The sequence below is a fragment of the Mycobacterium sp. E342 genome (genome assembly GCF_001667665.1).
In the GTDB taxonomy this organism is placed as follows: Bacteria; Actinomycetota; Actinomycetes; order Mycobacteriales; family Mycobacteriaceae; genus Mycobacterium.
Map to the genome: position 1 here is coordinate 1 of NZ_LZJM01000161.1, position 41,353 is coordinate 41,353.

The following is a 41,353-nucleotide window of genomic DNA, read 5'->3' on the forward strand; positions in this document are numbered from 1 at the left end:
CGCGTCGGGGCCGCCGACCAGCGCCGTCGCGCCCTCCTCCACACCCTTGCGGATGTAGCCCATCACGCGGTTGCGCTGCACCTCGGAGATCACCGGACCGCACAGCGTTCCCGGGTCCTGCGGGTCGCCGCACGTGACGTTCTCGTAGATGCTCTTCAGAATCTCCACGCCCTCGTCGTAGCGCGACCGCGGCAACAGCATCCGGGTGGGGTTCGCACAGCCCTGCCCGGCGTGCATGCACGGCGCGATGCCGATCGCGCAGGCCATCCCGAAATCGGCGTCCTCCAGCACGATGGTGGCCGACTTGCCGCCGAGCTCCAGGAACAGCCGCTTCATGGTCGCGGCGCCCTTCTCCATGATCCGCTGGCCGACCACCGTCGACCCGGTGAACGAGATCAGGTCGACCTTGGGCGACAGCGTAAGTTCTTCACCCACAAAGTGATCCGACGCGGTGACGACGTTGACGACGCCCGCGGGAATGTCGGTCTTCTCGGCGATCAGCCGGCCGAGCCGGGTCGCGTTGAACGGCGTGTTGGGCGCCGGCTTGAGCACCACGGTGTTGCCGGTGCCCAGTGCCTGGCCGAGCTTGTTGAGGGTGACCTCGAACGGGAAGTTCCACGGCACGATCGCGCCGACCACACCCACCGGCTCGCGCCAGACCTTTCGGGTGGTCAGCGTGCCGGTCAGGCTGATCACCTTGTCGCCCAGGTCGGTTTCCCAGGCGTATTCGTCGATCAGCCTGGCGGGGTACTTGAGTCCGTCCTCCAGTGGGGCGTCCAGCTGCGGGCCGAACGTGATCGCCCGGGGCGAACCCACCTCCAGGATGAGCTCCTCGCGCAGCTCTTCCTTCTCCGACTCGATCGCTTCGTGCAGTTGCAGCAGGCAGCGCTTGCGCAGTTCGCGGTTGGTCGACCAGTCGGTCTCGTCGAAGGCTCGCCGGGCGGCGTCGATCGCCCGGTGCATGTCCTCCTTGGACGCGTCGGCGACCTCGCCGAGCGCCTCCTCGGTGGCGGGGTTGATGTTGGTGAAGGTGCCGGCTTGGCCGTCGACGAGCTTGCCGTCGATCATCATCTTCGGCTCGAAACGAACCTTTACAGCCTCGGTCATAACTGTCACTCTCTTCTGAATCGCGGAGGGGCTATGGAGAGCCTTACCGGAAACTAGCCGATTGGCAAGCGACGGCCCCTACGGGCTTGGTTGTCAGGGGTCGAAAAGCACCGGCACCGACGTCGGTGAGCGGAAGACCTGCCCGCGGATGTGCGGGTCGTCCGCGTCCGGGTCGAGCCGCAGGTTGGGCAGCCGGTCGAGCAAAAGGTTGATGGCGGTGCGCATTTCCAGCCGCGCCAGGTGCATGCCGAGGCAGACGTGCACGCCGTGCCCCCAGCCCAGGTGCGCCCTGGGTGAGCGGAAGATGTCGAACGCGTCCGGAGCGGGGTATCGGTCTTCCTGCCGGTTGGCCGCACCCAGCATCGGCATGACCGTCGAGCCGGACGGTATGGGCACCCCACCGAGTTCGGTGTCGCGGGTCGCCACCCGGGTGATGGTGAGCAGCGGAGGCTCCCACCGCACACCCTCCTCGATGGCCTGCGGCAGCAGCGACCGGTCCGCGCGGACGGCGGCCAGCTGCGCGGGGTCCGACAGCAGCGCCAGCAGCAGGCTGCCCAGCGAGCGGTACGTCGTCTCCACCCCGGCGGGCAGCAGCAAGCGCAAAAACGAGTAGATCTCCTCGTCCTCGAGCTTTTCGCCGTCGATCTCGGCCTGGGCCAGCGCGCTGATCAGATCGTCCTTGGGTTCAGCGCGGCGGGCTTGCAGGATCGGCGCGAAGTAGTCGCACAGCGCCGCCGACGCGGCAAGGCCGCGTTCGGGATTCAGGATCCAGCTCAGCAGCGAGATGGACCACCGCTGGAACTGGGGATAGTCCTCCTCCGGCAGGCCAAGCAGGCCCGCGATGATCCGGCTCGGGTAGTCGAAGGTGAAGTCCTTGACCAGGTCCGCCTTGCCGTTCGCCGCGAACCGGTCGATGAGGCTATTGCCCACCCGACCGACCAGCTCGTCTTCCCAGCGCGCCAACGCCTTCTGCGAGAAGGCCTTTGACACCAGCGACCGCAACCGGCCGTGCACCGGCTCGTCCATGCCCAACATCACGCGCTCCCCCAGCACCGGGCCGAACGCCGCGATGACGGCCGCCGACGAGAACGTCTCGTTGTCACGCAGCATCTGCTGGGCTTCCTCGAAGCGGTAGACGATGAAGACCGGTTTGGACTCTTCGTGCGGCATCCCGGAAACATCCAGCCGCTGAATGGGTTCCTCGCGGCGCAACCGCGCCAGTTCGGTGTAGGGGTCGCGCACGTCGCCCGAGACCGCGTCGTCGAAGGCGCCGAAGCCCTCCAGGTCGTCGAAAAGCTGTTCCATCAATGCTCCCTCACTTCGCCCTACGGGCCGCCAAGCGCTGCAGGAGCGGCTGCGGCACAATCCGCGCGACGAACACCATCGCCCGCTGTCCTGCTGTCAACGGCCATGCCCCGCCCCGCATGGAACCCTGCTTCGGTATGCCCAGCACGATGCGCGATACGTGGTGCATGCCGGAGGCCGGAAGTATCCTGTTGGCGGCCAACAACATCGAGGCGTCGGGGCCTACACCGCGGCGGCGGAACGGCGCGTGGTCGTCCAGCGCCTTGAGCAGGCCGTCGGTGAACAGCTCCGGCGGCCGGGCCAGTTTCATCGCGGCCCTGCCGCGGCTGTTCATGGTCTGGTGCAGCCGCGCATACGGGCCGCCGAAGTCACGGTTGTCGGTGGTGCCCGCATCGGTGATGATCTCCGTGTCGTACGTGCCGGCGACCAGAACGGTCACCCCCAGGCCGAAGGGCGCGATCTCGCACCCCATCGATTCCCCCCACCGCTCCAGTGCGCCCTTGGCCGCCGAATATGGGGCGGTGGCCGGCTGACCACGCACCCCCGCCGCGCTCGACACCAGGACGATGCGCCCCTGGCCGGCCGCCCGCATCGAGGGCAGCAGCGCCTGGGTGAGCGCCACCGGACCCAGGACGCTGGTGGCGAACATGTTCTGCCACAGCGCCATATCGGTCTCCTCGACCATCCCGGCGGCCGAGATCCCCGCATTGTGCACCAGCGCGTAGGGCGCGCCCACGGCTTCCTCGATGGCCTTGGCCGCCGCCGCGATCGACGCCGCATCCAACAGGTCGAGCTGCACGCCGACCAGCCGGTCGTCGTCTTCGGCGGCCCCCGTCCCCGCCCGGAGCAACGGGATCCCACGGTCGGGGGTCCGCATGGCCGCGACCACCCGCCAGCCTTCGCGGTACAGGCGCACGGTCGAGGCAAACCCCAGACCGCGGGAGGCGCCGGTGATGACGGCGGCGCGCGGCTCAGCCATGCGCACCCGGCGCGGAAGCGGTGGCGCAGGGACCCTGACCGGGTGGCGGTGGATCGACATGGGGTCGCCCGTTCGGCTCCCCACTCGCCCAGGTCGACCAGATGCCGACCGAGTACGGGCCCTGGGCTCCGGCCTTCTGGTAATACCCTTGCGGGTCATAGACTTTGGCTTCCGGGTACGGCCAAGGGCACGCCACCGAGGTGGCCGCGTGGCTGACCTTGATCACCCAGAACCACGCCCCGTAGGCGAAATAGGACACGTTGATGATCGCGAACATCACCAGGAACGTGCCGAGCACCGGGCGCGCCGGGAAGATCCTGGCCTTGGCGGCCAGCTTCTCCGCCACCGATTTACCCGTGTCGTCGCGGTAGCAAAGGATCGCGGCGGGCACCATCACGAAGGTCACCGAGAACGACTCCCAGATCAGTGGGAACTGGAACGTCGTCCCGGTGAACACCGAGCCCCACGGGATCACCTGGGAGTAGATGTACATGCCCATGTGGACCAGCTGGATCTCCAGCCACGCATCGAAGACGAAGCCGATCGCACAGGTCAGCAGGCCGAGGCTGACCAGCGGGTGCCGCGACACGAACGCCGTCGGTCCGTATTTGGCCTGCAGCCTGCGCAGGATCCAGATGGCCGGAAAGTACGGGCCGAAATAGAAAGTGACGTAACCGAATACGACGAACGGCTCGACGGTCGGCGACAGCGACACCAGCGGCCAGGATTCCGGCCAGTGAATGAGGTCGGGGTTGTAGACGGCGAACGGCGCCCAGTTCATGATCGGGTCCTGCCACACGATCAGCGTGGTGCACAGGAACATCAGCATCACCGGACTGCCCGGGTTGCGTCGCCAGCCCCGGATGAACACCACGAGCAGGACGAGCAGCATGATGACGGTGGAGATGTGCAGGAAGGTGATGTAGTCCAGTCCGAAGATGAACTTCACCGGGCGGGGGCGGCCTTGCACATTCGGGTTGGCGACGCGCGGGTCGAGGGCCCCTTCTCCTGAGCGACAGTTCGCGATGAAGAACAGTGCGAACGCGGCGAGCGCGGCGCCGGCGATCCAGCCGCCCCAGCCGCGCCTCTCGCCCGCCCGCGGCCGCGCCGGGTTGTCCTGCGCGGCAAGCGGTGTGGATTGATCGGTGCTCATGGCTTTGGCGACCTCACTCTCCGAAGCGATCGACCAGGCGCGAGTTGATGCCGTCGGCGTCCAGCGTCCGGGCGACCAGGTAGCCCGCGCCCATCCACGCCCGGCGCGTCCATTTCCCGAAGGACACGCGGGTCCCGGGGGCGCCGGAGGCGGCGGGCATCATCTTCACCCGCTCCAACGCCTCCTTGACGCCGCGCGGGCTGAGCGGGTGCGCATCGGCGAACGCGCGGACGAGCGTCGCCGCGACGTCGTGATTGACCACCGACACGCAATATTCGGGACGGCTGCCGTCATACTTCTGCGCGTACCGGTCCAGGAACTCCTGACCGAGCCGGTTCTCCTCGTCGTACTGGTCGACCCCGACCCAGCCCATGAACGCGTTCCACATGATCGGGTTCACCCAGGCGTTCTGGAATGCCGTGGTGGTGAATCGCGGCGGATCCCAGTTCACGGCTTCCAAAGCGGGGTTGATGAATACGATGCCGAAGCCGAAACCCAGATGCACGATCACTTCCGCCTTGGCCTCGTGCAGCGTGCGGACCGCCTCGTTGATGTCCTGCGCGGTCTGGGCGATCGCCGCCTCCGCGACGATCCGGATCCCGTTGCGGCGGCACGCGCTTCGCAGGTTCTTGAGGTAGCTCTCGCCGATCAGGTTCTGTTCGACGAGGACTCCGATCTCGGACAGCCCGCGTTTGGCGACCAGGTCCACGATGAAGATCGGCTCGTCGGTCATCGAGCCCTGCGGGAACGCGAATGTCCACTCGCCCAGCCAGTCGTCCGTGCCGGTGACGCTGATCGCCGGCACCCTGAACCGCTCTTCGATCGCCTCGCGCGTCGGCACGCAGTTGTCGGTGATGTGCGGTCCGAACACCACCAGACAGCCTTCGTCGACGAGCTCGCCGAACGCGTCGATCACGGCCTTGACCGAACCCTTGGGCAAGCCCTCCACCTCGCGGTAGATCATTTGCACCGGGCGATCGATCACGCCCTGTTCATGGGCTTCGTGGAAGATGAGGTCGAAGCACCGGGTGAAACTCGCCATCAGTTCCTCGGGGAAACCCGGTGGCAGCGTGAAGTCCATCAGGTAACCGACCTTGATCGGCTCAGCGCTGCTTTCGTAGGACATTCGACCTCCCGGTGAAAAACGTACGCCCGCCATTCATTTCGCGGTCCCGTCCAGATAGATCTCGATCATCTCGCCCAGGGCCCTACCCACCGCCGCGTCGTCGGTGAGCGGTCCCGCGATCGCGGCGCGCGCCGCCTCGCGCATCGTCAGCCCTTCCGCGACCAGCTTGCCCGCGGAAACCAGCACGCGCGTCGACGCGACCTCGCGCAGCCCACCAGTTTCCAGCCGGCGGATGGCTTGCCCGAAACGCACCAGCTCGGCGGCGGTGCCAACACCCACGCCGGCCTCGTGTGCAACGATCCCCCCCTCGACATCGGCTGGGGGGAAGTCGAATTCGATGGCGACCATCCGCTGCCGGGTCGAGTCCTTGAGGTCCTTCAGCACACTCTGATAGCCCGGGTTGTAGGACACCACCAGGCCAAATCCCGGCGCCGCGTCCAGCGTGACGCCCAGCCGCTCGATCGGCAGCTGCCGCCGGTGATCCGCAAGCGGGTGCAACACCACGGTGGTGTCCTGCCGCGCCTCCACCACCTCGTCGAGGTAGCAGATCGCCCCCTCACGCACCGCCCGCGTCAGCGGGCCGTCCACCCAGACGGTCTCGTCTCCCTGCAGCAGATACCGGCCCACGAGGTCGGCCGTGGTCAGGTCGTCATGGCAGGCGACCGTGATCAGTGGCCGGCCGAGATCGTGGGCCATCGCCTCGACGAATCGGGTCTTGCCGCAACCCGTCGGCCCCTTCAGAACGACAGCCAGGCCCTGGCGGTGGGCCGCCGTGAAGACGGCCTCCTCGCCGCCGATCGCCCGGTAGTAGGGCCGGGCCCCCTCCGCCCCAGGGATCGCGCCGTTCCGGCGCGCAAGCCCGGACTCGTTGGCCATAGCTTCCCTTCTGCCCCCACGGTGAAATGGAGCCTATCTTGGACCAGATGTTTGTTTCAAGAGCTCTGACTAGCATGTTCACGACTCGGGCCTGAAACCCGCGGCTGCCGCGCCACCCGGCGACGGACCTCGACCGAGCGCAGCGCGGACCGGAACAGCGGCCCGATCACGGCGGCGAGTTCGTCCGGGCGCGCGATGGTGGCGTGCGCGGCGCCACCGAACACCCGGCGCAGCGACTGCACGTCCGTACCCGCGCCGATGGTCAGGCATACACAGCCGATGCCGCGCCGGCGAGCCTCGGCCAGGGCCCGGCGCGCGTCGGCCGCGCCGTAGGCCCGCTCGTACCCGTGGTCGTACGCGAGCCCGTCGGAGAGCACCACCAGCAGCCGCCGTGTCGTGCCTCCACGCGCGTCCAGCACCGCCGACCCGTGCCGGATGGCCGCACCGAGGCGGGAGTACGCCCCGGGCTCAAGGCTGTTGAGCCGCTTCATGACTCGGGTGTCGAGGTGCTCGTCGAATCGTTTGACCGGCACCACGTTGACCGCGCCCCGGCCCTGCGAGTAATAGGCGTAGAGCGCAACCCGGTCACCCAGGTCGTGGAGCGCGACCGCGAGCTGGGCGACCGCCACGCGCTGCTGTTCGTGCACCGTTCGTCCGACCGTGCCAGGCTCCGCGGCCGAGCCCGACACATCGAGCAACAGCAGCACCGACAGATCACGCCTGCGGCGCAGGCTGTCCAGGTACACCGCCTCGCCGGGCACCGAACCGGCCAAGGCTTCGACGCGGGCCTCGACGGCCGCGTCGATGTCGATGTCGTCGCCCTGCGACTGCCGGTGGCGCCGGTGCAGACCCATGCCCAGCCGGGACAGCGGTCGGCGCACGCCGATGGCGGCTTCGATCGCATGCGCCGCCGACGGTTTGATCTCGGCCTCGATCTCGCGCACGGTGCACCACGCGGGCCGGTACATCCTGCGCGCGCCATCCCATTCCGGATACTTCAGGCCGCCCGCGGCCGTCGGGGCCCGCTGCTCTTCACCGTCCTCACCCGACGTGGCCGCCAGCGACGTCACCGCGTCCAATCCGCGCTTGGCGGAGTTGGTCCGGTGCGTCGGGGTGTCCGCGCCGGGCGGCCCCCTACCGCTCCCGGTCTTGCGCGCCGACGAGAGCATCTTCTTCAACCACTTGCCGATGAAACCGCCGCCACCCACCGGGCTGGTGAACAGATCGGGATCGTCGGAATCGTCCGCCTCGTCGTCGTCGAGTTCTTTCAATTCGTTGGCGCCGTTGCTCCTCGGGATGTGCCCGGGTTGTTCCTTGTCCCGCTGTTCGGCCACCCGGTCGGGTGCGGCCAGCATCTTGGCCGCACGAATGACACCGAATTCCGGTGCGGGGTCGTCGATCGCCGCGCGTCCTTGGGCGATCCGCAGCGAGGCGGCGGGGGAATCGCTGCGACTGGCAGTGTCCCGGTTCGCCACGGACGCAAGGACGCCTGGCAGCAGGTGGGCGCTGGCGGCGAGCGCCCGGTGCCCCTCCACCGCCAGATAGCGCTTGGCCACCCGAGGGCGGCGCAGCAGCGAGCGTACGACGCCCGGATCCAGGCTGCCGGCCGCGATCATCGACGCCTGCACCGCAACGGCTTCGAGCTGTCGGCGGGTGCTCGCACCCACATCGACGTGAATGGTCTGGCCGTCGGTCCACGACGGATCCCCCGGCCGGGATTCGGCCACCGCCACGGCTCGGCCCGCGAGCGCCGATGCGAGCATTCCGAGGCCCGCCACCCGGTCACCGCGAACGTCGGTGGACACGCTCAATCTCCGAACCGCTTGGACTCCGTTGACCAAATATCTGTTCCACCGTAGAGTCCGGTGCCACCGCAGTCAATCGAGACAACGATGCGCGCGACGCAACGGCAGCTCATCGGCGCCAGTTCGACCTTGTTGACCAACGATGTGCTCAACCGTAAAGTCCGGCTTGGCCACCGGTTCAAGGGGCTAACGAGCCAAAGACGCTGAAGACAGAGGGACGTGGACTTTTCATACCCGGCGGAAGTGGAGCAGTTCCGCGGCGAGCTGCGCGACTGGCTATCGAAGAACCTGACCGACGAGCTGGTGGCCGCCCGTCGACCCTCCGGACGCGATGACGCCGCATTCGAGATGCTGCGCGCGTGGAGCGCGACGATGACCGACGCGGGCTGGGCCGCGGTCTCGTGGCCTCGCGAGTACGGTGGTCGCGGCGCGACGGTTCTCGAGCAACTGGTCTACACGGAGGAAACCACGCGGGCCCGAGCCCCGATGCCGCTCAACGTCATTGGGCTGAACAACATCGCACCGGCCATCATGCAATACGGGACCGAGTCGCAGAAGCTGACGCTGCTCCCCCGCATGATGCGCGCCGACGACATCTGGTGCCAAGGGATGTCGGAACCCGAAGCGGGTTCCGACCTCGCCGCACTGCGGACCCGCGCGGTGCGCGACGGCGACGACTTCGTCGTCAACGGCCAGAAGATCTGGACGTCGCTCGGGCATCGGGCGGACTGGTGCCAGCTCTACGTGCGCACCGACCCCGACGCGCCGAAGCACAAGGGCATCTCCTGCCTGATCGTCGACATGAGGTTGCCGGGCATCGAAGCTCGCCCGCTGGTGACGCTCAACGGCGACGCCGACTTCGCCGAGGTGTTCTTCAACGACGTGCGGGTCCCCGCGGACGCGTTGCTCGGACCGCTGAATGCGGGCTGGCAGGTCGCCACCACGACGCTCAGCCACGAACGGGCCGGGGCCGCACGGCTCTACGCCGAAATGCAAGTGCGGCTAGACGAACTGGTGGACGACATCGCCACGCACACCGACGCGCTCGAAGATCCCGTGACACTGCGGCGCCTCGGCGAAATCGCGCTCCGCATCAAGTATCTCGAAGTCCTGTGCCAGCGGTCGATCTCGGCCACGCTGCATGGCGGTGACGCCTTCGGATCGGCGAGCCTCGCCAAGACCGTGTGGGGTGAGATCGGACAGGAGATGGCCGCGCTGGGGTTTGACGTGCTGGGCACGAGCGATGCCGGCGCGCCGTGGGCGAGCTACCGCCTGACGTCGCGCTCGCTCACCATCGCCGGCGGCACCAGCCAGATCAACAAGAACATCACCGCCCAGCGGGTACTCGGGTTGCCGCGCAAATGAACCTCGAACTTTCCGACGAGCAGGTCGCGCTGCGCGACACGACCCGCCGTTATCTCGGCGAAAAGGCATCGATCTCCGGCCATGTGCGTCCGCTGCTCGACGACCCGACCGGCACCACGCAACCCGTGTGGCGCGGCCTGGCCGACCTCGGGACCACCGGCCTGCTGGTGCCGGAAGCCTACGGTGGCGCCGGCATGACGATGGTCGAGGCCGGAATCGTGGCCGAAGAGTTGGGCGCCGCACTGCATCCGGGGCCGTGGTTGTCGACCGCGGTCGCCGCCCCGCGGGCGTTGACCCGGCTCGGCGCCACCAACACGGCGGCCGAGCTGCTGGACGGCATCGCCGACGGCAGTACGATCGCCACCGTCTGCTTCCCGGACGCCAAAATCGGTTCGATCGCCGCGAGCGGGCAAGACGGCGACGTGTCTTTACGCGGCGAGATCGCGGCGATCCCCGATGCCGCCGCCGCGGACGTGCTGTTGGCGCTCGCCGAGGAGGACGGCGGCGCCGGGCTTTTCGCGGTGCCAGCCCGCGCGCCCGGTGTTTCGGTCGAACTCGAGCGCGGTATCGACCAGACCCGCAAGCAATTCAGGGTCACGCTCGACTCGGCGCCCGGGCAGCGACTGGCCGCGGCATCCCCGGAAAACATCGCTGCGGTGATCGACGACACGCTGATCGCCACCGCCGCCGACGCCCTCGGCGCCGCGCGCGCAGTGATGGACATGGCCGTCGAATACGCCAAAACCAGAACGCAATTCGGTCAGCCGATCGGCTCCTTCCAGGCGGTCCAGCATCTGTGCGTCGACATGTTCGAGACCGTGGAGTTGGCACGCGGCGGGGTGATCCACGCGCTCTGGGCGACCGACAACGCCGACCCTGACGAGCGGCACCTGGCCGCGCTGCGGGCGAAGGCGTTCGCCGGGCGCTTGGCCACGGTGGGCGACACGGCCATCCAGGTGTTCGGCGGGATCGGCTACACCTGGGAACACGACGCGCACCTGTACCTCAAACGCCTGCTGGGCTGGAGCGCCTTCCTCGGTGGCTCGGACCGGTACCTCGTCGAACTCGGTGCGCGCCTTGCGAAGAGGGGCGGGCGCTGAGTATGCCGGGCACCCGCTCAGCAACACCCGCCCAGCGCCGAAGATGCTCGACGGAAGCGCAGCCCTCGGCAATCCCGCGCTCGAGAACGGGCCCCGTCACCGCTGTTAACCAGCGGATTCGTCGGCGTCGGTCTGATAGCCTCTAACAAAGATTTGGTTGGCGGGAGGGACGAATGCGCATGTTTGCCGGTCCGCAGTCGTCCGGGCGTGCACACCGCTGATCATGCCGAGAGCCGAGTCGTTGAACGCAAGTCTCCCAGCCGATTTGGGGACGCGCCGGACCGAGATCCTGACCACCGCTGCCACGTTGATCGCACAGTCGGGATTGCGGACCTCGCTGCAGGAGATCGCCGACGCGGCCGGCATTCTTCCCGGTAGCCTCTATCACCACTTCGAGTCCAAAGAGGCGATCCTCATCGAGTTGATCCGCCGCTATCAGGATGACCTGGATCGCATCGGGCGGTCCGCACAGGCCAAGCTGGACAAGTCGGACCCGCGCCCCGTCCCCGAGCAGATCGTCGCGCTGGGCTCGGCGATCGCGGACTGCGCCGTGCGGCATCGCGCCGCGCTGCAGATGTCGTTCTACGAGGGACCGAGCACGGATCCGGAGTTGATGAAGCTGACTCAGCAGCGGCCCGTGGCGATTCAGGAGGCGATGCTGCAGACGCTGCGCGCGGGGCGGTGGAGCGGATACATCAAATCCGACATCGACCTGCCCACGTTGGCCGACCGCATCTGCCAAACCATGCTGCAGGTCGGTCTCGACGTGATGCGCCACAAGTCGCCCGCCGACCAGGTCGCCGCTTTGCTCTGTCGAATCATGTTGGAAGGGTTGGCGACGCGGCCACCCGCCGACTCGGCGCTCGACGGGTCCCCTGCTTTCGCCGCCGCCAGCGCGGTCATCGACACCTGGTCGGACGACAGCGACGCCGACCCCGGCGACAAAGCGGCGCACGTGCGCGCGGTGGCGCGAACGGAATTCGGCCGCAAGGGCTACGAGGCCACCACCATCAGGGACATCGCGTCGGCGGCCGGCCTCGGCACGGGCACCGTCTATCGGGTGATCGGCTCAAAGGACGAACTCCTGGCCTCGATCATGGAATCCTTCGGCAGGAAGGTGGAGGCGGGTTGGGTCGGCGTCCTGCGCTCGAATGCCACGCCCATCGAGAAACTGGACGCGCTGAGCTGGGTCAACGTCAATGCACTCGATCGGTTTTCGGACGAGTTCCGGATTCAGCTCGCCTGGATGCGTCAATCGCCGCCGGACACCCCCAACCCAGGCTGGTTGTACGCCACGCGGCTTCGGCAGATGAAAACGCTTCTTTCCGAAGGCATCCGATCGGGGGAGATCACCGTCGACGCCGCGTCCACCGCGATGCTGGCACGATGCGTCATCGGCCTGCAGTGGATACCGGAGAACATCCTCGCCGAGGTCGGCAAACGCGCCGCGCTGGTGCACGTCCGCGACACGGTTTTGCGTGGCGTCGCGGTCCGCGCCAAGTAGGTATTGAACCAAAAAACTGTTACCCATACAGTTGGGCGATTAGAACCGCGTTAGCAGTGAACGAGAAGGGGATTTCCATGACTGTTGTCGATCGGCTGCGCTACGACGGAAAGCGGGCTCTCGTCGTCGGCGGCGCCACCGGCATGGGCGCGGCGGCGGCCAAGTCGGCAGCCGAGCTCGGCGCCGAAGTGATCGTGATGGACTACGCGCCGGTCAACTACGACGTCGCCAAGGCCATCCAGGTGGACCTGCGCGACCCCGCATCGATCGACTCTGCGCTCGAACAGCTCGACGGCCCCATCCACGCCGTCTTCTCGGCCGCCGGCATCGCGGACGGGACCACCGACCTGATGGCGATCAACTTCATCGGCCACCGCCACCTGATCGACCGCCTGCTCGAGAAAAACCAACTCCCCCCGGGCTCGGCGATCTGCTTCATCTCGTCGGTCGCCGGGATGGGTTGGGAGAACGACCTGCAGCTGCTGACGGAATTCCTCGCCACGCCGGACTTCGCGTCGGCCCAAGAGTGGGTCAAGGCGCACGAATCCGAAGGCATCATCCACTACGGCTTTTCCAAGAAGGTGGTCAACGCCTACGTCGCGACCCAGGGCTACCCGCTGCTCAAGAAGGGCATCCGGATCAACGCGATCTGCCCGGGACCCACCGACACCCCCCTGGCCCAGGCCAACGCCGACCTCTGGCTCACCTTCGCCCAGGACTACCGCGACGAGACCGGATCGAAGGTGCACACCCCCGAGCAAATGGGTGACGTCATGGCGTTCCTGAACAGCGCCGCCGCCTTCGGCATCAGCGGGATCACGCTGCTGGTGGACTACGGACACACCATGGCCTCGCTCACCGGCGCGTACCCGCCCGGGAAGCCGATCATCGATCTGATCATGGGGCGGGTGAAGCTCTAGCGGGGCTAGCTCGCGTCGACACCGATGAGTAGGCGTTTCGGGCTGCGGCCGAGGATGCGGCGCCACGCAATGTCGGCGGGGTCCTGCCCCAAGTGCAGGGCGGGCCGTGCGGCGAGCAGGGCCCGTACGCACTCCTCCACGGCGACTTTCGCGAGCGAGGTACCCAGGCAGTAGTGCGCACCGGCGCCGAAGTTCATCAGCCGGGGCGTGCCCGCACGCATGAACCGCTCGGGATCGAAGCGGTCCGGCGACGGCCACGCAGTGGCGTCACGGCATGCCGAGGCGATGCACAGCAGAACAATCGATCCCGCCGGGATGGTCGTGCCGTGTAGGTCAATCGGCTCGACGGCGGTGCGCGGAATGAGGGGGATGCTGGGCTCGAGGCGCATGGTCTCGGCGACCGCGCTGGCAAGCCGCACGTCGTCGCCCGCTACCCCGGCAAGGCGGTCGCGGTGCTGCAACGCCACCAGCAGGCTGCACGGTATCTGACTGCCCGTCGTGTCGTGGCCGGCGACAAGAAGATTCGCGATCATCGCCACGGTCTCGTCGCGGCTGAGCCTGTCACCGTCGGCCGCTGCGGTCAGCAAGGCGGTGATGAGATCGGGACGGGGATCTTCGGTTCGACGCTGCGCCAGCGCCTCGATATGGCGCTGCAACTCGACGATCGCTCGCGTCGCCCCCGCGATCTGGTCGGGTGTCATCACGTAGAAAACCGGGCTCAGGGCATCCGCCCATCGCGTGAATGCGCCGACATCGCCGTCCGGGACTCCGAGGAGGCGGCAGATCAACCGGGTTGCCAGCCCCGCGCAGGACGCCACCAGATCTCCCCCGTCCAGCGTTGCAGAAGCGATGGCGGCAGCAGCCATGCCCGCTGCGGTCGACCTCAGCCCCTCGACGGAGCGCGGCGTGAAGGCACGGGACACCAGCGACCGAAGGCGGCGATGGGAGTCACCCTCGGTGGTGAACATCAGCCTGCTGTACCAGTCGCGCAGTGGGCCGTCGCTGATACCCATGAAGTCGAACAGGGCCAGCCCGATGCCCTTCAGCCGCTCGTCGCGGGCCAGTGTTTCAACGTCGCATTGACGCAACACCACCGTCGCGCCCGTGATCTCGTCGGTAGCCAACGGTCCCTGTCGCGCCGCCTCGGCGAGTACCTCGTGCATCCCTGTGGCGAAGCTACCGGTCAGGTCCACCATAGTTGTGGAACTCATACCTCACTTCCCTCCAATCGACTCACAGAGCATGGTGGTGTCGCAGAATCTGCCCGGCGCGCTCGCCGATGATGACACAGGGAGCCATCGTGTTCCCGGTGGTGACCCGAGGCATGATGGAGGCGTCGGCAATCCGAAGGCCTTCGACGCCATACACTTTCAAGGAGCCATCGACCACTGACATGCTGTCCCGGCCCATCTTGGCCGTGCATGTCTGGTGGTGGTAAGTCGTGGCCTCGTTGCGGATAAAGCGCACGAGGTCCGCTTTGTTCAGGCTCCCCGGCATGACTTCGCGCTTGCTGAATCGACGAAGAGGCGCCGAATTGCCGAGTTCGCGACACAGTTCGAGACACGCGACTGCGGCATCCAGGTCGTCGGGGTGCGAGAGGAGATTGGCGTGGATGCGCACCGGGTCGTCCGGGTTGGGCCCGGTCAGACGAATCTGTCCGCGGCTTTTCGGGCGCACCACTGCGCCATACATGCTCCAGCCTGACTCCGGTAAGCCGAATCTCTCGGCGTTCTTCTCGCTCGAGAACGGAAACTCGAGTTGATAAGCCTGGAGGTCCGGAGTCCGTAAACCCGAGTCGCTTCGGGCGAAGACGGTCATTTCACCACCGCTGTTGCGCCAGGGTAGCGGGTCCCGGTACTCCCAGACGCATGAGAAGCCCGGGTGGTCCTGGAGGTTTCGGCCGACGCCTGGCAAATGCTGTACGACCCGAATACCGTGCGTTTGCAATTCATTCTGGTCGCCGATTCCGGATTGCATGAGAACCTTGGGCGTGTGAATCGCTCCGAGCGAGAGAACCACCTCGGATTTCGCTTCGATCCGGTGCAACTTGCCGTCGCGTAGGAACTCGACGCCGGTGGCGCGCCCGCCGTCGAACGCCACTTGAGTAACCAACGCGCTCGTCAGAACCGTCACATTCGGCCGGTCCATCACCGGGAACAGGTAGGTGCGAAAGACTGACTGCCGCAACCCGTTCCGGATACGCAGATCAACGATCGACGCGCCGCCTTCTCCTTCCATCAGATCACCGTTCTGACTTGTGAAGGTCGGAATGCCGAGGGAGGTTGCGGCTGCGAGTCCTGCATGCGCGAGCGGGCTGGCCTCTGTTGCGGGTTCGACGTATACCGGCCCACCCGTGCCTCGGCGTTCTGGATCGGGAACACCGTGCCAATCCTCGATCGCCCGATAGATGGACAGCACCGATTGATAGCTCCATTGCGGGTCCTTGGCCTCAGAGGCGAAGTAATTCCAGTCGTTTCTGTGGCCACGTGCCCACACCATGACATTGATGCTCGAACCGCCACCCAAGACCTTGCCCATCGAGTACGGGATGGCCCGCCCGTTCAAGTGGCAATTCGGTTCGGCGTTGAAGTTCCAGTCGCGCTCACTTCCCAGATTCGAAAGCCACATCTCGGGTTGCCTGATTTCTGGCCCGCCGTCGCAGCCACCGGCCTCTAGGACCAGCACGCTGACGTCGGGGTTTTCCGCCAGCCGGCGGGCCACCACGGAGCCGGATGAGCCCGAGCCACACACGATGAAGTCGTATTGCGGCTTCAGCCGGGCGGCAAGTCGCCTCTGATTGCGGTGCACGCCGTCCGCGAATACCGCTGCAAGAAAGCCTCTTTCATCTGACGCTGATGTCATTTCGTTTTCATCTCCTCGCACCGGCAAGACGGCTTATCGACGCTCGTCGAAACCGCTTGATTTGAGCCATGTTTCATGGCTACACCACCGGTGTGAGCGCTGGCTACGTCCGGCGGGGACGGGCGCGCTGCGCGGCTATCGCTCCACGTTTTCCGGCTAGAGCGCGTTAGTCGGCGCGAGCACGAAGAGTCTGGGCCGGCGTCTCGCCGAACTGGGCTCGGTAGGCCGCGGCGAACCGACCGAGGTGGCCGAGCCCCCAACGCTCGGCGATGGCCGCGACGGTGGTTTGCGAGGAATGCGCCGAACGCAGATCAGCATGCGCACGGCGGAGCCTGACCACACGGAGGTAAACCATCGGCGACATCCCGAGGTGCCGCCGGAAGGCTTCCTGCAGTGCCCGCACGCTGACGTTGCATTGCCGCGCCAACGTCGCGGTCGACAACGCCGACTGCGGTGCTCTTTCGATGATGTCCATCGCTTCGCGCACAGCTGCTGGTCTGGCGGGCCGCACCGCGGAGTCCAACTCGTCGCGGTGGGGATGGTTTGCCACCAGGAGGAGACCGTAGACAAGGCTCTCCGCCAGTCGGTCCAGAACGGCCCAGTGCCGCAGCGGGTTGTCCGCGCGCGCCAATTCGCGGTTGATCCAGAAAAGCTGACTCAGCCAGCTCCGGGTGGGGCCGTCAGTGAGCGGCAAGGTCGGGTCGAACGCGACGGCGTCCTCGATCCGGCGGCCCAGGAGAGTCTCAAGCGCAGTGTCGACAACTAGTCGATCAATATTGACCCCCAGATGACGACTGCCGCCGGGCCATCGGGTCACCGCCATGTCGGCATTGGGGCGGTATACCGACGCGGTCATCGGAGATGACACCAGCTCCTGCCCAAGTTGGTGCGACTCGAGCCAACCCTGAATCGGAATGTGTATGTAGTAGCTGTCGCGGCCCTCCGCGAAAGCGAGCGACACGTCGGTGTCGTAGGTGAGGTCGGCCAGCGTGATCGATCCGGCCTGCACGAGTCGTTGGGTGAAGCCGAAACCCTTCGACGGACCGAGCAGTCGAAGTTTGTGGGGATGGAACGCCGATTCACAAAGATGGATCGCGTGCTCCGGTGACCGGGTGCGAAAGGTGGTCGATCCGTCGCCATCGGAAGCTACCCCTGCCATCGTTCCTCTCTCGTTCGACAAACCGCTCCTCTGCAAGTACGGCCGAGCACGGCCAGCAGTTCACTGCGTCGTTGTCAGCCGGCGAACCCGCGATTTGGGCACCGCGGCGCACCACCCGGAAGGCCTGTGAGCGGCACAAGCGCTAACGTCGGGGGCATGGCACGAATCGTCGTGATCGGCGGCCACGGCAAGGTCGCGCTGCAGCTGGCCCGCATCCTGACCAACCGCGGCGACGAGGTGAGTTCGGTCTTCCGCAACCCCGACCACGCCGACGACGCCGCGGCCACCGGTGCCGAGCCCGTGGTGGCCGACATCGAGCGGCTCGACACCGACGCCCTGGCCGGCCTGCTGGCCGGGCACGACGCGGTGGTCTTCTCGGCGGGAGCGGGCGGCGGCAATCCGGCGCGCACCTACGCCGTCGATCGCGACGCCGCGATTCGGGTGATCGATGCCGCCGCGAGGGCGGGCGTCAAGCGATTCGTCATGGTCTCCTACTTCGGCGCGGGGCCGGACCACGGTGTACCGCAGGAGAATTCGTTCTACCACTACGCGCAGGCCAAGGCGGCCGCGGATGCCCAGCTACGGGCCAGCAATCTTCAGTGGACCGTCCTGGGGCCGGGGCGGCTCACGCTCGAACCGGCCACCGGCCGCATCGCGCTGGGGCAGGGCAAGGGGGAGGTGTCGCGGGCCGATGTCGCGCTGGTGGTGGCCGCCGCGCTCGCGGACGACTCGACCGTCGGCCGAACGATCGACTTCAACAACGGCGAGACGCCGATCGCCGAAGCGCTGGCTGACCGGTGAACGCCGCCGCGGGCGTGGGGCCTTTCGAGCTGGGTCCAGCGCGCGCGACGCCGACGTGACAACCGAGGCGCGCGCACTCAGTCGATGCCCGGCGCCTAAGGTTGCGCGGGACGGGGCGCAACCGCGTTCCCCGACAGGCACTGCTGAAGCTCCGGACTGCCGGGGGCGAAGTTGAAGCCGCAGTTGCAATCGCGAGCGTCCTTGGCCGGGAGCGAATTGCAGAAGTCGGAGTCAGCCGAGACCGATGGCGCGGTCCACATAACACCGGCCGCCAAGATCGCCGCTGCCGCGCCGAACATGGCCACCAATAATTTCGCCTTCATGTTGGGATTCCCCTTCTCTGGAAAGCCCCGCGCGACCGCGGCGGACTGCCGCCGGTGGCGACAGTGGCGACAGCACGTGTAGCAGTTCGGACGGCCCCGGCCGATAACTAACGGGCACGTTAACAGACGATCAGTCACAGCTCACCTCGAGACGCGTTGAGCGCCAGGGCCTCGCTCTGATACTCGACGCTGTAAACTCCGCTGCGCAGCTGGTCTGCCGTCGCCGCGAGGCGACGGCATCGAGCGGAGCACGTTAGTCACGCTTCGCGAGAGGGAACCCGGTGTGAGTCCGGGACTGTCCCGCAGCGGTATGCAGGAACGACCGCCGTCAACCAAGCACTGGTCGCAAGACCGGGAAGCGACGGCCAGTAGGAGCACTGAACGGTGCGCGCCTGCGAGTCCGAAGACCTGCCAGCCGTGCCGGGCGCGCCGCGTCCGGCGGCTCACCGCCTCGTGGAATGGGCGTTCGGCTGAAGGCGTTGCGGTGTGCGCAAGGTGCACCGCGGCGGATCGGCTGCGCGTCCTCTGGCGGTGACCACCCCGCTGATCGATAGGACCGCATCGTGACCGTTCAACCATTCACCGCCACCGTCATCGGCTCTCCGCGCATCGGGCCGAAGCGCGAACTCAAGCGCGCCACCGAGGGCTACTGGGCCGGACGAACCAGCCGGGCCGAACTCGAAAACGTCGCCGCCACCTTGCGCCGCGACATGTGGAAAGGTTTGGCCGATGCCGGCCTGGACTCGGTTCCGGTGAACACCTTCTCCTACTACGACCAGATGCTGGACACGGCCGTGATGCTGGGGGCGCTGCCCGCCCGTGCCGCACGGGTGTCCGACGACCTGGACCGGTACTTCGCCGCCGCGCGCGGCAACTCCGACGTCGCGCCCCTGGAGATGACCAAGTGGTTCGACACCAATTACCACTACCTGGTGCCCGAGATCGAGCCCGCGACCACCTTTTCGCTGAACCCGGACAAGGTGCTGTCCGAGCTGAAAGAGGCGCTCAGTCAAGGGATTCCGGCCCGTCCGGTGGTGATCGGACCGATCACGTTCCTGCTGTTGAGCAAGGGCGTCAAAGGCTCGGCCGCCCCCACCGAGCGGCTCGAGGAGCTGGTGGGAATCTATGCGGAACTGTTGTCCCTGCTCGCCGACAACGGCGCGCGGTGGGTGCAGTTCGACGAGCCGGCGCTGGTCACCGACATCTCCCCCGATGCTCCCGCGCTGGCCGAGGCCGCGTACAACGCGCTGGGCAACGTCGCGAACCGGCCCGCAATCTTTGTCGCGACCTACTTCGGTGACCCCGGCGCCGCCCTGGCCGGGCTGGCCCGCACCCCGGTCGAGGCGATCGGCGTCGACCTGGTTTACGGCACCGGCACGGGGGTGGCGGGCATACCCGAATTGTCCGGCAAGACCCTGGTGGCCGGCGTCGTCGACGGACGCAACATCTGGCGCACCGATCTGGAGGCGGCACTCGGCAAGCTGTCCCACTTGCTGGGTTCGGCTGCCGCGGTGGCGGTTTCGACCTCATGCTCGACGATGCACGTCCCCTACTCGCTGGAGCCCGAAACCGGACTCGACGACGCGTTGCGCAGCTGGCTGGCCTTCGGGCAGGAGAAGGTCGCCGAGGTGGTGACGCTCGCGCGCGCACTGCGCAGCGACCTCGGAGGACGCGACGCCGTCGCCGACGAGATCGCGGCGTCCACTGCCGCGGCGGCCTCGCGTCGGAGCGATCCGCGGCTGCACAACGATCGGGTACGCGCCCGCATCGACGCGATCGTCGCGTCGGGCACCCACCGGGGTGCGGCGGCAGCGCGCCGCGCCAGCCAGGATGAGCGGCTACATCTGCCGCCGCTGCCGACGACCACCATCGGCTCCTACCCACAGACCGCCGTGATCCGCAAGGCGCGCGCCGCGCTGCGGGCCGGCGAGATCGACCAGGCGGAGTACGAGGAACGGATGCGCAAGGAGATCGCCGACGTCGTCAAGCTGCAGGAGGAGCTCGGGCTCGACGTGCTCGTGCACGGTGAGCCGGAGCGCAACGACATGGTGCAGTACTTCGCCGAACAGCTGGAGGGCTTCTTCGCGACGCAGAACGGCTGGGTGCAGTCGTACGGCAGCCGCTGCGTGCGCCCACCGATCCTGTACGGCGACGTCATCCGCACCCACCCGATGACCGTCGAGTGGATCACCTACGCCCAGTCGCTGACCGACAAACCGGTGAAGGGCATGCTGACCGGCCCGGTCACGATCCTGGCGTGGTCGTTCGTCCGCGACGACCAGCCGCTGGCCGACACCGCCAACCAGGTGGCGCTGGCCATCCGTGACGAGACGGTGGACCTGCAATCCGCCGGCATCGCGGTGATCCAGGTCGACGAGCCGGCGCTGCGGGAGCTGCTGCCGCTGCGCCGCGCCCAGCAGGAGGAGTATTTGCGTTGGGCCGTAGGGTCTTTCCGGTTGGCCACCTCCGGGGTCGCGGACTCCACGCAGATCCACACCCACCTGTGCTATTCCGAGTTCGGTGAGGTGATCGGGGCCATCGCCGACCTGGACGCCGACGTGACGTCCATCGAGGCGGCACGCTCGCACATGGAGGTGCTGGACGACCTGAACGCGGCCGGCTTCTCCAACAGCGTCGGCCCGGGCGTCTACGACATCCACTCGCCGCGGGTGCCGAGCACGCAGGAGATGGCGGAGTCGTTGCGCGCGGCCCTGCGCGCAGTGCCGGCGGAACGGCTGTGGGTCAATCCCGACTGCGGGCTGAAGACCCGCAACCCCGACGAGGTGACGGCGTCGCTGAAGAACATGGTTGCCGCGGCGCAGGAGGTCCGGGCCGGGGCCTAGGGTCCTCACCCCATCTGGTCCGCGAGCGTAACCCCTATTCCGAAAGCACCTGCACGGGAACGTCGTCGGCCCACGGCTGCCGCGTCACCATGTCCGCGACCCGGACGATGCCGCGCTCGAACTCACCAGTCGCCGCGTCAACCAGCCGGTAGGCCTGGGTCTGCTTGTGGATGGGCTGGGCGTCGAGCAGGACCACTCGCACCTCGCCCGGCTCGAAGTGGCAGCGTTCCTGCAGCGCGGCGATCAACTGCTCGTTGTGCATGTGGCCGTCCCCGAAATTCCAGCCGATGGCGGTGCTGCAGATGCGCTCGCCGTCGATGAGGATGTAGTCGTCCTCGTTCTGGCCCGCCATCGCGCGGTGCGCCAGGGTGAACAACGCGCGGCCGTGAGTGTTGAACCCGCGGAACGCATATCCCATGTAGAGCGGGATCTGGGCGGCCTCCGGGCTGCCGTAGAACCGCTCCAGCTGGGCCTGCGGCATGCTCGCGATCGCCACGATGCCCCGGGTGATCTTGTCGTTGCCCGACGGCTTGATGCACCACAGCGTGGTGTCCCAGTTCCCGGCGTAATACCGCATTCCCGGCAGGAACGAGATCTTGCGGGGAAACAGGTTGCCCAGCACCACGATTCCCGCGATGACGACGAACAGTATCGCCACCGCCACGGGGTGTCTCAGGTCGCGCAGGCCTAGGCGGGCGTGCGCGACGAACAGCGCGAGCACGCCGTAGATCATGAAGACGTTCCACTCCAGCGGCACGCCCATCGGGATCGAGAGCAGGATTCCCAGGTGGAAGCAGACCATCACGATGGCGGCCACCGTGATGGGCCAGCCGCTGTGGCAGAAGAACAACGGCAGCGGCACCAGCATCTCGATGGCGGTGCTCAGGTGCGCCAGCCATCGCGACAGCCGCCCGGGCCGCAGATCGTCGGGAAATTTCTCGAAGAACTGCCGCTTCAGCCATCGGGGCCGCACCAACGGGTTGTTGGACATCATCGTGGAGATCACGAACGGGAAGTGCTTGTTGAGCTTCGACGTCGCGGCGCCCATCCAGATGACCAGGAACACCACCTTGGACGCGACGATCATGTCGACGCCCCCGAACAGGAAGGTCACCGCCATGGTCGCGTAGACCTCACCGCGGGCGGCCAGGAAAATGACTTTGTCGCGCAGCCCCAGCACGCCCAGCAGCAGCAGGATCAGCACGATCTTCCAGGTCGGCAGCAGCCCGACCGTCGTGCCCAGCTCGGGTATCGGCCCAGTGCCGTCGGCGAACAGCGCGCTCAGCGTCACCAGCAGGAACAGCGCGTACAACGCGACATCGATCGGCTTGCGCTTGGTTCCCCTGGTCAGCGGGACCCGGTCGGGCCACGGTGGCAGGCGGATGGTGCCGAACCGCATCCAGTACAGGATCGAGCCCATGGGCGGGAAGAACCGGTTGTTCAGCGGCCCGAACCCGCAGCCCAGACCGATCACCTCGAACAGCATCGTGTAGAGCACGACCTTCTCGAAGGCGATGGGCTCCGACCACCACGAGGCGACGTTGGTGAAGCCGCCGAACCCTCTGGTCGCCGAGGCGAACAACCAGGCGCCGAGGATGTAGAGCAGGATCTTGAGGACGTAGAACAGGTGCAGCGCGACCGGCGTGCCGAAGCCCACCTCGGCCCAGTGCTTGGCCATCGGCCGGATCTTTTCGCTTCGGGTGCCCGTGTTCCACTCGGCCATGTCGAGCTGCGGCAGCTCGGGCTTGAGAAATCCCATGGTGGTCAGATTAGAACGCGCTCTGGGCGGGCGGGACCCAAGCCGCGCAATGAACCTTTGCCTGCTACTTGGGCGCCGGATAGCGTGGAGGCGGGTCGGCATGGCATGAGGAGACGCCACCATGAGCAGACTTCGAATCCTCGGCTCGGCGGCGGTGCTGGCCGGCGTCGCCGCCGTCTCACCGGTCGCCCGGGCCGACGCGCCCGCGCCGGGCGACGCGTGCACGGTGCTGCACGCGACCGCCCAGGACGCCAACAACAGGACGATGTGGTGCAACCCCACGATGACCGGCGCCCACGACCTGGTGTGGCAATACGGCGGGCCGGGCTATGCAGCCCAGGGCTTCAGTGTGCGCTGAGGGCGAGAAATCCGCACAATTCCCGCCCTGGTTGCACACTCAAAGCCGTGAGTGCACAACCGATTTCACTCACCGAAGATTCCCGGGCCGATCACCGGCGCCCGTTCGAGCGCCCGCGGATCGACCCGCACGTTGAGCGCGTCCAGGTCGCCGGCTCGGAGATCGGCCAGCGCATCAACGGTGGAGAGAAACCGTTGCCGCTCAGCCGGTTCCACCACGTCGCCGGCGAGCTCGGTGAACTTCTGCACGTACTGCGGCCGCTCGAACGGCCGCGCGCCCAACGGGTGGGCGTCCGCCACGGCCAGCTCGTCGACGATCACTTCACCGCTCTTCAGGGTGACCTCGGCGCGCGCCCCGAACGCCCTCGCGGCCGGGTCCGCCGCGTGATAGCGGCGGGTCCACTCCGGGTCCTCGACGGTGGAGACCTTGCGCCACAGTCGGATGGTGTCGGGCCGGTGGGCCCGCTCCGCAGCGTAGGAGCGTTCGTGGTGCCAGCTGCCGTCCTGCAGCGCGACGGCGAAGATGTACGGCAGCGAGTGGTCGAGCGTTTCCCGTGACGCGTCGGGGTCGAACTTCTGCGGATCCCCCGAGCCCGTTCCGATCACGACGTGGGTGTGGTGGCTGGTGTGCAGCACTATCGTGGCCACCTCGTCGAGGTCACCGACGCGTGCCCGCAGCCGTCGCGCCAGGTCGATCGGCGCCTGGCTCTGATACTCGGCCGAGTGCTCCTTGGTGTAGCTGTCCAGGATGGCGCGCTTGGGCTCGCCGGGAGCGGGCAGCGGCACACGGTATTCGCGCTCGGGTCCGCCCAGCAGCCAGGCGATCACCCCGTCCTCCCCCTCCCAGATGGGCGCCGGCGATCCCTCACCGCGCATCGCGCGGTCCACGGCCTCGATGGCGACCTTGCCCGCGTGCGCGGGGGCGAACGCCTTCCAGCTCGAGATCAGGCCCTTGCGGGATTGGCGGGTGCTGGTGGTGAGGTGCAGCGCCTGCCCGACCGCCTGATAGATCGTCTCGGTGTCCAGCCGCAGCATGGTTCCGATTCCGGCGGCCACGGACGGGCCCAGATGTGCGACGTGGTCAATCTTGTGCTCATGCAGGCAGATTCCGCGCGACAGGTCGATCTGGATTTCGTAGGCGGTGGCCAGGCCGCGGATCAGGTCGGCGCCTCCCAGCCGCAGCTGCTGGGCGACCGCGACCAGCGGGGGGATGTTGTCGCCGGGGTGGGAGTACTCGGCGGCCAAAAACGTGTCGTGGAAGTCGAGTTCGCGCACCGCGACGCCGTTGGCCCAGGCGGCCCACTCGGCCGAGTAGGCTCCGTCGACGCCGAAAACCCTGGCCCCCCGGGACGCGGGATGGGCCAGCGCCTGCTGCCGCGCCACGGTGACCGGCCGGCGCAGCACGGCGGCCGCACTGACCGCCGCGTTGTCGATGATCCGATTCGCCACCATCTCCGCGGTCTCGGGCTCGACGGCGACCGGGTCGACGGCGACGGCGGCGATCTTCGCCGCCAGGTGTTGGGCGCGCGGGAAGTCGTCGGAGCTGCGCCGCGTCCGCACCGTATGCATCAACACAAACCCGAACCTTATGGGTGGCGAGAACGCGTCCGGAAATCTCCGTTAACCCACCGACACCCGCGCCGGGCAAGGTGTAGTTTGCTGCTGAGGCGGTGCCTAGGTTGAGGAGCCAGCCATGTCAGAGGTCGATTATTGCGTGGTCGGAGCGGGATTCGCGGGATTGACGGCCGCCCTGCGGTTGAAACAGTCGGGCCATTCGGTGGCCTTGCTGGAGGCGCGTGAGAGGGTCGGCGGCCGCACCTTCACCGAGTACCTGCCCGACGGCACATGGATCGATCGCGGCGGCGCGTGGATAGGGCCGGGACAGGACCGCATCTACGCGCTGATGGACGAGTTCGGGGTGTCCGAGTACAAACAGCACCACGACGGCGACGCCATGATGATCGTCGACGGCAAGAAGCACCGCTACGGGGGCACCATTCCGTGGACGATGAGCCCGTGGGCGGTCGCCAACCTCGGTGTGGGCCTGATGTCGATCGAAAACATGGCCAAATCCCTTCCGCGCGAGGCACCTTGGGACGCCAAGCAGGCCGACGAGTGGGATCGCATCAGTGTGGGGGAATGGATCGAGCAGAACACGATGTCCAAGGCGGCCCGCGAGATGCTGGACATGGCGCTGGCCGGCACCTACACCTCGGCGGCATCGGAGACGTCGCTGCTGTGGTGCCTCGCGCAGATGGGCTCCGGCGGCGGCCCCACCTTCGTCATCTCCGGCAAAGGCGGCGCCCAGGACGCCCGCCCGGTCGGCGGCATGGGCGCCATCTACGGTCGCATCGGGGCCGAACTGGGCGACTCTCTGCACCTTTCGCAGCCGGTGCGGCAGATCGCGCAGGACGCCGACGGCGTCACGGTCAGCGCGGCCGACCTGACGGTGCGCACACGGCGGGTCATCGTGGCCATTCCGCTGGCGATCGCCTCCTCGATCGTCTACGAGCCGATGCTGCCGGTGGATCGGGCGATGCTGCACCAGCGCATGCCCAGCGGCGCGGTCATCAAGACGTCGATCGTCTACGACGAGCCGTTCTGGCGCGCCGACGGGCTGTCGGGTCAGTCGGCCGCACCAGGATCACCGGCCACCCTGACCATCGACGCCTGCACCGACACCGGCGACCCCGGCGTCATGTGCGTCATCACCGAAGGGCCCGCGGCGCGTCGGTTGACGAAGCTCAACGAAGCCGAGCGTAAGGCGACGCTCGTCGGCGAGTTGGTCGACCGGTTCGGCGAGAAGGCCCGAACGCCGCGGGAGTACCACGAACAGAACTGGACGACCGAGCGCTATTCCGGCGGCGGGATGATCGGCCACGCCCCCACCGGCGTGCTGACCGAATTCGGCTACACCCTGCGCGAGCCGTGTGGTCGCGTCCACTGGGCCGGGACGGAGAGCTCGGCCGTCATGTGCGGGTGGATCGACGGCGCGATCCGCTCCGGCGAGCGCGCCGCGATGGAAGTCCGCGAAGCCGAGACCGCGGCTGTCGCCTGATCAAATCACGTGCGCCACCTTTGTTTCAGTGTTCTGCTGCCGACTCCTCGATCAGAAGGCCCGCTTCCGCGGCCTGTATGGCGCGCAGCGCCCGGACGATGACAAGTACCCGAAAAATAAGGCGGCTCCGGTGCTCAGCCTGACTGAGTACCGAGGCCGGTTCCGGGGAGACGGTGAGCCGCGTCCCGTATAGGGGTGGCCGACACGCGAGCACACCGTCCGTGTTGCGCGATCGCGTCGGGGGATGGGGGTAGCGTTTTGGCCAGGACTGTGACGAAACCCCGACCGGGGTTCGGCCCGCCAGTCGGGGTTCACGTCGATATGCATTTGGCCGTGCAGTGTTGACGGTAACACCAGATACGCCGGTTCCTCCATAGGCATAGGCGCCGGATGGCGAGTCGGCGAGTTCGGCCACATCCGGGATTGGACATCCTATGGTGCCTATGGATGAACCGCTGCGCACCGACGAGACGCAGAAACGGTTGCTGGACTGGACCTATGACCAGCCGCCGTCCGAACGACTCGCCGCTCAGATTCTCGATGCCGAAGGCTATGAGGACATCGATCCGTCTCACCCGCTTGGCGGTCCCGACGCTGGCCGCGACGGCGAGTGCACCCGCAATGGCGAGAACGGGGTGTGGGCGGTGTACTTCCCCCGAGGCCAGCAGACGCTGAAGGCGATCGAAGACAAGCTCAAGGCGGACATCGAAGCCGCCCGCAAGCACAACCCGAAGTTCTTGGCCGTCGTCACCAACCAGGAGCTCCGGCTTTCCGAGCGCGCCGGTCTCCTGAAGCTGGGCGGCGACATCAAGATCGATCTCTTCCACCTGGAACGGGTGGCCGGCATCTTGGACCGGCCGCACATGGCTGGCGTCCGGGAGCAGTTCTTGCGCATCCCGGCCGCGGCCCTCCCGCCGATGAACGTCTTGGTGTCGGTCGACGGCGCCGCGCACGCATTCATCGACGACGACCTATTGTTCGGTGCCTTCGTTGGGCGCCAAGAAGATCTCATCCGAAAGCGCTCCGATGAGGGGCATGAGCGGGTCCGCAAAGAGCGTGAGGCCAAGTTGCGCGAAGAAGCGGCCCAGAGGTCGCGAGAAGCTGCCGAGAAAGCGGCCCGTGAACGGCCGTGGGACTTGGCCGCCCAGATATCGCTGCGCCACAACCCCGTTTTCGACAACCTAATAAAAATGCCAACGATCGAACCGGCATACCTCCTTGGAGGCAAGCCGCCGAAGCCACCGGAACCCTTGAGCGAAGAGCAGATTCAGGAAAAGGTCGGCCGCTACAGCGCAGGGCTGGAAGCACGTTGGCCGGCCTGTCGGGATTACCTCGCCTCCGTGGCGTGGCCAGCCCTGCGATTGCGCATCTCGAATGCGGCCGAGAGTTTCCTCAATGACGTTCAGGTCATCATCACCTTCCACGGTGCACGCGGTGTCAGCTTTGAGGGCCTTGCGGCGTACGAGTTCATGAAGGTTCAGGACCCCGGTTGGACGCCGCCGAGCGACCCTCTCTATGCGGCCGTCTCGATGCCGGTGCGCCGGATGCGGAGGCCAGACGGATACCCGATCGAGTGGCGTCACAACGATGACGGCGACCTCGTCGTGATAGTTACACTCCCGCAGCTTCGGCCGTACCCGGAATGGCGCAGCGAGTACCACGGCGAAGATCTCGTTCTAGTCGTCGACCCCGGCAAAGCCGGTGACGAGATCACAGTGACGTACACCGCCACCGCCTATCCCTACGGCACACCCTTCGTCGGTGATCCCTTCACCGTCCCGGTCGAGAAGGCCGTAATGCGCGACGTGCTCAAGGACACGGATGAGGCAGCGAGGGCGGCGTCGTAGGGAAAACGGTCGGTGCGGAATGGGAACTCTTTGTGAACCAACCAATTTGGGGTGAGATTCAGCGGCCCGGCACAATTGCAAGCTATGTGCTCCCGTTGATTGTGGGAGTAATAAGACCTGCAGACCAACACCCGCTGCACGTTGAAACTGTCGAGGGAACTGGCTTCCTCGTCGCCGGCGGCCGAGGCCTCGGGATCACGGCCCGCCATGTCGTGAAGACGCTGCTGGCAAAGGCGCCGATTCCGGACCCATGGACGCCGGTATCAGAGATCACCGAGCTCCGCACACCAATCGTGGGTTTCATCGATGAAAACGGTGACCTTCGCAGTTCACCGATCGGCGCGGTCGAACTGCACCCGACAGAAGACGTCGCGCTATTCCGCCTACCCGACCACGACTACTTTTCGGCCGTACACCATCAGCGCAGACAAGCATGAGGCGTCAGCGGATTACTCCTTATGGGGCTACCCGGATGAGGTGCGCCACGACTATTTCACCGAGGAACAACAATTCCTGAATGTGCCGCTCGTGTACTCGGGTGGCCACATCCGACGCCGTTTCAATGGTGAGCTTCCTGAACCTGGGCCTCGCGGGCGCATGTTCTACGAGCTAAGCGTGCCTGCCGGTGCCTGCTGCTCCGGTGCACCGGTGTCGCTACGGAGCGATCCGTGGCGAGGAATTGGCGTGTACGTCGGCGAACGTCGAAACCTTTCCGGCTTCGCCGTTGGCCTCGCGACCCGATCAGAAGTTCTCGCTGAGCAGTGGCCGCAACTGGTTGACACGGCTGGCGACTTGTCGGCGTTGTCCCCGTTGCCACCGCAGCGACCACCGCTCTGACCGTCTCGGTGGATACCGAGGGCTGGTGCTGAAAGGTGCTTCGGAAATTCGCGGGCAACGCCGCACCAACTCCTTCCACCACCCCGAAAAGCTGATGCTAGATGGGGACGATGAGGACGACCCCTAGCTAACCGGCCTGCTTAGCGGGCGGGCGGTAGAAGATCACCAGCTGGCCGATCGCGCCGGCGAGGCCGAGCACCACCGAGATCAGCAGGCCGTGCCAGCCGTCCATCCAGTTGTGGCCGAAGACCACGTAATCCAGGCTGAGCTTGCCGGCGCCCAGGGTGGCGACGGCGACGGCGCTGACCGCCAGGACCAGGTTGTACTCCCAGCCTTCCTTGACGATGAAGAAGCCGTTGGCCCGGTGCACGGTCCAGGCCGCGACCAGCATCAACGACACGAATCCCGCCGCGGGGATCGGTGTGAGCAGGCCGGCGGCCAGGCCCAGCCCGGCGGCCATCTCGGTGGTGGCGGCCACGGTGGCGTGAAACTTGCCGGGCTTCATGCCGATGCTTTCGAACCAGCGCGCGGTGCCGGGGATGCGGCCGCCGCCGAAGAATTTGTTGTAACCATGCGCGGCCAACGTCACGCCCAACACCAGCCGCAGAATCAGTAGCCCGACGTCGTAGGGAGTCATACCTGCAAACCTAGATCATGGGGCGGAGGGCATAACAGGAGCGGCGCGCAGCTAACTGCGCAGATTCGTGTGGGAACATTGCGGGCGTTCCGACGTTGGCCGATCAGCAGCAGATCACAAGGGGGTGCACCACGGCGCGTATCGCACGAGGCAGCGGCGCCCCCCACGGCGCGTCTGGGGCCGCTTCTGACGCGCAATCCGTGGTGTTGCTCGACGGCACAGCAAGTCACCCCCGGGAGTTGCTGGGCAACAAGGGCCACGGCATCGAGATGATGCGCCGGCACGGTCTGCCGGTGCCACCCGCATTCTGCATCACCACCGAGGTGGGCCTGCGCTATTTGGCCGATCCGCGGGCGGCGATGGACTCGATCTGGGACGACGTGCTCGACCGGATGAGCTGGCTGGAGGCACAGACCTCACGCACGTTCGGCCGGGGCCCACGCCCCTTGCTGGTCAGCGTGCGGTCGGGGGCCACCCAATCGATGCCGGGCATGATGGACACGATCCTGGACCTCGGCATGAACGACGACGTCGAGCGCGCACTGACCGCCGCCGGTGCCGCCGCCTTCGCCCACGACACCCGCCGGCGGTTCGAAAGCATGTACCGGCGCATCGTCGGCCTTAACGAACTCCAAGACGAACACCAAGCGGCGCCCGCCGATCCCTACGCGCAGCTACGCGCCGGCATCGAGGCGGTGTTCGCCTCGTGGAACTCGCCCCGCGCGGTCGCCTACCGCGCCCACTCCGGCGCCGACGACCGCAGCGGCACCGCGGTCGTCGTCCAAGCGATGGTGTTCGGCAACAGCGGCCCCAACTCCGGTGCGGGAGTTCTTATTTCGCGCAGCCCCATCACCGGTGACAACGCGCCCTTCGGCGAATGGCTGCCCGGCGGGCAGGGCGATGACGTGGTCTCGGGTTCGGTGGACGTCGAGCCGATCACCGCCCTGCGCGACGAGCAGCCGGCCGTGTACGACGAATTGATGGACGCCGCGCGCAGGTTGGAGCGACTCGGCTCCGACGTCCAAGAGATCGAGTTCACCGTCGAGCAGGGCAAGCTGTGGCTGCTGCAGACACGGGACGCGGAGCGCTCGGCGCAGGCCGCGGTCCGACTGGCGCTGCAGCTACGCCACGAGGGACTCATCGACGACGCCGAGACGCTGCGCCGGGTGACCCCCGCCCACGTGCGGACGCTGCTGCAGCCCGCCCTGCAGCCCGAAATACGTTTCGCCGCACGGCTCTTGGCCAAGGGGTTACCCGCCTGCCCGGGGGTCGCGTCGGGCAAGGCATACACCGACGTCGACGAGGCACTCGATGCCACGGAACGCGGCGAGCCGGTGATCCTGGTCCGCGACCACACCAGGCCGGAGGACGTGTCGGGGATGCTGGCAGCGCAGGGCATCGTCACCGAGGTCGGCGGCGCCGCCAGCCACGCCGCGGTGGTCAGTCGCGAACTCGGACGGGTGGCCGTGGTGGGTTGCGGCCAGGGTGTCGCCGCGTCGCTGGCCGGCAGGCTGATCACCGTCGACGGCGCCGAAGGCGAAGTGCGCGAGGGCATTCTGAGCCTGTCCGCATGGTCGGAAAGCGACACACCCGAACTGCGGGAGCTGGCCGACATCGCGCGGCGACTCAGCCCGCTGCGCGCCCACACCTCCGGTGACCACCCGCGGCTGGGCGACACCACGCCGGCCGCCGTCGCGATGGCCATGAACGACGGGCACACCGACGTCGTCTCCGCCACCCCGCTGATCGTCATGCTGACCGCGCTGCGCCTGGCGAGCGGGACCACCTCATGACCGAATTGGCCGTGCTGCAGGCGGTTCGGCTGAAAGGCCGGGTGCGCCCGGCCGACCTGGCCGCGACATTGGACGCCGAGCTCGCCCAAGTTACGGCGGTCGTCGAACGGCTCACCGCGGCGGGCCTGCTCGCCGACGGCGCGACGGTGCGGATCACCCCCAGCGGGCGGGACAGGCTCGCATCGCTCCTCGACGAGGAACGCCGGCACGCGGACCACTCCGCGCTCGCAGCCGCCTACGCCGACTTTCGCCCGGCCAACGCCGATTTCAAGGCGGTGGTCACGGATTGGCAGCTCAAGGGCGGCCCGGGTGGCAGCCCCAACGCGCACGACGACGCGGAATACGACGCGGCAGTGCTGGCCCGGCTCGACGATGTGCACGCGCGGGTGCTGCCGATCATCGATGCGGCCGCAGCCCAGCTGCCGCGGCTGGCCGCCTACTCGGCGAAACTGGCTGCGGCGCTGGGGAAAGCGCACGCCGGCGAGACGGCCTGGCTGACCCGGCCGCTCATCGACTCCTACCACACGGTGTGGTTCGAACTGCACGAGGAGCTGATCTCCGCCGTGGGCCTGACGCGGGAGGAAGCGGCCAGATCCGGCGACGCGCAATAGCTACAGCGCCGCGTCCAGGAGCCGCAGGTAGGCGTCGACGTCGGTAACGGCCGACTCCGCCGCATGCACGCTGATCGCGATGGTGTCGCCGATGCCGTGCACGCCGTGCGTCAGCCCCATTACCGGCGACAGCGCCGGGTAGCCGGCCGTCAGGACCACCCGGGCGCCCCCGAAGGCCAGGTCGGCCGGTCCGCGGTGAACGCTGGACACCACCGTGTTGCCGGACACCTGCGACGGACGGACGTCGGCGTCGAACTGTGCTATGCCCCAACGCAATAGTGGTGCGGGCACGGCCGCGAAAGCCCGGTCGGCGTAACGCGTCGCCGGATGAGCGAAGCGACGCCGGCCATTGGCCAGCTCCGCGGCGATCCGCTCGGCGCGGGCATCCGATCCCAGCTTCGGGTAAAGCCCGACGACGACGTTGCCGAAGTGGTTGTGTGCATGCGGTACACCGGGTTTGGCCATGGGGACCTCGGCGCCCAGCGTATCGGCGACATCGCCCAGCAGGTTGGACAGCGCGGTGGACACCGCGCTCAGCACGCCCACGGTGACCGTGGGGCCGCGCAGCTGATCGCGACGTCGCACCAGCGTGCGCACCGAGCGGGCCGCCCCGGGACGCGTGTTCGTCGGCAGCAGGGGTCGAGGACCGGGCCCGGGGGCCAGGAGCCCGGCACGGGTGTCGCGCTGGAGCTCGCGGTGGGCTCGGGCCGCCTGGGCCGCTCGCCACGGCAAGAATCCGCTCCGCAGCCGTCGGACCGCGGGCACGGGAGCGGGCCGACCGAACAGCCAGGCCGCCATCGCCGACGCCCGCGCCCCGTCAGCCAGCGCGTGCGCGACCTGCATGACCGTCACGCTGCCCGGGCCGGTCACGCCGGGGATGCCCAGCACCGGGGTGAAGACGTGCACCCGCCAGGGTGTGCGGTGCACGTTGAGCTGGTCGTCGGCGAGCGCGACGACCGCCGCCAGGCAGCCGGCCCAGGTCTGGTCGTCGAGGTCGTGGCGGACCACCCGCTCCGGTGTAACGGTCGCCGGCACCCACTTCGGGTAGGTCAGCGGGTTCCCGTCGCGCACCCGCGTCGTCAGCGCCGGGCAGGCGCGCGCCCGGCCGCAGAGGTGCTCGACGGCGGCAAGGTAGTCCGCGGGTTCGCCGTCGAAGGCGTACAGCAAGAACTCGTCGCTGGGGATCTTGGCCGACATCCAATAGAACTGCGCATCGACGGCGGCCATCCGCTGCGCGGGCATTCAGCCGGGCGAGCCGATGAACCCGAGCACCAGGTCGGCGACCTTGTCGGGCTGTTCGAGCTGCAGGAAGTGTCCCGCGTGTTCGACGATGGCCACCTCGCTGCCCGGCGGCAACACCTTCTCCGCCCAGCGGGCGAAAGCCGGTGTCATGCAGCCGTCGTCGCGGCCATGCAGGTACAGGCACGGCCACACGGGCTCTTGGGTCCACAGCTCGTTCAGCTCGGCATACTGCGCGGGCGGCCGGGTGTTGCGGATCGTGGCGCGGTAGGGGCCCAGCGCCGCCCGCCAGCTCTCCGGCGTCCCGATCGCGGCGTCGACGTGGCGCAGGTCCTCGTCGGCGCGGTACCCCGGCGACCACCGCCGCCACAGCAGCGGCAGCACCCAGGACGCGGAATGCTCTGGCAGCCAGGGCAATTGGAAGTACATGATGTACCAGCTGCGCAGCAGTTGACGCGCCAGGTGCGCGGCCAGTCGACCCCGCTCGGCGCCGCCGGCCTTGCGACGGAAGGACGCCGAGGGCGGCACCGACATGATCACCGCCTTGGTGAACGGACTGTCGGGCATGGCGGCCAGACCGGTGGTGGCGATCGCCCCCCAGTCGTGGCCGATCACCACGTCACGGTCGGTGCCGCCCGCCGCCGAGCGCGCCCGCAGTGCGTCGTCCATCATCGCGCCGACGTGGTAGCTGCCGTCGGAGGGAATGGACGACGGCGCGTACCCGCGCATGAAGGGCGCCACCACCCGCCAGCCCGCCCCGACGAGCGGCGGGGCGATCTTGCGAAATCCGTAGGGGGTGTCCGGGAAGCCGTGCAGGCACAAGGCGATGGGGGCATCGCGTGGCCCCCAGGTGAGTGCCTTCAGGTTCCCAGCCGGGCTGGGCACGTCGATCCAGCCTGGTTCACCCATATTGACTCCCTGCTCGGCGCGTCCGCAGGGACCAACCTAACGCGTGCGGGTCGAATACGCACCGACCACATGCCACAAGCGGTCAAATTGCCAATGCGGCAAGGGGTTTCGCTATACCTGGGCGGCGGCTCGGTCCAGGTCGTCGATGACGATCTTTCGCATGCCATACATCGCCTGAGTGGCCGCCGCGGCGCGGGCCCGATCGGGATCTCCGATCAACTCGTAGAGCCGGTCCGGGATGATCTGCCAGCTCAGGCCGAAGCGGTCTTTGCACCAGCCGCACTGCGACTCCTCGCCGCCATCGGTCAACCGGTCCCAGTAGTAGTCGACCTCGTCCTGATCCTTGCAGTGGATGGTGAAGGACACCGCCTCGTCGAACCGGAAGTGCGGGCCGCCGTTGATGCCGATGAAGCGGGTGCCGTCGAGAACGAAACTGCCGGACAGGACGGTGCCCGGTTCGCCGGGGCCGGCCTCCGTGGTCAGGTTGAAGCCCTCTATGTGCGAGTTGGGGAAGATCGAGGTGTAGAACCTCGCCGCCTCCTCCAAGTCGTGGTCGAACCACAACGACGGGGTGATCGATGGCATTGGCCGCGGCCTCCTTGTTTCACTCGTGGTGTTGTCACCGGATAGACCCCGGCGGAGCCGGAAACTCACCGCGCCGTCGACCCGGCGAAAGGTGCATATACGCGCTATGTAACGTCAGGTCGCATGAGCACCGTCACCAGCAGCCCCGAGACGGTCGAGTTTTCCGGCGCAGGCGGGATCACCCTGGTCGCCGACGAATGGAATCGCCGGACCGACGGCGCGGGCCGGCCCAGCGTCCTGATGCTGCACGGCGGCGGGCAGAACCGCCATTCCTGGAAGAACACCGGCCAAACCCTCGCCGACGAGGGCCTGCACGTCGTGGCGCTCGACAGCCGCGGGCACGGCGACAGCGACCGCGCGCCCAACGCCGACTACGACGTCGAGACCCTCACGGCCGACGTCCTGCGGGTGATCGAGGCGATCGGGCGGCCGGTGATGATCATCGGCGCGAGCATGGGCGGACTGACCGGCATCCTCGCCGCCCACCGGGCGGGGCCGGCGGTGGTGACCCGACTGGTCCTCGTCGACGTGGTGCCCCGATTCGAGAAGGGCGGCAGCGCCCGCATCCGCGATTTCATGATCAGCGGCCTCGACGGGTTCGACTCGCTGGAGGAGGCCGCCGACGCGGTGGCCGCTTATCTCCCGTACCGGGACAAGCCGCGCAGCCCCGAGGGGCTGAAGAAGAACCTGCGCCTGCGCGACGGCCGCTGGTACTGGCACTGGGACCCGGCGTTCATGACCAAGCCCGGGGACGATCCCGAACTGCGCACGGAGAAGTTCGAACAGGCCGCCAAGAACTTGTCGATTCCCGTGCTGTTGATCCGCGGAAAGCTCTCCGACGTCGTCAGCCCCGAAGGGGTTCGGCACTTCCTGGCCAGCGTTCCGCGCGCGGAGTTCGTGGAGCTGCCCAAAGCCGGGCACACCGCGGCCGGCGACGACAACGACGCGTTCAGCGACGCCGTGGTCAAGTTCGTCAAACGCCACTGAATCAGCCGCCACAGTCAGTGGCGGTACCGGTCTAGTTCGCCGGCTTCTCGGCGTGCCCGCCGAACTGCTTGCGCATCGCCGACAGCGCCTTGTTGGCGAAGTCGTCGAGTGAACGCGACGCGAAACGGGACTGCAGCGCGGTCGTCAGCACCGGCGACGGGACGCCTTCGTCGATCGCCGCGATGGCGGTCCAGCGACCCTCCCCCGAGTCCGACACCCGTCCGGAGAACTCCTTGAGGTCGGGCGAGTCGTGCAGCGCGATCGCGGTCAGGTCGAGCAGCCAGGAACCGATGACGCTGCCGCGCCGCCACACCTCGGCGACCTCGGGGATGTCGAAGTCGTATTGGTAGAACTCCGGATTCGAAAGCGGCGCCGTTTCGGCGTCACCCTGCTGCACGTGCTTGCCGATGTCGGCGTTGCGCAGGATGTTGAGCCCCTCGGCGAGCGAGGCCATCATGCCGTACTCGATGCCGTTGTGCACCATCTTGACGAAGTGCCCGGCGCCGGACGGACCGCAGTGCAGATAGCCCTGCTCCGACCGGGCGACCTCGCCGTCGCGCCCCGGTGTGCGGGGCGCGGCGTCCACGCCCGGTGCGACGGTGGCGAAGATCGGCTCCGCGTGCAGGAAGGCCTCGTCGTCACCGCCGATCATCAGGCAGTAGCCGCGTTCCCGGCCCCACACGCCGCCGCTGGTGCCACAGTCGAGTAGGTGAATGCCCTTGTCGGACAGGGTTTTTGCGTGGCGGATGTCGTCGCGGTAGTACGAGTTGCCGCCATCGATGACGATGTCGCCGGACTCCAGCGTGTTGGCCAGCTCCTCGATGACCCCGGTCGTGATGGTCCCGGCCGGCACCATCACCCAGACGACCCGGGGAGCGGTCAGCTTTTCGGCGAGCTCTTTCACCGACGACACGCCGGTGGTCCGCTCCTCCCCCGCCATCGCCTTGACCGCGTCGGGGTTGTGGTCGTAGACCACGCATTCGTGTCCGTCCTTGGCGACGCGGCGGACGATGTTGGCACCCATCCGGCCAAGGCCGATCATCCCGAGCTGCATCTCTTCCTGTTCTCCTTACTGTGACGACGTCTGCTTGGGCAGCCACGGCTCCTGCCAGCTGCGGTGACCGTGCAGCAGCGACTGCGCGGCGTCGGGTCCCCAGGAGCCCGGATCGTAGTGATGGATCCGGCCCGGCTTGTCCAGCACGGGCTGCACGATCCGCCACGTCTCTTCGATGGCGTCTTCCCGGGCGAACAGCTGGCGGTCCCCGGTGAGCGCGGCGTACAGCAGCCGCTCGTAGGGGCGCACGGCCTCGCCGAGATCCTCGGCGAACGAGGAGTCCAGGTGGACGTCATGCCACGCGTCGCCGACTTGGGCGGACAGCTGCAGCCGCATCCCGGGATCGGGGTCGATGCGGAGCACGATCTGATTGGGTTCGGGCGGCCGACGGTTGGGCAGGAACGAAAACCCGGGAACGTGGTGGAGGAACATGCGGACCTCGGTGACCTTCTCCGGCAGTGCCTTGCCGGCGCGCAGGAAGATCGGCACGCCGGCCCAGCGCCAGTTGTCGATCTCGGTCCGCAGCGCGATGTAGGTCTCGGTCTGGGAATCCTTGGCCACCCCGTCGACGTCGGTGTAGCCGCGGTACTGACCTCGCACGCAGCGCTCGGGATCCAGCGCAGGCATCGCCCGGAACACCTCGGCCTTCTTGTCGTTCAGGTCATCCGCGCTGGGCCCGACGGGGGGCTCCATCGCGACCAGCGCGAGCACCTGCAGCAGATGGTTCTGCACGACGTCACGCAGCGCGCCGACCGCGTCGTAGAACTTGCCGCGGTCCTCGATGCCGAAGTCCTCGGCCATGGTGATGTGGATTTCGGAAACGCTGTCGCGGTCCCACAGCTTGGCCAGGCCGTTGTTGGCGAACCGCAGGTACTGCAGTTCTTCGACGGGTTGCTTGCCCAGGAAATGGTCGACCCGCAGGATCTGGTCCTCGTCGAGTACCGCGCGCAGCCGGGTGTTGAGGTCGCGCGCCGAGGCCAGGTCGTGGCCGAAGGGCTTCTCCACGGCTACGCGCGCGCACTCCAACAGGTCGGCCTTGGCGAGGTTTTCCACGATCGGCGCGAACAACGACGGCGGCATCTCCAGGTAGTACAGCGGCCGGGAATCCTTGCCGATCTCCTTGGCGAGCCGCCCGTAGAGCTCTTCGTCGGTGACGTCGCCGTGCAGATACGACAGCCGGTCGGCGAGCCGGTCGAACACGGCATCGTCGAACTCCTCGCCCGAGGCCTTGACGGCCTCGCGGGCCCGGTCGACCAGCTTCTCGAGGGGGATGTCGTCACTGGCCACGCCGATGATCGGGACGTCGAGCAGCTTGCGCGCCTCGAGGCGGTACAGGGCGCGGTAGGTCATCTTGCGGGCCAGATCGCCGGTAATACCGAAGATCACCAGCAGATTCGAAGAACTATCACCGTCGGCCAAGACGCGCACCTCCCTTGAGATTCGCTACCCGCGGCGGCCCGAGCTCAACCCTAGACATTGCATTTGGGCCCGACAACCTGAAGCTAATGCGGCCTTGGCAGGATGCTTGCGTGGGTGATGCGCTGCATGTCACGGCCTACGTGCTGGCCGGCGTCGCCGCGGTCGAAGCCGTCGCACTCGCCGTGCTGGCGCGGCTGCTGGTGCGCAGCCGCCAGGAGATCGAGGAGTTGCGGCACCAGACCGACACCCGCAATCAGCTGCTGTCGGGTGGGCGCGAGGCCGTCAAAAGGGTGTGGAACACCGCAAACCTGCTGCGCAAAGAAGGCTTCGGCGCCGTCGTGCGCAGTTCGATCGAAGAGCTCGCCGACTGGGCGGAAGTGGAGCGTCCGGACCTGGCGCGGGTCACGCCCGACGGCCGGGTGGTGATCCTGTTCTCCGACATCGAGGAATCCACCGCCCTCAACGAACGCATCGGCGACCGCGCCTGGGTCAAGCTCATTGCGGCGCATGACAAGCTCGTGTCGGACCTCGTACAGCGGCGCTCCGGGCATGTGGTGAAGAGCCAGGGCGACGGCTTCATGATCGCCTTCGCCCGCGCCGACCAGGCGGTGCGGTGCGGCATCGACTTGCAGCGCGCGCTACGCAAGGACGCAAAACGCAAGAGGCACGAGGAGATTCGGGTGCGGATCGGCATCCACATGGGTCGCTCGGTGCGCCGCGGCGACGATCTGTTCGGCCGCAACGTCGCGATGGCGGCGCGGGTGGCGGCACAGGCAACCGGTGGCGAGATCCTGGTGAGTCAACCGGTGCGAGACGCCCTGTCCGACTGCGACGACATCCACTTCGACGACGGGCGCGACGTCGTACTCAAGGGTTTTTCGGGTGATTACCGGTTGTTCGCCGTCGAGGCCCCGGCCGATCCGGATCGGGACTGAAAGCCCTCGGCGTCGTACTCGGCCAGCCGCTGATGCAGGCGGGACCGGACCTCGTCCGCGGTGTAGGCGCGCCGTTTCCGTTCGTCGCGAACCACCAGCGCGCCTCCGGCGACGACGCCGGCGACGCCGGCCAGCCCGAGCCACTTCCACACACTGCGCATGACCCCAGAGTATTCGCGCTGTGATTAACTTGTGTGCTCTTGCAACGCCGAACGGGCTCAAGCAGGAACTGCCGCATCGAAACCCTTCGCGACGAAGTCGCCGTCATCACCGGGGGTACCGGATCTCCCGGACACCCGATCGAAAGGCGGACCCAATGGCTGACCCCCGCGCCGAAGGCCTGAGCGTGTTCAGGGACATGGTGCCCGGCCTGATCCCGGACGACGCCACCACGCTGCGCGACGGCGGCATCGCCGACGAACTCCTCGAGTTGGGCGTCGACCACGTCTTCGGCGCGCTGTGGGCCCGGCCCGGGCTGGATCGACGCTCGCGCAGCCTGGTGACGCTCGGCGCGCTCATCGCCCTGCGGGCCACCGACGAATTGAAATCTCATTTCAGGATCGGGTTGCGCAACGGGCTGAGCATCACCGAGATCGAAGAGGTGATCTACCACATGGCGGGCTACGCCGGCTATCCCGCCGCCAATGCGGCGCAGAGAGCCGCACGAGAAGCCCTCGCCGACTCATGATGCTGACCCTCCATGAAGCGTTGAACGAGACGCGCACCGGCGATCTCTGGCTGTTTCGCGGCCGCTCGCGGCCCGACCGCGCGATTCAGACGTTGACGAACGCGCCGGTGAATCACGTGGGTATGACGGTGGCCATCGATGACCTGCCGCCGCTGATCTGGCACGCCGAGCTGGGCGACAAGCTGGTCGACATGTGGACCGGAACCAACCACCGCGGTGTGCAACTCAACGATCTGCACCAGGCCGTCCTGCAGTGGACGCAGCGCTACGACCAACGGTGCTGGCTGCGCCAGCTGACGCCCAACCCGACCCGCGAACAGGAGAACAAGCTGCTGCGGGTGATCGCACGGATGGACGGCACCGCGTTTCCCACCACCGCTCGGCTGACGGGCCGCTGGTTCCGCGGCCGGCTCCCGACCATCAACGACTGGGTGCGCGGAATCCCGTTGGTGGACAACAAGGTTCGAGTGCAGACCCGACGCCGGCGCGAAGAACGCAAGATGAGCCTTTCGACGGCCTATTGCGCGGAGACGGTGGCCATCACTTATGAGGAAATGGGATTGCTCGACACGGACAAGAACGCGAATTGGTTCGATCCGGGCAAGTTCTGGAGCGGCGACACGCTTCCGCTGGCTCCCGGCTATCGGCTGGGCGACGAAATCACGGTCACCGTAAGCGAAGTCGGCTAGTCGACCGACATCTCCCCCATCTCCGACCAGCCCGACGCGTCGATCGTCTGGTTGATGATCTTCGGGTCGACTTCAGGGCCTGCGGTAGCTCCCGCATCGCCCGCTGGAAGTGATCGCTGTTGACGTGGACGCCGCCCGCCTCAGCGTCACGGAAGGCCTCCACCAACACGTACTCGGCCGGATTGTCGAGGCTGCGCGACCAGTCGAACCAGAGGTTACCTTCCTCGGCGCGGGTGGCGGCTGTGAACGAGGTGACGAGCTCTGGCCAGCGGTCCGTCCACTCGGGCTTGGTCTCGAACTTGACGACGATGAAGATCATTGCCGATTCCCGCCTAGGTTCGTCCTCAAGGTTGGGCCCGCTCGATCCCGGCGAGCAGGGCCAGCATATCCGCCGACCGTCGACGCCGGCTGCGGCCTCGCCGTCAGCAAAGTGTGCCCCGGGCATCTTATTCGACACCCGGGGCACACTTTCGCATTGATTCCGTGCAAATCGTTCGCGACCGATCCGACGCGCGGCGTGGTCCATCTCACAAACCTTGCACGAACCGATCCATTTCACTCGGCTACCGGTTCCGCACTATTCACGTGTCTTATACACGTCAAATAACGCGGCAATAGGCAGAGGCCTTTACGAATCGAATTCGTTAGGGATTCGCAATTCCGGGATCGCCGGGCGGCGGCAATTCGGGCGCCGGGGGGGCCGGTGTCCAGTGGTGAGCGC

General features: G+C 67.3%; 35 protein-coding genes, 1 pseudogene and 1 riboswitch. Of the genes and pseudogenes, 16 read left to right on the forward strand and 20 right to left on the reverse strand.

Annotated elements, in window-relative coordinates:
* From A5692_RS11285 to A5692_RS11315, 7 genes are all read right to left on the reverse strand, one after another.
* A partial coding sequence (locus A5692_RS11285; protein WP_068055862.1) for an aldehyde dehydrogenase family protein occupies nt 1-1,107 on the reverse strand: 1,107 nt, incomplete at its 3' end.
* Between the two features lie 93 nt (nt 1,108-1,200).
* Nucleotides 1,201-2,412, reverse strand: a complete 1,212-nt coding sequence (locus A5692_RS11290) for a cytochrome P450 (RefSeq protein ID WP_068055865.1) — start codon at nt 2,410-2,412, stop codon at nt 1,201-1,203.
* A 10-nt stretch (nt 2,413-2,422) separates the two neighbouring features.
* A complete protein-coding gene (locus A5692_RS11295; RefSeq protein WP_068055936.1) occupies nt 2,423-3,391 on the reverse strand; it encodes an SDR family NAD(P)-dependent oxidoreductase in 969 nt (322 codons plus the stop codon).
* Complete coding sequence (locus A5692_RS11300; protein ID WP_068055868.1) at nt 3,384-4,544, reverse strand: spirocyclase AveC family protein; 1,161 nt, start codon at nt 4,542-4,544, stop codon at nt 3,384-3,386. The genes A5692_RS11295 and A5692_RS11300 overlap by 8 nt, the downstream gene beginning before the upstream one ends.
* A gap of 13 nt (nt 4,545-4,557) precedes the next feature.
* Nucleotides 4,558-5,670, reverse strand: coding sequence for an ABC transporter substrate-binding protein (locus tag A5692_RS11305; protein ID WP_068055871.1), 1,113 nt, complete (start codon nt 5,668-5,670; stop codon nt 4,558-4,560).
* Nucleotides 5,671-5,703: 33 nt separating this feature from the next.
* Nucleotides 5,704-6,546: a CbbQ/NirQ/NorQ/GpvN family protein gene (locus A5692_RS11310; RefSeq protein WP_068055874.1), complete on the reverse strand. Its 843-nt coding sequence runs from the start codon at nt 6,544-6,546 to the stop codon at nt 5,704-5,706.
* A 56-nt stretch (nt 6,547-6,602) separates the two neighbouring features.
* Nucleotides 6,603-8,309 (reverse strand): nitric oxide reductase activation protein NorD, encoded by a 1,707-nt coding sequence (locus A5692_RS11315; protein ID WP_197514428.1) that lies wholly within the window; start codon nt 8,307-8,309, stop codon nt 6,603-6,605.
* Between the two features lie 261 nt (nt 8,310-8,570).
* Between A5692_RS11315 and A5692_RS11320 the strand changes: the two genes are divergently transcribed.
* The 4 genes from A5692_RS11320 to A5692_RS11335 all read left to right on the forward strand — a co-directional run bounded on the left by A5692_RS11320 (nt 8,571) and on the right by A5692_RS11335 (nt 13,240).
* Nucleotides 8,571-9,716, forward strand: coding sequence for an acyl-CoA dehydrogenase family protein (locus A5692_RS11320; protein WP_068055880.1), 1,146 nt, complete (start codon nt 8,571-8,573; stop codon nt 9,714-9,716).
* On the forward strand, nt 9,713-10,816 hold the full coding sequence (locus tag A5692_RS11325) for an acyl-CoA dehydrogenase family protein (RefSeq protein WP_068055883.1): 1,104 nt from the start codon (nt 9,713-9,715) through the stop codon (nt 10,814-10,816). The genes A5692_RS11320 and A5692_RS11325 overlap by 4 nt, the downstream gene beginning before the upstream one ends.
* Nucleotides 10,817-11,039: 223 nt before the next feature.
* The gene (locus A5692_RS11330) at nt 11,040-12,320 is read left to right on the forward strand and encodes a TetR/AcrR family transcriptional regulator (RefSeq protein WP_068055890.1); all 1,281 of its coding nucleotides are present in this window, start codon (nt 11,040-11,042) and stop codon (nt 12,318-12,320) included.
* A gap of 77 nt (nt 12,321-12,397) precedes the next feature.
* Nucleotides 12,398-13,240 (forward strand): SDR family oxidoreductase, encoded by an 843-nt coding sequence (locus tag A5692_RS11335; protein ID WP_068055938.1) that lies wholly within the window; start codon nt 12,398-12,400, stop codon nt 13,238-13,240.
* A 5-nt stretch (nt 13,241-13,245) separates the two neighbouring features.
* Here A5692_RS11335 and A5692_RS11340 read toward each other — a convergent pair whose 3' ends face one another.
* From A5692_RS11340 to A5692_RS11350, 3 genes are all read right to left on the reverse strand, one after another.
* A complete protein-coding gene (locus A5692_RS11340) occupies nt 13,246-14,451 on the reverse strand; it encodes a cytochrome P450 (RefSeq protein ID WP_082962597.1) in 1,206 nt (401 codons plus the stop codon).
* A 22-nt stretch (nt 14,452-14,473) separates the two neighbouring features.
* Entirely contained in the window at nt 14,474-16,102 is a 1,629-nt protein-coding gene (locus A5692_RS11345; RefSeq protein ID WP_082962599.1) for a GMC family oxidoreductase, read from the reverse strand.
* 166 nt (nt 16,103-16,268) lie between these two features.
* The gene (locus tag A5692_RS11350; protein ID WP_067924645.1) at nt 16,269-17,261 is read right to left on the reverse strand and encodes an AraC family transcriptional regulator; all 993 of its coding nucleotides are present in this window, start codon (nt 17,259-17,261) and stop codon (nt 16,269-16,271) included.
* 156 nt (nt 17,262-17,417) lie between these two features.
* Here A5692_RS11350 and A5692_RS11355 point away from each other — a divergent pair, with 156 nt between their 5' ends.
* A complete protein-coding gene (locus A5692_RS11355) occupies nt 17,418-18,062 on the forward strand; it encodes an SDR family oxidoreductase (protein ID WP_068055897.1) in 645 nt (214 codons plus the stop codon).
* Nucleotides 18,063-18,622: 560 nt separating this feature from the next.
* A riboswitch (cobalamin riboswitch) is annotated at nt 18,623-18,816 on the forward strand.
* Between the two features lie 132 nt (nt 18,817-18,948).
* Complete coding sequence (gene metE / locus A5692_RS11365) at nt 18,949-21,228, forward strand: 5-methyltetrahydropteroyltriglutamate--homocysteine S-methyltransferase (protein ID WP_068055904.1); 2,280 nt, start codon at nt 18,949-18,951, stop codon at nt 21,226-21,228.
* A gap of 34 nt (nt 21,229-21,262) precedes the next feature.
* Here the strand turns inward: metE and A5692_RS11370 are convergent, their stop codons facing one another.
* Nucleotides 21,263-22,987 (reverse strand): DUF3556 domain-containing protein, encoded by a 1,725-nt coding sequence (locus tag A5692_RS11370; RefSeq protein WP_067924636.1) that lies wholly within the window; start codon nt 22,985-22,987, stop codon nt 21,263-21,265.
* A gap of 121 nt (nt 22,988-23,108) precedes the next feature.
* On the opposite strand from A5692_RS11370, the gene A5692_RS11375 reads away from it, so the two are divergent.
* Nucleotides 23,109-23,345 carry a hypothetical protein gene (locus tag A5692_RS11375; RefSeq protein WP_067924633.1) on the forward strand — a complete coding sequence of 79 codons (237 nt, stop codon included), beginning with the start codon at nt 23,109-23,111 and terminating at the stop codon, nt 23,343-23,345.
* Between the two features lie 65 nt (nt 23,346-23,410).
* Here A5692_RS11375 and prpD read toward each other — a convergent pair whose 3' ends face one another.
* Nucleotides 23,411-24,919 (reverse strand): 2-methylcitrate dehydratase PrpD, encoded by a 1,509-nt coding sequence (gene prpD, locus A5692_RS11380; RefSeq protein ID WP_068055907.1) that lies wholly within the window; start codon nt 24,917-24,919, stop codon nt 23,411-23,413.
* A 118-nt stretch (nt 24,920-25,037) separates the two neighbouring features.
* On the opposite strand from prpD, the gene A5692_RS11385 reads away from it, so the two are divergent.
* From A5692_RS11385 to A5692_RS29030, 3 genes are all read left to right on the forward strand, one after another.
* Nucleotides 25,038-26,402 carry an FAD-dependent oxidoreductase gene (locus tag A5692_RS11385; protein WP_068055910.1) on the forward strand — a complete coding sequence of 455 codons (1,365 nt, stop codon included), beginning with the start codon at nt 25,038-25,040 and terminating at the stop codon, nt 26,400-26,402.
* Nucleotides 26,403-26,845: 443 nt separating this feature from the next.
* Nucleotides 26,846-28,249 (forward strand): hypothetical protein, encoded by a 1,404-nt coding sequence (locus A5692_RS11390; RefSeq protein WP_068055913.1) that lies wholly within the window; start codon nt 26,846-26,848, stop codon nt 28,247-28,249.
* Nucleotides 28,250-28,281: 32 nt separating this feature from the next.
* Nucleotides 28,282-28,686, forward strand: a complete 405-nt coding sequence (locus tag A5692_RS29030) for a hypothetical protein (RefSeq protein WP_156766030.1) — start codon at nt 28,282-28,284, stop codon at nt 28,684-28,686.
* A 527-nt stretch (nt 28,687-29,213) separates the two neighbouring features.
* Here A5692_RS29030 and A5692_RS11400 read toward each other — a convergent pair.
* On the reverse strand, nt 29,214-29,723 hold the full coding sequence (locus A5692_RS11400) for a DoxX family protein (protein WP_067924626.1): 510 nt from the start codon (nt 29,721-29,723) through the stop codon (nt 29,214-29,216).
* A 140-nt stretch (nt 29,724-29,863) separates the two neighbouring features.
* Between A5692_RS11400 and A5692_RS11405 the strand changes: the two genes are divergently transcribed.
* Entirely contained in the window at nt 29,864-31,516 is a 1,653-nt protein-coding gene (locus A5692_RS11405) for a pyruvate, phosphate dikinase (protein ID WP_231984295.1), read from the forward strand.
* Entirely contained in the window at nt 31,513-32,127 is a 615-nt protein-coding gene (locus tag A5692_RS11410) for a winged helix DNA-binding protein (protein WP_068055921.1), read from the forward strand. The genes A5692_RS11405 and A5692_RS11410 overlap by 4 nt, the downstream gene beginning before the upstream one ends.
* Here A5692_RS11410 and A5692_RS11415 read toward each other — a convergent pair whose 3' ends face one another.
* From A5692_RS11415 to A5692_RS11425, 3 genes are all read right to left on the reverse strand, one after another.
* Complete coding sequence (locus A5692_RS11415; protein ID WP_068055924.1) at nt 32,128-33,369, reverse strand: WS/DGAT domain-containing protein; 1,242 nt, start codon at nt 33,367-33,369, stop codon at nt 32,128-32,130. It lies immediately after the preceding gene.
* Nucleotides 33,370-34,275 carry an alpha/beta fold hydrolase gene (locus tag A5692_RS11420; protein WP_068055927.1) on the reverse strand — a complete coding sequence of 302 codons (906 nt, stop codon included), beginning with the start codon at nt 34,273-34,275 and terminating at the stop codon, nt 33,370-33,372. It abuts the gene before it with no gap.
* A gap of 111 nt (nt 34,276-34,386) precedes the next feature.
* Nucleotides 34,387-34,860, reverse strand: coding sequence for a VOC family protein (locus A5692_RS11425; RefSeq protein WP_067924616.1), 474 nt, complete (start codon nt 34,858-34,860; stop codon nt 34,387-34,389).
* 123 nt (nt 34,861-34,983) lie between these two features.
* On the opposite strand from A5692_RS11425, the gene A5692_RS11430 reads away from it, so the two are divergent.
* Entirely contained in the window at nt 34,984-35,847 is an 864-nt protein-coding gene (locus tag A5692_RS11430; protein ID WP_068055930.1) for an alpha/beta fold hydrolase, read from the forward strand.
* 31 nt (nt 35,848-35,878) lie between these two features.
* Here A5692_RS11430 and gnd read toward each other — a convergent pair whose 3' ends face one another.
* Together gnd and A5692_RS11440 are read right to left on the reverse strand one after the other, a co-directional pair.
* Nucleotides 35,879-36,901 carry a phosphogluconate dehydrogenase (NAD(+)-dependent, decarboxylating) gene (gene gnd, locus A5692_RS11435; RefSeq protein WP_067924610.1) on the reverse strand — a complete coding sequence of 341 codons (1,023 nt, stop codon included), beginning with the start codon at nt 36,899-36,901 and terminating at the stop codon, nt 35,879-35,881.
* A 15-nt stretch (nt 36,902-36,916) separates the two neighbouring features.
* The gene (locus A5692_RS11440; protein WP_068055941.1) at nt 36,917-38,320 is read right to left on the reverse strand and encodes a glucose-6-phosphate dehydrogenase; all 1,404 of its coding nucleotides are present in this window, start codon (nt 38,318-38,320) and stop codon (nt 36,917-36,919) included.
* Between the two features lie 86 nt (nt 38,321-38,406).
* On the opposite strand from A5692_RS11440, the gene A5692_RS11445 reads away from it, so the two are divergent.
* A complete protein-coding gene (locus A5692_RS11445) occupies nt 38,407-39,255 on the forward strand; it encodes an adenylate/guanylate cyclase domain-containing protein (protein WP_067924608.1) in 849 nt (282 codons plus the stop codon).
* On the opposite strand, the gene A5692_RS11450 is transcribed toward A5692_RS11445, so the two are convergent.
* Complete coding sequence (locus tag A5692_RS11450; RefSeq protein WP_067924603.1) at nt 39,207-39,416, reverse strand: hypothetical protein; 210 nt, start codon at nt 39,414-39,416, stop codon at nt 39,207-39,209. The two genes, A5692_RS11445 and A5692_RS11450, sit on opposite strands and share 49 nt — an antisense overlap.
* Nucleotides 39,417-39,571: 155 nt before the next feature.
* Between A5692_RS11450 and A5692_RS11455 the strand changes: the two genes are divergently transcribed.
* Both A5692_RS11455 and A5692_RS11460 read left to right on the forward strand, forming a co-directional pair.
* Nucleotides 39,572-39,943 carry a carboxymuconolactone decarboxylase family protein gene (locus A5692_RS11455; protein ID WP_068055933.1) on the forward strand — a complete coding sequence of 124 codons (372 nt, stop codon included), beginning with the start codon at nt 39,572-39,574 and terminating at the stop codon, nt 39,941-39,943.
* The gene (locus A5692_RS11460; RefSeq protein ID WP_068055944.1) at nt 39,943-40,632 is read left to right on the forward strand and encodes a guanylate cyclase; all 690 of its coding nucleotides are present in this window, start codon (nt 39,943-39,945) and stop codon (nt 40,630-40,632) included. Before A5692_RS11455 ends, A5692_RS11460 begins: the two co-directional genes overlap by 1 nt.
* Here the strand turns inward: A5692_RS11460 and A5692_RS11465 are convergent.
* Nucleotides 40,629-40,951: pseudogene (locus A5692_RS11465) on the reverse strand (putative quinol monooxygenase). The gene A5692_RS11460 and the pseudogene A5692_RS11465 overlap by 4 nt on opposite strands.
* Nucleotides 40,952-41,353 lie beyond the last annotated feature (402 nt).

Coding starts and splice junctions, on each gene's coding strand:
- A5692_RS11290 (WP_068055865.1), bottom strand. CDS start 2,412: ATGGAACAGCTTTTCGACGACCTGGAGGGCTTCGGCGCCTTCGACGAC.
- A5692_RS11295 (WP_068055936.1), bottom strand. CDS start 3,391: ATGGCTGAGCCGCGCGCCGCCGTCATCACCGGCGCCTCCCGCGGTCTG.
- A5692_RS11300 (WP_068055868.1), bottom strand. CDS start 4,544: ATGAGCACCGATCAATCCACACCGCTTGCCGCGCAGGACAACCCGGCG.
- A5692_RS11305 (WP_068055871.1), bottom strand. CDS start 5,670: ATGTCCTACGAAAGCAGCGCTGAGCCGATCAAGGTCGGTTACCTGATG.
- A5692_RS11310 (WP_068055874.1), bottom strand. CDS start 6,546: ATGGCCAACGAGTCCGGGCTTGCGCGCCGGAACGGCGCGATCCCTGGG.
- A5692_RS11315 (WP_197514428.1), bottom strand. CDS start 8,309: ATGCTCGCATCGGCGCTCGCGGGCCGAGCCGTGGCGGTGGCCGAATCC.
- A5692_RS11325 (WP_068055883.1), top strand. CDS start 9,713: ATGAACCTCGAACTTTCCGACGAGCAGGTCGCGCTGCGCGACACGACC.
- A5692_RS11330 (WP_068055890.1), top strand. CDS start 11,040: ATGCCGAGAGCCGAGTCGTTGAACGCAAGTCTCCCAGCCGATTTGGGG.
- A5692_RS11335 (WP_068055938.1), top strand. CDS start 12,398: ATGACTGTTGTCGATCGGCTGCGCTACGACGGAAAGCGGGCTCTCGTC.
- A5692_RS11340 (WP_082962597.1), bottom strand. CDS start 14,451: ATGAGTTCCACAACTATGGTGGACCTGACCGGTAGCTTCGCCACAGGG.
- A5692_RS11345 (WP_082962599.1), bottom strand. CDS start 16,102: ATGACATCAGCGTCAGATGAAAGAGGCTTTCTTGCAGCGGTATTCGCG.
- A5692_RS11350 (WP_067924645.1), bottom strand. CDS start 17,261: ATGGCAGGGGTAGCTTCCGATGGCGACGGATCGACCACCTTTCGCACC.
- A5692_RS11355 (WP_068055897.1), top strand. CDS start 17,418: ATGGCACGAATCGTCGTGATCGGCGGCCACGGCAAGGTCGCGCTGCAG.
- A5692_RS11370 (WP_067924636.1), bottom strand. CDS start 22,987: ATGGGATTTCTCAAGCCCGAGCTGCCGCAGCTCGACATGGCCGAGTGG.
- A5692_RS11375 (WP_067924633.1), top strand. CDS start 23,109: ATGAGCAGACTTCGAATCCTCGGCTCGGCGGCGGTGCTGGCCGGCGTC.
- A5692_RS11385 (WP_068055910.1), top strand. CDS start 25,038: ATGTCAGAGGTCGATTATTGCGTGGTCGGAGCGGGATTCGCGGGATTG.
- A5692_RS11390 (WP_068055913.1), top strand. CDS start 26,846: ATGGATGAACCGCTGCGCACCGACGAGACGCAGAAACGGTTGCTGGAC.
- A5692_RS11400 (WP_067924626.1), bottom strand. CDS start 29,723: ATGACTCCCTACGACGTCGGGCTACTGATTCTGCGGCTGGTGTTGGGC.
- A5692_RS11410 (WP_068055921.1), top strand. CDS start 31,513: ATGACCGAATTGGCCGTGCTGCAGGCGGTTCGGCTGAAAGGCCGGGTG.
- A5692_RS11415 (WP_068055924.1), bottom strand. CDS start 33,369: ATGCCCGCGCAGCGGATGGCCGCCGTCGATGCGCAGTTCTATTGGATG.
- A5692_RS11420 (WP_068055927.1), bottom strand. CDS start 34,275: ATGGGTGAACCAGGCTGGATCGACGTGCCCAGCCCGGCTGGGAACCTG.
- A5692_RS11425 (WP_067924616.1), bottom strand. CDS start 34,860: ATGCCATCGATCACCCCGTCGTTGTGGTTCGACCACGACTTGGAGGAG.
- A5692_RS11430 (WP_068055930.1), top strand. CDS start 34,984: ATGAGCACCGTCACCAGCAGCCCCGAGACGGTCGAGTTTTCCGGCGCA.
- gnd (WP_067924610.1), bottom strand. CDS start 36,901: ATGCAGCTCGGGATGATCGGCCTTGGCCGGATGGGTGCCAACATCGTC.
- A5692_RS11445 (WP_067924608.1), top strand. CDS start 38,407: ATGCGGCCTTGGCAGGATGCTTGCGTGGGTGATGCGCTGCATGTCACG.
- A5692_RS11450 (WP_067924603.1), bottom strand. CDS start 39,416: ATGCGCAGTGTGTGGAAGTGGCTCGGGCTGGCCGGCGTCGCCGGCGTC.
- A5692_RS11455 (WP_068055933.1), top strand. CDS start 39,572: ATGGCTGACCCCCGCGCCGAAGGCCTGAGCGTGTTCAGGGACATGGTG.
- A5692_RS11460 (WP_068055944.1), top strand. CDS start 39,943: ATGCTGACCCTCCATGAAGCGTTGAACGAGACGCGCACCGGCGATCTC.